The 57,671-nt window shown below is 63.3% G+C and carries 50 protein-coding genes (1 of these 50 running past the window's edge); 19 read left to right on the plus strand and 31 right to left on the minus strand.

The window, feature by feature from the left end; genetic code table 11:
- Positions 1-145 precede the first annotated feature (145 nt).
- On the plus strand, positions 146-1,402 hold the full coding sequence (locus OZ411_RS28325) for a DUF763 domain-containing protein (RefSeq protein WP_282530601.1): 1,257 nt from the start codon (positions 146-148) through the stop codon (positions 1,400-1,402).
- A 7-nt stretch (positions 1,403-1,409) separates the two neighbouring features.
- Here OZ411_RS28325 and OZ411_RS28330 read toward each other — a convergent pair whose 3' ends face one another.
- A complete protein-coding gene (locus OZ411_RS28330) occupies positions 1,410-2,915 on the minus strand; it encodes a CHAD domain-containing protein (protein WP_282530602.1) in 1,506 nt (501 codons plus the stop codon).
- A gap of 386 nt (positions 2,916-3,301) precedes the next feature.
- Here OZ411_RS28330 and OZ411_RS28335 point away from each other — a divergent pair, with 386 nt between their 5' ends.
- Complete coding sequence (locus OZ411_RS28335; protein WP_282530603.1) at positions 3,302-4,285, plus strand: zinc-dependent alcohol dehydrogenase family protein; 984 nt, start codon at positions 3,302-3,304, stop codon at positions 4,283-4,285.
- A complete protein-coding gene (locus OZ411_RS28340) occupies positions 4,282-5,823 on the plus strand; it encodes a bifunctional aminoglycoside phosphotransferase/ATP-binding protein (RefSeq protein ID WP_282530604.1) in 1,542 nt (513 codons plus the stop codon). The genes OZ411_RS28335 and OZ411_RS28340 overlap by 4 nt, the downstream gene beginning before the upstream one ends.
- Positions 5,824-5,913: 90 nt before the next feature.
- On the opposite strand, the gene OZ411_RS28345 is transcribed toward OZ411_RS28340, so the two are convergent.
- The 3 genes from OZ411_RS28345 to phbB all read right to left on the minus strand — a co-directional run bounded on the left by OZ411_RS28345 (position 5,914) and on the right by phbB (position 9,169).
- Positions 5,914-7,725 (minus strand): alpha/beta fold hydrolase, encoded by a 1,812-nt coding sequence (locus OZ411_RS28345; RefSeq protein ID WP_282530605.1) that lies wholly within the window; start codon positions 7,723-7,725, stop codon positions 5,914-5,916.
- Between the two features lie 275 nt (positions 7,726-8,000).
- On the minus strand, positions 8,001-8,393 hold the full coding sequence (locus OZ411_RS28350) for a hypothetical protein (RefSeq protein WP_282530606.1): 393 nt from the start codon (positions 8,391-8,393) through the stop codon (positions 8,001-8,003).
- A 47-nt stretch (positions 8,394-8,440) separates the two neighbouring features.
- The gene (phbB, locus tag OZ411_RS28355; protein WP_130583949.1) at positions 8,441-9,169 is read right to left on the minus strand and encodes an acetoacetyl-CoA reductase; all 729 of its coding nucleotides are present in this window, start codon (positions 9,167-9,169) and stop codon (positions 8,441-8,443) included.
- Positions 9,170-9,337: 168 nt separating this feature from the next.
- Between phbB and OZ411_RS28360 the strand changes: the two genes are divergently transcribed.
- The 8 genes from OZ411_RS28360 to OZ411_RS28395 all read left to right on the plus strand — a co-directional run bounded on the left by OZ411_RS28360 (position 9,338) and on the right by OZ411_RS28395 (position 20,840).
- On the plus strand, positions 9,338-10,174 hold the full coding sequence (locus OZ411_RS28360) for a universal stress protein (protein ID WP_282530607.1): 837 nt from the start codon (positions 9,338-9,340) through the stop codon (positions 10,172-10,174).
- 79 nt (positions 10,175-10,253) lie between these two features.
- On the plus strand, positions 10,254-10,976 hold the full coding sequence (locus OZ411_RS28365; RefSeq protein ID WP_282530608.1) for a CBS domain-containing protein: 723 nt from the start codon (positions 10,254-10,256) through the stop codon (positions 10,974-10,976).
- A 470-nt stretch (positions 10,977-11,446) separates the two neighbouring features.
- Positions 11,447-11,971: a FlgO family outer membrane protein gene (locus tag OZ411_RS28370; RefSeq protein WP_130579084.1), complete on the plus strand. Its 525-nt coding sequence runs from the start codon at positions 11,447-11,449 to the stop codon at positions 11,969-11,971.
- A gap of 385 nt (positions 11,972-12,356) precedes the next feature.
- On the plus strand, positions 12,357-13,412 hold the full coding sequence (locus tag OZ411_RS28375) for an AraC family transcriptional regulator (RefSeq protein ID WP_130579082.1): 1,056 nt from the start codon (positions 12,357-12,359) through the stop codon (positions 13,410-13,412).
- Positions 13,413-13,477: 65 nt separating this feature from the next.
- Positions 13,478-13,744, plus strand: coding sequence for a hypothetical protein (locus OZ411_RS28380; protein ID WP_130579080.1), 267 nt, complete (start codon positions 13,478-13,480; stop codon positions 13,742-13,744).
- A 43-nt stretch (positions 13,745-13,787) separates the two neighbouring features.
- Positions 13,788-16,721: a winged helix-turn-helix domain-containing protein gene (locus OZ411_RS28385; RefSeq protein WP_282530609.1), complete on the plus strand. Its 2,934-nt coding sequence runs from the start codon at positions 13,788-13,790 to the stop codon at positions 16,719-16,721.
- 486 nt (positions 16,722-17,207) lie between these two features.
- Positions 17,208-20,051, plus strand: coding sequence for a winged helix-turn-helix domain-containing protein (locus tag OZ411_RS28390; protein ID WP_282530610.1), 2,844 nt, complete (start codon positions 17,208-17,210; stop codon positions 20,049-20,051).
- A gap of 81 nt (positions 20,052-20,132) precedes the next feature.
- The gene (locus tag OZ411_RS28395; protein WP_282530611.1) at positions 20,133-20,840 is read left to right on the plus strand and encodes a hypothetical protein; all 708 of its coding nucleotides are present in this window, start codon (positions 20,133-20,135) and stop codon (positions 20,838-20,840) included.
- Positions 20,841-20,878: 38 nt separating this feature from the next.
- Here OZ411_RS28395 and OZ411_RS28400 read toward each other — a convergent pair whose 3' ends face one another.
- From OZ411_RS28400 to OZ411_RS28440, 9 genes are all read right to left on the minus strand, one after another.
- Positions 20,879-21,781, minus strand: a complete 903-nt coding sequence (locus tag OZ411_RS28400) for an alpha/beta fold hydrolase (RefSeq protein ID WP_282530612.1) — start codon at positions 21,779-21,781, stop codon at positions 20,879-20,881.
- Between the two features lie 167 nt (positions 21,782-21,948).
- Complete coding sequence (locus OZ411_RS28405; protein WP_282530613.1) at positions 21,949-22,893, minus strand: malonate decarboxylase subunit epsilon; 945 nt, start codon at positions 22,891-22,893, stop codon at positions 21,949-21,951.
- A 58-nt stretch (positions 22,894-22,951) separates the two neighbouring features.
- Positions 22,952-23,842, minus strand: a complete 891-nt coding sequence (gene mdcB, locus OZ411_RS28410; protein WP_282530614.1) for a triphosphoribosyl-dephospho-CoA synthase MdcB — start codon at positions 23,840-23,842, stop codon at positions 22,952-22,954.
- Positions 23,839-24,519 (minus strand): malonate decarboxylase holo-[acyl-carrier-protein] synthase, encoded by a 681-nt coding sequence (mdcG, locus tag OZ411_RS28415; protein WP_349017045.1) that lies wholly within the window; start codon positions 24,517-24,519, stop codon positions 23,839-23,841. Before mdcG ends, mdcB begins: the two co-directional genes overlap by 4 nt.
- Entirely contained in the window at positions 24,494-25,216 is a 723-nt protein-coding gene (mdcE, locus tag OZ411_RS28420) for a biotin-independent malonate decarboxylase subunit gamma (RefSeq protein ID WP_282530616.1), read from the minus strand. Before mdcE ends, mdcG begins: the two co-directional genes overlap by 26 nt.
- Entirely contained in the window at positions 25,203-26,141 is a 939-nt protein-coding gene (locus OZ411_RS28425; RefSeq protein ID WP_282530617.1) for a biotin-independent malonate decarboxylase subunit beta, read from the minus strand. Before OZ411_RS28425 ends, mdcE begins: the two co-directional genes overlap by 14 nt.
- Positions 26,138-26,455 carry a malonate decarboxylase acyl carrier protein gene (mdcC, locus tag OZ411_RS28430; protein ID WP_130579060.1) on the minus strand — a complete coding sequence of 106 codons (318 nt, stop codon included), beginning with the start codon at positions 26,453-26,455 and terminating at the stop codon, positions 26,138-26,140. Before mdcC ends, OZ411_RS28425 begins: the two co-directional genes overlap by 4 nt.
- Before the next feature lie 13 nt (positions 26,456-26,468).
- Complete coding sequence (gene mdcA, locus OZ411_RS28435) at positions 26,469-28,115, minus strand: malonate decarboxylase subunit alpha (RefSeq protein WP_282530618.1); 1,647 nt, start codon at positions 28,113-28,115, stop codon at positions 26,469-26,471.
- Between the two features lie 131 nt (positions 28,116-28,246).
- Positions 28,247-29,032, minus strand: a complete 786-nt coding sequence (locus OZ411_RS28440) for an alpha/beta hydrolase (protein WP_282530619.1) — start codon at positions 29,030-29,032, stop codon at positions 28,247-28,249.
- 230 nt (positions 29,033-29,262) lie between these two features.
- Between OZ411_RS28440 and OZ411_RS28445 the strand changes: the two genes are divergently transcribed.
- On the plus strand, positions 29,263-30,066 hold the full coding sequence (locus OZ411_RS28445; RefSeq protein WP_282530620.1) for an alpha/beta fold hydrolase: 804 nt from the start codon (positions 29,263-29,265) through the stop codon (positions 30,064-30,066).
- Positions 30,067-30,073: 7 nt separating this feature from the next.
- On the opposite strand, the gene OZ411_RS28450 is transcribed toward OZ411_RS28445, so the two are convergent.
- Together OZ411_RS28450 and OZ411_RS28455 are read right to left on the minus strand one after the other, a co-directional pair.
- The gene (locus OZ411_RS28450) at positions 30,074-30,664 is read right to left on the minus strand and encodes a cytochrome b (RefSeq protein ID WP_282530621.1); all 591 of its coding nucleotides are present in this window, start codon (positions 30,662-30,664) and stop codon (positions 30,074-30,076) included.
- Complete coding sequence (locus tag OZ411_RS28455; protein WP_282530622.1) at positions 30,661-31,719, minus strand: catalase family peroxidase; 1,059 nt, start codon at positions 31,717-31,719, stop codon at positions 30,661-30,663. The genes OZ411_RS28450 and OZ411_RS28455 overlap by 4 nt, the downstream gene beginning before the upstream one ends.
- 195 nt (positions 31,720-31,914) lie before the next feature.
- On the opposite strand from OZ411_RS28455, the gene OZ411_RS28460 reads away from it, so the two are divergent.
- The 4 genes from OZ411_RS28460 to lon all read left to right on the plus strand — a co-directional run bounded on the left by OZ411_RS28460 (position 31,915) and on the right by lon (position 37,146).
- The gene (locus tag OZ411_RS28460; protein WP_282530623.1) at positions 31,915-33,003 is read left to right on the plus strand and encodes a mandelate racemase/muconate lactonizing enzyme family protein; all 1,089 of its coding nucleotides are present in this window, start codon (positions 31,915-31,917) and stop codon (positions 33,001-33,003) included.
- Positions 33,004-33,164: 161 nt separating this feature from the next.
- Entirely contained in the window at positions 33,165-34,028 is an 864-nt protein-coding gene (locus OZ411_RS28465) for an alpha/beta hydrolase (RefSeq protein WP_282530624.1), read from the plus strand.
- Between the two features lie 331 nt (positions 34,029-34,359).
- Complete coding sequence (locus OZ411_RS28470) at positions 34,360-34,764, plus strand: Hsp20/alpha crystallin family protein (RefSeq protein ID WP_282530625.1); 405 nt, start codon at positions 34,360-34,362, stop codon at positions 34,762-34,764.
- Positions 34,765-34,773: 9 nt separating this feature from the next.
- Positions 34,774-37,146 carry an endopeptidase La gene (gene lon / locus OZ411_RS28475; protein ID WP_282530646.1) on the plus strand — a complete coding sequence of 791 codons (2,373 nt, stop codon included), beginning with the start codon at positions 34,774-34,776 and terminating at the stop codon, positions 37,144-37,146.
- Positions 37,147-37,197: 51 nt separating this feature from the next.
- Here the strand turns inward: lon and OZ411_RS28480 are convergent, their stop codons facing one another.
- From OZ411_RS28480 to OZ411_RS28500, 5 genes are all read right to left on the minus strand, one after another.
- A complete protein-coding gene (locus OZ411_RS28480) occupies positions 37,198-37,530 on the minus strand; it encodes a cytochrome c (protein WP_282530626.1) in 333 nt (110 codons plus the stop codon).
- 9 nt (positions 37,531-37,539) lie between these two features.
- Complete coding sequence (locus tag OZ411_RS28485; RefSeq protein ID WP_282530627.1) at positions 37,540-38,826, minus strand: molybdopterin-dependent oxidoreductase; 1,287 nt, start codon at positions 38,824-38,826, stop codon at positions 37,540-37,542.
- Between the two features lie 163 nt (positions 38,827-38,989).
- The gene (locus OZ411_RS28490) at positions 38,990-39,484 is read right to left on the minus strand and encodes a DUF892 family protein (RefSeq protein WP_282530628.1); all 495 of its coding nucleotides are present in this window, start codon (positions 39,482-39,484) and stop codon (positions 38,990-38,992) included.
- A gap of 354 nt (positions 39,485-39,838) precedes the next feature.
- Positions 39,839-40,582, minus strand: a complete 744-nt coding sequence (locus tag OZ411_RS28495) for a Crp/Fnr family transcriptional regulator (RefSeq protein WP_282530629.1) — start codon at positions 40,580-40,582, stop codon at positions 39,839-39,841.
- On the minus strand, positions 40,583-42,463 hold the full coding sequence (locus OZ411_RS28500; RefSeq protein WP_282530630.1) for a chemotaxis protein CheB: 1,881 nt from the start codon (positions 42,461-42,463) through the stop codon (positions 40,583-40,585).
- A gap of 283 nt (positions 42,464-42,746) precedes the next feature.
- Here OZ411_RS28500 and OZ411_RS28505 point away from each other — a divergent pair, with 283 nt between their 5' ends.
- A complete protein-coding gene (locus OZ411_RS28505; RefSeq protein WP_245476134.1) occupies positions 42,747-42,926 on the plus strand; it encodes a hypothetical protein in 180 nt (59 codons plus the stop codon).
- A 1,085-nt stretch (positions 42,927-44,011) separates the two neighbouring features.
- On the opposite strand, the gene OZ411_RS28510 is transcribed toward OZ411_RS28505, so the two are convergent.
- Positions 44,012-45,805: an alkaline phosphatase family protein gene (locus OZ411_RS28510; RefSeq protein ID WP_282530631.1), complete on the minus strand. Its 1,794-nt coding sequence runs from the start codon at positions 45,803-45,805 to the stop codon at positions 44,012-44,014.
- A 372-nt stretch (positions 45,806-46,177) separates the two neighbouring features.
- Here OZ411_RS28510 and OZ411_RS28515 point away from each other — a divergent pair, with 372 nt between their 5' ends.
- Positions 46,178-47,527: a cytochrome c peroxidase gene (locus OZ411_RS28515; protein ID WP_282530632.1), complete on the plus strand. Its 1,350-nt coding sequence runs from the start codon at positions 46,178-46,180 to the stop codon at positions 47,525-47,527.
- Positions 47,528-47,531: 4 nt separating this feature from the next.
- On the opposite strand, the gene OZ411_RS28520 is transcribed toward OZ411_RS28515, so the two are convergent.
- The 4 genes from OZ411_RS28520 to OZ411_RS28535 all read right to left on the minus strand — a co-directional run bounded on the left by OZ411_RS28520 (position 47,532) and on the right by OZ411_RS28535 (position 52,957).
- Positions 47,532-48,203, minus strand: coding sequence for a hypothetical protein (locus OZ411_RS28520; RefSeq protein WP_282530633.1), 672 nt, complete (start codon positions 48,201-48,203; stop codon positions 47,532-47,534).
- A gap of 117 nt (positions 48,204-48,320) precedes the next feature.
- A complete protein-coding gene (locus OZ411_RS28525) occupies positions 48,321-50,429 on the minus strand; it encodes an alkaline phosphatase family protein (RefSeq protein ID WP_282530634.1) in 2,109 nt (702 codons plus the stop codon).
- A 363-nt stretch (positions 50,430-50,792) separates the two neighbouring features.
- A complete protein-coding gene (locus OZ411_RS28530) occupies positions 50,793-52,169 on the minus strand; it encodes a cytochrome c peroxidase (protein WP_282530635.1) in 1,377 nt (458 codons plus the stop codon).
- Positions 52,166-52,957 carry an EfeM/EfeO family lipoprotein gene (locus OZ411_RS28535; protein ID WP_282530636.1) on the minus strand — a complete coding sequence of 264 codons (792 nt, stop codon included), beginning with the start codon at positions 52,955-52,957 and terminating at the stop codon, positions 52,166-52,168. Before OZ411_RS28535 ends, OZ411_RS28530 begins: the two co-directional genes overlap by 4 nt.
- Positions 52,958-53,185: 228 nt before the next feature.
- On the opposite strand from OZ411_RS28535, the gene OZ411_RS28540 reads away from it, so the two are divergent.
- Entirely contained in the window at positions 53,186-53,677 is a 492-nt protein-coding gene (locus OZ411_RS28540; protein WP_282530637.1) for an A24 family peptidase, read from the plus strand.
- Positions 53,678-53,735: 58 nt separating this feature from the next.
- Here OZ411_RS28540 and OZ411_RS28545 read toward each other — a convergent pair whose 3' ends face one another.
- The 6 genes in view from OZ411_RS28545 to OZ411_RS28570 are tightly spaced (each overlapping or abutting the next) and all read right to left on the minus strand, a layout consistent with a single transcriptional unit that may run on beyond the window.
- Positions 53,736-54,368 carry a hypothetical protein gene (locus tag OZ411_RS28545; RefSeq protein WP_282530638.1) on the minus strand — a complete coding sequence of 211 codons (633 nt, stop codon included), beginning with the start codon at positions 54,366-54,368 and terminating at the stop codon, positions 53,736-53,738.
- The gene (gene gspM / locus OZ411_RS28550) at positions 54,368-54,931 is read right to left on the minus strand and encodes a type II secretion system protein GspM (protein ID WP_282530639.1); all 564 of its coding nucleotides are present in this window, start codon (positions 54,929-54,931) and stop codon (positions 54,368-54,370) included. The genes OZ411_RS28545 and gspM overlap by 1 nt, the downstream gene beginning before the upstream one ends.
- The gene (locus OZ411_RS28555; RefSeq protein ID WP_282530640.1) at positions 54,928-56,001 is read right to left on the minus strand and encodes a PilN domain-containing protein; all 1,074 of its coding nucleotides are present in this window, start codon (positions 55,999-56,001) and stop codon (positions 54,928-54,930) included. Before OZ411_RS28555 ends, gspM begins: the two co-directional genes overlap by 4 nt.
- A complete protein-coding gene (locus OZ411_RS28560) occupies positions 56,001-56,915 on the minus strand; it encodes a type II secretion system protein GspK (RefSeq protein ID WP_282530641.1) in 915 nt (304 codons plus the stop codon). Before OZ411_RS28560 ends, OZ411_RS28555 begins: the two co-directional genes overlap by 1 nt.
- A complete protein-coding gene (locus OZ411_RS28565; RefSeq protein ID WP_282530642.1) occupies positions 56,893-57,624 on the minus strand; it encodes a prepilin-type N-terminal cleavage/methylation domain-containing protein in 732 nt (243 codons plus the stop codon). Before OZ411_RS28565 ends, OZ411_RS28560 begins: the two co-directional genes overlap by 23 nt.
- Positions 57,621-57,671, minus strand: partial view of a prepilin-type N-terminal cleavage/methylation domain-containing protein gene (locus OZ411_RS28570; protein ID WP_245476400.1) — the 3' end only. It continues 354 nt past the right edge of the window; 51 of the gene's 405 nt are visible here — the last part of the coding sequence; its start codon lies off the right edge, out of view — the gene reads right to left on this strand; its stop codon occupies positions 57,621-57,623. The genes OZ411_RS28565 and OZ411_RS28570 overlap by 4 nt, the downstream gene beginning before the upstream one ends.

Here is a 57,671-nt window from a genome sequence, read left to right on the forward strand (position 1 = left end):
CCTTGCCGACCAGTTGACCTGTTACCCATGTCGCCGGTCTATTCTGTTACCCATGTAGCCGGTCAGGACCGAAACTGCGCCTCTCCCTCTGGGAGAGGTGAAGCAAGAGCTGCTACACTCCGTCTGATTCAGCATCGGGACCCCCATGGCACGACGAACCGGCAGCGCCGACCTTCCGCTCCATAACGGGCGCGTGCCCGCGTGGCTGGGCCAGCGCATGTCGGCACTCGGCGCGATCATCACGCAGGCGATCGTCCACCATTACGGGCGCGAGGAGTTCCTGCAGCGCCTCGCCCATCCGTTCTGGTTCCAATCCTTCGGCGCGGTCATGGGTATGGACTGGCATTCCTCTGGAATCACCACATCCGTGATCGGCGCATTGAAGCGCGGGCTCGTGCCGCTGCAAGGCGAGCTCGGCATCTATGTCTGCGGCGGCCGCGGCAGCAACTCGCGCCGCACGCCGGACGAATTGACCGCGCTCGGCGAACGCACCGGCTTCGACGGCGCGGCACTGACACGCGCGAGCCGGCTGGTGGCCAAGGTCGACAGCGCCGCCGTCCAGGACGGCTTCGAGCTCTATCTGCACGGCTTCTTCGTCACCGAGGACAGCAAGTGGACCGTGGTGCAGCAGGGCATGAACGGCGACAAGCGGCAGGCGCGCCGCTATCACTGGCATTCCGAAAACCTGCGCAGCTTCGTCGACGAGCCGCACAGCGCCATCGACGGTCCCGCGCAGGGCGAGATCATCAACCTGACCGACCACCGCGCCGAACGCTCGCGCTCGGCACAGCTCGATCTGCTCGGCGCGCTCGGGCCCGACGGCATCGCACGCGAATATGCCGCGCTTTCGAAGCAGCCCGATCCGCAGCCGGAGCTGCCGCATCTGATCATGCCCGCGCATCACGACGTGCGCGCCAGCGACGTGTTCACGCGCCGCTTGCACGGCACGCTGGCGGCAGCCGCCGAATGCGGCCCGCGCGATTTTCCCGAACTGCTGCTGACATCAGGCGTCGGCGCGCGCACCGTGCAGTCGCTCGCGATGGTCGCCGAAGTCGTCCATGGCGCGCCCTACCGGTTCAAGGATCCCGCGCGGTTCTCGCTCGCCCATGGCGGCAAGGACCGCCATCCCTATCCGGTGCCGATCAAGGTCTACGACGAAACCATCCGCGTGCTGAAATCGGCCGTGCAGCACGCGAGCCTCGGCCGCGACGAAGAGATACAGGCGCTAAAGCGCCTCGACAATCAGGCGCGCCTCTTGGAGCGAACCGCAACCGGCCCATCCTTCGATGCGTTCGTCGCGCAGGAACGCAACCGATCGCCCGCGCTCGGCGGCCGCTCCGTGTTCGGATGGGAGGCGGATATCGCCGGCAGCAAGCGCGCGACATCGGACAAATCGAAGTAGCGCGAATTCACACCACTTGTAGCTGTCGCGCCTCCTTGAGCGCGGACTTGATCAGCGGCCTGATCGCCTTGTCCTCGCGGCCAACCACCACGCCGGCCGCAAGCGCACGCGCCCGCCTGTTCTCGCGCGGCGCCTGCAGCGCCGCCGCCATGGCCATCTTCCGATGCGCAACAAAGTCGTTCAACGCGCCGAGCGCATCCTGGATCTTCTTGAGATGGCTGGACAGGCGCTTGAGCCGCTTTCGGTCGCGCTTGGCCGGAAAAAGCGTCTCAAAGAAGTCAACCGCATACCTGATCTTCTTGATCCTGATCCGGAGCTTGTGCCGCGCGCGCGGCGACAGCCGATCAAGATGCTGGCCTTGCTTGCGCGCCTTCGTGGTACGGCGGTGCAAAACGTCGGTCGCGAATTTTTCGATCGGGATGTCCCCGTGCGCGTTTGGCGAGTTCGGCTTCGACTCGATCCACTCCAGCGTGTCGACCAGCAGCCTGCGGAACCGTTCCGAGCTCACCACCCTCTTCGCTCGCGCAAGGGCATTGGCGCGCTTCTCGCCGAACTCCTCCTTGATGGCCTTGCCGCCACGGCTCAGCGCACGGTCATGCGTGACCGGCTCGACCTGCTCCTTGATGAACACGTCGATTTCGCGCGCAGGCGCGAGCTCAGCCGTGAGCCACTTCAGCTCGCGCTTAAGGGCCCCCGTCCTGGCACGAGGCAGCACCTTGGAGAACAGCGAGATCGCCGCGCGCAGCCGCCGGAGTCCTACCCGCATCTGGTGAACGCCTTCCGCATCAAGATTGCGGACGGTATCCGCGTTTCCAGAGAAATGACGAACCGTCGCGCGGGCGATGACGTGGAACGCCTCGCCCGCTGTCATATCGGCTTCCAACTCGATCGGCTCGGCGAAAACGACCGGTTCCTCGCTACCGCGCACGAGGCCATAGCCGCGGTCCGATTTTGACCGCAAGTCGAGCTCGGCTCCCGACCGTTGCTCGATCGCTCTGGCGACGCGGAACAGATCGGCCAGCCGCCCGCGTTTCAGCTCAAGTTCGAGTTCCTCGACAGGGCTCGCTCGGTGACCCGCGACGATCCTTCCCCGATCGATGGCGAGTTCGATCTCGCTTCTCCTGGTCCGGAGCGGAACGGTGGTGCGATGAATCGCCGTCTTGAACACGGGCTTCAGCTTGCGTTGCAGCTTCCTCGAGGCGAGCGGCTCGAGCGGAGTGTTGTCGGCCTCACGAAGGTCCGGCGTGCCGTTCTTGATCTCGGCTTCCCATTCGCCTCGGCCAAACTGCGCGCCATTCGCCGACTTGATCGTCTGGATGTTCGTACTGCCGTTTTGCCGTACGCGAAGCGTCAGGCCGTGGCGCTTCAGCTTGTGTTTCCCGGTATCGAAATAGGTCGAGAGCAGATCGCTCTCCGACCGTTCACCCATTTTTCCGCCGGGAATGCGCCAGCCGGCGAGAGATTTGAGGTTGCGCGCGGCGACGCGAAATTTCAGTTCCGTCTCGACAGCCATGCTTGCTCCGTATCGCTCTTCGGCCCGCCCGCAAACGTATAACGCGCGAGAGCGGCGAAGAGTGCCGCGCTGCCGATCATAGTTTCACACCGAGAAGGTCGAACCCGCGCTACGGCATCCCTTCTGTCATTCCGGGGCGCGCAACGCGCGAACTATGATGTGCAAGCGCACATCAGAGAATCCATCTTGCGACATATGCAAGCGGTGAAATGGATTCCAGGTTCGATGCTGCGCATCGCCCCGGAATGACCAAGATGCTTGTCTACGGCCTGTCCGAAGGACGGGCGTTGAGCGAAATCAAGTGAGACCCGGAGCATGCGCGGCAGACTGGAACCAACGCAAAAAAGACCGCAAGTTTCCCCTGTGGCCTCAGAGAGGTGTTGCTGATGTACGCGATGGTTCTTCAGGCACCTAACACGCCGCTCGTGCGCGAGCAGCGTCCCGATCCATCGCCCGGACCGAGCGAGGTGCGCATCAAGGTCTCCGCCTGCGGCGTCTGCCGCACCGACCTGCATGTCGTCGACGGCGAATTGCCCGACATCCGCTATCCAATCGTTCCCGGTCACGAGGTCGTCGGCCGCGTCGATGGGCTTGGCGAGGCTGTCGACGGCCTCGCGCCCGGCATGCGCGTCGGCGTGCCCTGGCTCGGCTTCACCTGCGGCACCTGCCCCTATTGCCGCGAAGGCAAGGAGAACCTCTGCGACCATCCACGCTTCACCGGCTACACGCGCGATGGCGGGTTTGCGAGCCACCTGATCGCCGATGCGCGCTATTGCTTTCCGCTCGGCGAGGACGGCGACGATGTCGCGCTGGCGCCGCTGCTCTGCGCCGGCTTGATTGGCTGGCGCTCGCTGGTGATGGCCGGCGACGGCAAGCGCCTCGGCATCTATGGCTTCGGTGCTGCCGGCCACATCATCGCGCAGGTCGCGCGCTGGCAAGGCCGCGAGATCTACGCTTTCACGCGCGACGGCGACACCGAGGCGCAACAGCTCGCTCTGTCGCTTGGCGCCGACTGGGCGGGCGCCTCCGGCGACGAGCCGCCGGCCGAGCTGGACGCCGCCATCATCTATGCGCCGGTTGGTGCCTTGGTGCCGCAGGCGTTGCGAACTTTACGCAAAGGCGGCCGCGTGGTCTGCGCCGGCATCCACATGTCGGACATTCCGTCCTTTCCTTACGACATTCTCTGGGAGGAGCGGCAGATCGTCTCGGTTGCCAATCTGACGCGGCAGGACGGCAGGGATTTTCTGAAGGTGGCGCGCGAGGCTGGCATCGAGACGACGACGACCACCTTTCCGCTGGATCAGGCCAATGAGGCGCTGACGCGCCTGCGCAGCGGCAATCTGGTCGGCGCGGCGGTGTTGCAGCCATGACGCCACCATCCCCGCATCAAGGCACAACCGAGCAGGACCGCGTGCTGGATTTTCTCGGCAAGCCGTCCGGCGGGCATGACACCCAGCGCGTCGATACGCACGGTTCGATCGTGTTCCTGAAGCCCGACCGCGTCTACAAGATCAAGCGCGCCGTACGGTTGCCCTATCTCGATTACTCCTCGCTCGACAAGCGCAAGCACGCCTGCGAGGAGGAGATCGCCGTCAATCGGCGTTTCGCACCAGATATCTATCGCGGCGTCGTGCCGATCACGGAAGGCGAAGCTGGCCCTGAGCTCGGCGGCAAGGGAGACGTCATCGAGTGGGCGGTCGAGATGGCGCGGTTCGACGAGAAGCAGACGCTCGACCATCTGGCGGGGAGAGGCGAGATCACGCCAGAACTGGCCGAGCCGCTGGCCAAGGCGATCGCGGCATCCCATGACAGCGCGCCGGTTTCAGATGGCGAGACCTGGCTCGCGTCGCTTCCTGGCATCATCGAGCGCAACACGATCGCGTTTCGCGGCCATCCCGCGCTTGCCGGCGCCGAGGTCGAGCGGCTGCATGTCCTGAACTGCAATCTGCTCGCCAAGAGCGAACCGCTTCTGAAGCAGCGCGCCGCCGCCAGAATGGTGCGACGATGCCATGGCGACGCGCATCTCGGCAACATCGTGCTGATCGACGGCAAGCCGCGCCTGTTCGATGCGATCGAATTCGATCCCGTCATCGCCACCACGGATGTTCTCTACGACCTCGCCTTTCCGCTGATGGACCTCTTGCATTTCGGCAACCGTGCTGCCGCGAACCGGCTGTTGAATTCCTATCTGCAGGCCACATGGCAGCAGAACGCCGGCGCGCTCGCCTTGCTGCCGCTGTTCCTGTCCATCCGCGCCGCGATCAGGGCCAATGTGCTCCTGACCAAGCATGCGCAGGGCGGCGGCGCCGCCGTGCTGTCGGACGCGCAGTCGTATTTCGAACTCGCACGCGAACTGATCGCGCCGGGACAACCGTCGCTGATCGCAGTCGGCGGTCGCTCCGGCACCGGCAAGAGCGTGCTGGCACGCGCCATCGCCGGACTGGTCCAGCCCGCACCCGGCGCGGTGCTGTTGCGCTCGGATGTGATCCGCAAGGAGATCTTTGGCGTCGGTCCGCTGGTCAAACTGCCCGAGTCGGCTTACGCGCCCGGAACGTCCGAACGCGTCTACGACGCGATGCTGGACCGCGCGCGAGCTGTGCTGGCTCAGGGGCTTTCCGCAGTGGTCGACGCCGCGCTCCTGAAGCAAGACGAGCGAAACCAGCTTCGCCCGCTCGCGGCTTCCCTCGGCGTCGATTTCTTTGGGATATTCCTTGTTGCCGAGACTTCCGTCCGCCTCGCGCGCATCGGCGCGCGCCGGAACGACGCATCCGACGCAACCCAAGACGTAGCGCTATTCCAGGAAAGCATCGACACCGGCGCTGTCGATTGGGCGATCGTGGATGCGTCGGGAACGCCGGAAGAGACGTTGAAGCGGAGCATCCCACATCTTCCACGGGATGGCCTGTAGCCCGGGTGAAGCGGAACGCGTAACCCGGGGCCGCGCGCAACGCTGACCCAGAGGTCCCGGGTTACGCTGGCGCTCCACCCGGGCTACGGGCTAGTGCTGCAGCACGTAGCGGCCGGGCGCAGCCTCCAGCGCGGTGGCGTCCTCGTCCTTGCCGGCGCCGCCCATGGATGGCGGGGAGACCGGTTCGCCGGAATGGGCATTCAGGAACGCGACCCATTCGTGCCACCAGGAGCCTTCGCGCTTTGGCGCGACCTTCAGCCATTCATCCGGCCCGATATAAGGCCCGTCCTTCAGCTTGGTCAGGACCTGGTAGGAATGCCACGGCTCGTTGGGAGCCGCGACGATGCCGGCATTGTGTCCGCCGTTCGTGAGCACAAAGGTCGTGTCCGCATCCGCAAGGAAATGGATCTTGAAGGTCGACTTCCAGGGAGCGACGTGATCGCGAAGCGTGCCGACGACGAACATCGGCGCATGCAGATCGGACAGCGAGATCGGCTGGCCGTCGACGCGATAGCGCCCTTCGGCAAGATCGTTGTCGAGGAAGAGCTGGCGGAGATATTCGGAATGCATTCGATAGGGCATGCGGGTGGCATCCGCATTCCATGCCATGAGGTCGCTGAGCGGCTGCCGCTCTCCGATCAGGTAGTCGCGGATCATCCGCGACCAGATCAGGTCGTTGGAGCGCAGCATCTGAAAGGCGCCCGCCATCTGGTTGGTCTCGAGCACGCCGCGCTGCCACATCATGTCCTCCAGGAACGCGACCTGGCTTTCATTGATGAAGAGCGTGAGCTCGCCGGCCTCGGTGAAATCGGTCTGTGCGGCAAGCAGCGTCACGGTGCGCAGGCAGTCCGGCTTCCCCTTGCTCAGCCGCGCCGCCGCAATCGACAGCAGCGTGCCGCCGAGGCAGTAGCCGGTGGCGTGAATCGGCTGGCCGGGGACGATCCGGTTGATGACCTCGATCGCGGCATCGACGCCAAGCCGGCGATAGTCTTCGAGACTGATGTCGCGGTCCTCGGGCGTCGGGTTGCGCCAGGATATCATGAAGACGGTAAAGCCGTTCTCGACCAGGAAACGCACCAGCGAATTGTGCGGCGACAAATCGAGGATGTAGTATTTCATGATCCAGGCCGGCACGATCAGGACCGGCTCGGGTCGGACTTGCGACGTGGTCGGCGAATACTGGATCAGCTCGATCAGTTCGTTGCGATAGATCAACTTGCCCTTGGTGACGGCGACGTTCTGGCCGACGGCGAACTCATGTTCCAGCCCGTGACCGGTCACCAGCGCCTTCCAGTCCTCGAGCCAGTTGTGCAGGCCGCCGACGAAGTTGCCGCCGCCGGTCTCCATGATCTTGCGCAGCACCTCGGGATTGGTCAGCGCGAAATTCGTCGGCGCCAGCACATCCAGCCACTGCCGGATCGCGAAATCCGCGATCGCCGCATCGTGCCGCGCCACGCCATGAACATCAGTGGTCGCGGATTGCCACCATCGCTCGGTCAACAGGAATGCCTGCGCCAGCATGTTGAAGGCCGGCAATTCCCAATCCGGCTCGGAAAACCGCCGGTCGTTCGGCGCCGGCGCGATCATGCTCCAGGTGCGATAGACCGGATGCGGGCTCGCGAGTGTCTCGAAAAACTGCATCGCGTCGCGGATCGCATCCCGTGTCAGCGTAAGCTGCTTGCCCGGCGAGATCGCCAAATGGAGCTGCCAGTCGAGCATCGCCAGCGTCAGCGCGGCGGGAGACAAGCCGCCGGTCCAGCGGGCGATCGTGGCATGGGCGAGGTGATCGATCACGTCGAATGCCGATACCGGCTCGGACGGTGCTCGTACCGCGCCGTCCTGCGACCGCGGCTTGACCGGCTCGAATGTGACGACTTTGGAATCCATGGCCTGCGCTGTCATACCAATCTCCATTGGTTCCATTTACGCTAGCACCGCCACGGACCGTTTGAGCTGCGTCAAACTGGTTTGCCACGGCCTCCCGTATGGATCAGGCGGTCCGAACCGCGTGCAGCGAATTGCGTCCACGACGGATGCTGCGCTCCCTCTCCCGCTTGCGGGAGAGGGTTGGGGTGAGGGCCCTCTCCACGAGTCCCCCAGTAGAGAGAGCCCTCACCCGGCGCTGGCGCGCCGACCTCTCCCGCAAGCGGGAGAGGTGAAGTCAACGCGCTCCAGCTTTAAGCGAAGCCGAAAAATTCCTTGCCGCGGGCGATGATCTCCTTGTCGGTCGGGTGATCGCTCGCCTCGACGCGCAGGATGATGTTCGGGTGCGTGTCCTGCAGATGGTGCAGCAGCTCGGTCTTCTCGTTCCCCGGCCCCATGATCAGGACATTCGTGCAATTCTGCAACGCCTGGCCGATCGTCACCAAAAAGTTTGGATCGCTCTCGACCTTGCCCGCGCCGACGCTGTTGGCCTTGTGATGCAGATGGGACGAGGCAAGGTGGGCGGGCACCACGATGGTGTCGACGCCGGTCAATCCCATCCCGAAGATCTTGGCGGTGAGATGATCGATCCAGACGATGGCATGGGCATGCGTCGTGGTCGTCTTCGGCGTAGCGGTGCTGGACATTGCTTCTCCTTGCTCCAATTCAGCGGTCTTGGTGGATTCGATGGCGCTCAGCCGCCCATATATTGGCCGCCATTGATCGACAGCGTCGATCCGGTGATGTAGCCGGCCTCGTCGGCGGCGAGAAAGACGACGGCGCGCGCGATTTCCTCGGGCCGGCCGAGCCTGCCGACCGGAATCTGCGGCAGGATCACGTCCTTCATGACCTCCGGCGAGACCGCATCCAGCATCTCGGTATGGGTATAGCCTGGACAGATCGCGTTGACGGTGATGCCGACCTTCGCGCTCTCGAGCGCAAGTGCCCGCGTGAAGCCGAGCTCGCCGGCCTTCGCGGCCGAATAATTCGTTTGTCCGAACTGGCCCTTCTGGCCGTTGATCGACGCGATGTTGACGATGCGGCCGAACTTGCGCGACCGCATGCCCTCGATCACGGACCGGCACATGTTGAACAAGGCGTTGAGGTCGGTATTGATCACCGCATCCCATTGCGCCTTCGTCATCTTGTGCAGGCTGCTGTCGCTGATGATGCCGGCATTGTTCACGAGAATTTCGATCGGACCGAGCGCGGCTTCCACTTGCTTCACGCCGGCGCCGCAGGCGGCGAAATCGCCGACATCCCATTGAAACACCGGTATGGCTGTTTCAGCGTGAAACGCCTCCGCGGCCTTGGTGTTGCCGGCATAGGTCGCCGCGACGCGGTAACCTGCGGATTGAAGCGCCCGTGCGATCGCGGCGCCAATCCCCCGAACGCCGCCCGTAACCAATGCAACGCGTGCCATGTCGATCCTCCCTTGCGTCTGCAACCTGGCCGTGAACCAATAGGGAAGGGAGGCCGAATGCCCTTTGATGTGGGTCAACAAGGGGAGGAAACTGCGCTGACATAGTGAGTTCGCCAACGACGTGAAGCGCCCCGCAGGCGGCTTTCGTCCGTCATCACGGAGAGATCCATGTACAGGAACATTCTGGCGCTGGTGCCCACGGAATTGTCGGCGCGTCCGGTCGCCGATGGCTCGATATCGCTCGCGGCCGCATGCAAGGCCGAGCTCGAGGCGCTGGCGATAGGCTACGAGGTAAGCAGCATACCGATGACGGCGGAAGGCGGCGCCGCGGTCGGCTCCATCTACGAGATCGAGCGACAGCGCGCGTTCGAGCGTGCTGACGGCGCGTTGCGCATGTTCGAGGCGCAGGCAAAGAATGCAGGCATCACCTACCGCTGTCGCGCCCTCAGCGCGCTTCCGGGCGAGGCGGTCGAGATCGTCGGCGCGGCCGCGAGGCTGCACGACCTGACGATCGTGTCGCAGCCCGAGGTCGATCGCGATACCTTCGACAACAACCTCGCCCAGGAAACCCTGTTCGAAGCCGGCGGTCCGGTGCTGTTCATGCCCTACACGTTCAAGGGCGCGTTCGCGGCCAAGCGGATCGGCATCTGCTGGGATGGCAGCCGCGTTGCGGCACGCGCCCTGCACGACGCCATGCCGTTCCTGAAGGCGGCCGAGGCGCTGACGGTCATCACCGTCAACGAAGACGACAACGTGCCGAGCGAGGCGTCGCCGACCCATCTCGCGCGATACCTCGCGCATGTCGGCGTCCCGGTCCATCTGACCTCGCTCAGGATGGATGATGCCGAAATCCAGCCGGGCATCCTGTCGCTTGCGGCCGACGAGTCGCTCGATCTCCTGGTGATGGGCGGCTACGGGCATTCGCGCCTCAAGGAGACCGTGCTCGGCGGCGTCACGCGCGACATGCTGCGCTCGATGACCGTGCCGACGCTGATGTCGCACTAGATTCTTTGTTTTGACGCGTTTTCTTTACGCGAACCGGTATCCACTTCGCTCGAAAACGCTCCAGCTCCAGGAGACACGCATGCGCGCCCACCAGATCATGAGCAGGGACGTCATCACCATCAGCCCTCATGCATCCATCATGGATGCCGCCAACATCATGCTGCGCTGTCACCTGAGCGGCCTGCCGGTGATGGGCGAAGATGGTATGCTCAAGGGCATCGTCTCCGAGGGCGACTTCCTTCGCCGCGGCGAGATCGGCACCGGGCGCCGGCGCCCGGGCTGGCTGCAGTTCTTCGCCGGGCCCGGCCGCGCGGCGATCGATTTCGTGCATGAACGTGGGCGTCACGTCGAAGACGTCATGACGCCCGATCCGATCACGGTGGACGAGCAGACCCCGTTGGACGAGCTCGTGCGCATCATGGAAAAGAAGGGCGTGAAGCGCCTGCCGGTGATGAGCGGCAAGATGCTCGTCGGCATCATCACCCGCGCCAGCATCCTTCAGGCGGTCGCGAGCCTCGCCGAGGAAATCCCCAACCCGACCGCTGACGACCAGCATATCCGCGATCGTATCCTGCGTCAGATCCAGGACACGGACTGGCGGCCCGCCGGCTTCCAGGTCACCGTGCGCAACGGCGTCGTTCATCTCCATGGCGTCATCTTCGACGACAGCACGCGCAAGGCGGCCATCGTGCTCGCCGAGAACACCGCCGGCGTTAAGGCGGTCCACGACCATCTCTGCTTCGTGGATACTTATTCGGGCTACTACGTGGAGCCGCCGGAAGACGTCGGGGCGGCGAGGTGAACCGCCCCCTCCGGGAGCTCTGCCGATTCCGTGATTTCTAACTACGCCTCGTGAAGCGATCTTCCGAAAGCGGCCGATCTCTTTCGGAAATGCACGCAACGTGGGCGCATCAAGATTGATGCGTCGAGGATCGACGGCAAGCGCATATCGAAAAAGTACGACCGACATTCCGGATCGAACGAAAAGTTCTTGCGCATTCTGGCGAAGCCTTATCGGCTGGCGTATCCTTCGCGTAAGTATGGCGCGGCTTCAACGCAGCCGCCGCACGGAAATTCGTTCAAGATCGGACTATCGCCATGCTCAACGATGGGCGAGCATTTGACAGCGAGACGATAACGGCCGGCAGCCCGGGCATCTTGTCGGAGCGACCGCAAGCTATCGCGCGTGGATGGCGCTTTGCGCCGCGTTGGCATCAGCGCACAAGGCGCATCGTCACGGGAATAGCCGGGCTCGCTGCGGTGGGGACGGTATTGGGTGGCCTGACCGGCTATTGGACGACCTACAAGGCTCTCAATGACTGGATCAGCCGCAGAGAGGTGGTGATGCCGGCGCCGCGCCTCTCCATTGCCGTCCTGCCTTTCGAAAATCTCAGTGGCGATCCGGCGCAGAATTATTTCGGCGATGCGGTCGTCGAGAACCTGACGACCGACTTGTCGGTCAACATCCCCGCTCTTGTCGTCATCACCGGCGGCTCGGCACTGACAGACAGAAACCAGAGGATCGACCCCAAACGGATCGGTCAGGAGCTGAATGTCCGCTACCTGCTGCTCGGTTCGGTGCTTCGCTCCGCCGACCAGCTTCGCGTCAATGCGCGCCTGGTCGACGCCGAAAGCGGCGAGCAGTTGTGGGCGGATCGCTTCGACGGAAGCGCGGCCGATCTACTAAAGTTGCAGGATCAGGTCACATCCCGCATTTCCAGCTCGCTTCAATCCACCTTGCCGATCGCCTGGATGCGCAAGACACAGATGACGACGACCACGCTGCTGTCGATGTGACTTGACGCGGCGTCATCGCAGGAGAGGCCCGACAATCCCTACAATATGGTCGGATATTTTTTCTTCAGAAGAGAAGCAAACTTTCTGACGGCTCATGCGTTGAGGCGGATAACCCGAAAGCTATACGAAGGTATACGCAGGGGCATACTAACGACTTCCCTCACAGTTTTATTCTCGACCAACTCTTTCAGAACTAAAGCAAATTCGTCTCGACGCGCGGGCGACCGCGCTGCGGCCCTTTGCAATATCTAACACCCGCTAAGCATCTATAACGAGCATCATAGCGCGAAGGGCATATGCTCTTCAGCATCGCAACTGTTGCATTCGCAAAGTTCCTCAGTCGCAGGCGATGAAGCAGGCCGACTGAAACTAGAAAGGATGAGCGATGCTTACGCAGGCTTTCAACGAGAGGCTGGGCCACCCTCACGTCAGCCTTCCGATCGGCTCGGAAACGCACCACGTCCATCCTGACACCGAAGGGCTCCGCCAGGAGCACAGGTGGCGCGATCTGAAACCGGATGATGCGGCTGCGATCGGGGAGATCGCAATTTCGCGTTGGGCGGGTTCGCAAGACGGTTCCCGATACGAGGAGGCGGCAACGCCGCCCGGTCGATATGTGGTGGCGATCGCCCTGAAGAGCACGCGCCTCACCCTGACACGGGGACGGCAGATCATCTTCGATGGGGTCATGCCGGCGGGCACCCTGCATGTCACGGCGCCTTCGACCCAGCTCGGTGCGCAGTTTCACGCCCCCTACGACTTCCTGCACTTCCATGTCTCCGCCGACTATCTTCGCGGGCACCGCGCCGCGGCGGAGTCCTGCTCGACCGGCGAAGATCTGGGCGACCTGATCCTGCTGCGGGACTCCTTTGCCGAGCAGCTCGGCAGGGCGCTGATCGAGCGCGGCAATGCCAGGGACCCGGCTTTCACCCGCTGCATTGGTCAAACGCTGGCCATGCATATCGCCAGGCTCGAGACGCCGCGAAGCAAGGTCAACGCGCTGCCGAAATGGCGGCTCAGGCGTGTCGAGGAGTATGTCAACGCAAACTACCATCGCAGCGTCAGCCTTGCCGATCTGGCCAAGGCCGCCGGCCTCTCCCGCATGCATTTTGCGGCCCAATTCCGGGCAGCGACAGGTTTCCGTCCGCGCGAATATCTGCTGCATCGGCGCGTCGACCGCGCGAAGTCGATCCTGTCCGACGGCCAGACGCCCCTCGCCGAGGTCGCATTGGCGGTAGGCTTCTGCACCCAGGCGCATTTCTCGACCGTCTTCAAGCGCATCACCGGGGAAACGCCGGCGCGCTGGCGCACCGCCAGCCGAAGCGCATCGCCCTCGCCGATCGACCAGAGCGTCCGGACAAAGATTCCCTTCCGCCGGCCACGGGCTGAAGTACGGCGCGCGGATCATCTCATTGCTGCGGGCGGTCACGCTTCGCTGTGAAAGCACCTGAGGCGGTGTCGCAAATTGCGACACCGGCCGCCCCATAGTCATTTGCAATCATTCGATTGAAAATCGGCATCACCGCCGTGGCAGCGTGCGCCGCGCATCGCCGCTTTTGCCGCGCGGAGCGATATTATTCCTATTTCGACCTGTCGGACGCAGAGCTGTCGGGTGACACCTTCGGTTATCGTGTAACACCTTTGGCTAAGGTTGCTAGGCGTCCGGAAAGCAATATGATGCCCGTAATTGGTCCCTCGACGATCTCAGGTCATTTGGAGTTCGGACGGGCACCGCGACCTGCTGCTCCGGTACGCATCAAGCTGATGCAGTGAAGGACGGAGAGCGTCGGCCACTTGCTTGATTGAGGTCCCGAACATGGGCGACCGCACGCAACGTGCCGTCCGCGAGGCCGGTCGGGGTTCGGCCGCGCCGGGGACCGTTTGCTTCGGTCCGTTTCGGCTGCATGCTGGGCAAAGAACGCTGGAGAAGGACGGCAGTCCGATTCAGCTCGGCGGCCGGGCGCTTGATCTTCTGATCGCTCTGGTCGAGCGTGCGGGCACGGTGGTCAGCAAGAATGACCTGTTGGCCAAGGTATGGCCCGACATCATCGTCGATGAAGGCAGCCTCCGGGTTCAGATCGCGGGCCTTCGGAAAGCGCTTGGCGACGGCGAGGCAGGCGCGAGATACCTGACTACGGTTTCGGGGCAGGGCTACTGTTTCGTCGGACGGCTTTCGCATCCGAACGATCAGGAACAGTCCTCGATCGGACCGGTCTCCGAACCGCCCCACAATCTGCCGGCGCGGCCGATGCGAATGGTGGGACGCGACCAGACCGTTCGCGACATATCGGCCAAGCTGAGGAGCGAGCGTTTCGTCACCGTCGTCGGCCCCGGCGGCGTCGGCAAGACCACGGTGGCGGTCTCCGTCGGCCATGAATTGCTCGAAGAGTTCGCCGGCGCGGTCCGCTTCCTCGACTTTGGGACACTCCATGACCCCGCACTCGTTCCAAATGTCGTCGCCTCGGCGCTCGGCCTCCTCGGCCAGGCCGGTGATCCCTCCGACAGTCTGGTGAACCTGCTCCGCGACAAGCGGATGCTGCTGATACTGGATTGTTGCGAGCATGTGATCGAGACATCGGCCGCGCTGGCCGAACGTCTCTATGCGGAGGCGCCGCAGCTCCATATCCTGGCCACCAGCCGGGAGTCGCTGCGGGTCGAGGGCGAGCATGTTCACCGTCTGCAGCCGCTCTTGAGCCCGCCTGATGACGCAGGCCTGACGGCCGCGCAAGCACTCGCCTTTTCCGCAGTCCAGCTATTCGTGGAGCGCGCGGCTGCGAGTGGCGGCCGTTTCGTCGAACTGAACGACGCGGACGCGCGCCTGGTCGGCGAGATCTGCCGCAGGCTGGATGGCATTGCACTGGCGATCGAGCTCGCCGCCAGCCGCGCCAGCGCCTCCACTATCAAGGACACGGTCGCGCTCTTGAACGACGCGTTCAAGCTCCTGGGCGAGGGACAGCACGCCGTGCTGCCACGGCATCAGACCCTGCGCGCGACGCTCGACTGGAGCTACAAGCTGCTGTCGGAGCCGGAGCGTATGGTGCTGCGGCGGGTGGCCGTGTTTGCCGGCACCTTCACCCTGGAAGCCGCCCGCTCGGTCGCGGGCGCAGAGGACGCTGACGATGGGCAGGTGATCGCGGCCGTTGCCAGCCTTGTTGCAAAATCCATGCTTGCGGCAGGCCCAACCGGCGCATCGACGCGATACAGGTTGCTCGATACGGCACGGGCCTATGCCCTGGAACGGCTTGCCGCAAGCATGGATGCCGATGCGACGGCGCGGCGGCATGCCCGCTATTTCCTGCATCTGCTGCAGGAGATCTGCAACGGCTCGACCGCCTCATCGGAATCGAACCGCTTTGCGGCAATCGCCGACCAGTTCGGAAACATACGCGCGGCGCTGACCTGGTGCTTCTCCGAACGCGGCGACCACGCAACGGGCGTCGCGCTGGCTGCGGCGGCCATGCCTTTTTTCCTCAAATTGTCCCTGTTCGCCGAATGCCAGCTCTGGGCCAAGCGCGCGATCGCACAGCTTGAAGCGGCAAATCACAGCCTGAAATACGACCTCGACCTTCACGCCGCCCTGGGCCTGGCTTTGTTGCTCACAAAAGGGACCACCGACGACGTCCACGCTTTTCTGACGCGAGCGCTTCGAATAGCCGAAGAAATCGGCGACGTACCCAGCCAGCTTCGCCTGATCGAGCGGGTTCACGTGTTCCAGATGAGGGCGGGAAATTTCACGGAAGCCCTGGCGCTCGCCAAACGAGGCGAAGCCGTCGCGTCCGATCACGGCGACCGCATTAAACTTGCCCATATGCGGATTGCGCTCGGTGTCTCCTGCCATCTTGCTGGAGAGGCGCGGCTGGCCCGGTCCTATGTGGAATCCGCGTTGTTGCAGTTGCCGGGATCGGAACCTGATGTCGATGATCCCCTGAACTACGACTACTTCAGTCGCGCACGGATCACCCTGGCTCGTATCCTGTGGCTTCAGGGATATCCCGATCAGGCGGTCGACACGGCGCGGCGAGCCATCGCCGACACGATGCGTATCGGTCATCCTGCCAAGCTCTGCATGGCGCTGCTTTGGGCATTCTCGATCTTTGTCTGGAACTCGGAGACGGAGAATTACGAAGAATACGCCGACAGACTTATCCTGGAGGCGAGCAAGCACGCGCTGGGGCCGTACCAGACGATTGGCTACGGGACAAAAGGCGTTGTCCTGGTGGCGCAAGGCCAGGTCGAGACCGGGATTGCGCTGCTGCGGGGCGCGCTCGAAGTCATGCACAGCCATCGATACGGCTCGCTCGCGGATTTCCGCATCGCGCTGGCGCAAGCGCTCGCCACCATCGGGCAGGAAAAGGAGGCGCTGGATACGATCGATCTGGCAATCGCCCGTGTCGGGCACAACAAGGATATGTTCTGCATGCCCGAGCTGCTGCGCGCAAAGGCGGACGTGCTGCTCTCCGCGAGGAGCCCTGATCTGGAGCAGCCAGAGCGCTGCCTCAAGGAGTCGATCGACCTGGCCCGGCGCCAATCGGCGCTCGCCATGGAGCTGGTTGCCGCGACCTGCCTCGCGAGACTTTGGCTCGGGCAGGATCGCGCCGCCGAGGCACGCCAGCTCCTCGCGCCGACCTATGCCCGCTTTACCGAGGGGTTCAACAGCCCCGCGCTCAGGGCGGCAAGGGCGCTATTGGATGAGCTGAGCTCGCAACATCCTGATACGTCGACGGACGCAAGACTGGCCGTTCGGGGATAAGACACCGAACGCATCCGCTCGACGCCGATCTGCGTCCATCCGGCAACCGCGATCATGCGAACTCGAAATGAAGGTGCAGATCCGAAAGACGCGAGCCATCCGATCCGGCATGTTCTATCGCGTAAGCATTCAAGACCACCAGCTTGCGCCATGGGCTCGCAGCGCCCCTCCCAAGGCAACGAGCCCACGGGGGCCGTCCTATCCCCCCGCCCCATCCCCGGGACGGCCCCCCTTTCCTCTCCATACATCATCCGCTTGCCGCGGCTTTCGCGGCTTGCCTTTCGAACGGGTTGCTGGCTCCGGCGAGAGACGATAGCGATAGCCTGGAGCAAGAAAAGTCATCACGCTTTTGGGAACCCGGCGTAGATCATGGCTCGTTCGCCGCAAGCCGCTCCCGTGATAGGAAACCCCGTCCAAACCGGCACCCTAATCTGGGCACAAATCATAGTTGGGCCAAAGGCGGCTCTCGCAGCAGGCAGGTAGCGCGTGCAGAGCGACAATAGCGATGAATCTGCACTGGCATTCGGACCATTCCGACTGCTGCCGAAAGCGCGACTGCTCGAAAAGGACGGCAATCCCGTACATATCGGAGGCCGCGCGCTCGACATCCTGATCTTCCTTGCCGAACGCGCCGGCGAGGTCGTCGGCAAACGGGAATTGGTGTCGCGGGTGTGGGCCGATGTGAACGTCGACGAAGGCAGCCTCCGCTTCCACGTCAGCGCGCTGCGCAAGGTGCTCGGCGACAGCGCGTCCGGCGCGAGATATGTCGTGAACGTTCCTGGCCGCGGCTATTGCTTCACCGCGCCGATCGTGCGTACGGAGACCGAGCCTGCCGCAACGCCGGCCGGTAGCCCTCTCCTTCCGGCGCAAATTGCCAGGATGATCGGGCGCACTGAAACGATCGAGAAGATTGCAGCCGAGCTCGCACGCCACCGTCTGGTCACGGTGGTCGGACCGGGCGGCATCGGCAAGACCACCGTCGCCCTGGCGGTGGGGCACCGTCAGCTTGGCGCTTTCGCCGGAATGGTCAGGTTCGTCGATTTCGGCTCGCTGCGGGACAAGCGCCTGGTGCCGAGCGCGCTGGCATCGGCATTGGGGCTTTCGGTCTCCTCCGACAATCCGCTGCCGAGCATGCTGGCGTTTCTGCGCGAGAAACGCATGCTGTTGATCTTCGACAGTTGCGAGCATCTCTTGGAAAGCCTGGCGATGCTCGCGGAAAGCATCATCCGCGAGGCGCCGGAGGTTTCCATCCTGGCAACCAGCCGCGAATCGCTGCGCGCCGAAGGCGAGCAGGTGCATCGGCTGTTTCCGCTGGATTGCCCGCCGGAGCGCGCCGCCATCACGGCCCCCGACGTGCTGGCTTATCCCGCGGCGCAATTGTTTGTCGAACGCATCGCCGCGAGCCTCGGCGGGTTCGAGCTCGGTGATGCCGAGGCGCCGCTGGTGGCGGAAATCTGCCGCAAGCTCGATGGCATTGCGCTGGCGATCGAGCTCGCCGCCGGTCGCGTCAACGCCTACGGAATTCAGGGCATCGCCACGCTGCTCAACAGTCGCTTCTCGCTGTTGTGGCAGGGCCGGCGCACCGCGGTGCCCAGGCATCAGACGCTGAGCGCGGCGCTGGGCTGGAGCTACGAGCTATTAACGCCTGCCGAAAGCGTTACGCTGCGCAGGCTGTCAGTGTTTGTCGGCAGCTTTACGCTGGAAGCCGCCCTTGCGGTGGCGTCCGACGATGGGACCGACGAAGCCGAGGCGGTCGAGGCGATCGCAAACCTGGTGGCGAAGTCGCTGATCTCGCTGCCGTCAACGGCTCAGCCGGTGCGCTATCGGCTGCTCGACACCACGCGCGCCTTCGCCGCGGAGAAGCTTGCGGAAAGCGGCGAAGCCGCAAGGATATCGCGCAACCACGCGATCTATTTCCGCGATCTCCTTGCGGGCATCGCGGCGAGAGCAGCAGCATTCTCGACCAGCGACAGCTTCACTCCCTATGCCGATCATCTTGCCAATGTCCGCGCTGCCCTCGATTGGAGCTTCTCCGACCAGGGCGACCGCGCGATCGGGATCGGGCTTGCCGCGGCGGCCGCCCAATTCTTCCTCCAGCTTTCGCTGCTGACGGAATGCCATCGCTGGGCGCGACAGGCGCTGGCGGGATTTGATCCGCAAATTGCCGACCCGCGTCAGGAGATGGAGCTTCAGGCCGCGCTTGGCGTGTCCTTGATGTTCACGCAAGGCAACACCGAAGAAGTCCATACGGCCTTCACCCGCAGCCTGGAACTGGCAGAGTCCCACAACGACCTGCACTGGCAGCTATGGCTGCTGCGGGAGCTTCACATCTATCTCACCCGGATCGGCGATTATCGTGGCGCGCTGGTGATGGGCGAGCGCGGCGCGGTGGTTGCGAGGACATTGAACGATGCCGGCGCCATCCGTACCGCGGAGTGGATGCTCGGGGTCGCCAACCACCTGATCGGGAATCAGAACGACGCGGTCTTGCAGTGCGAGAGCGCTACGACCCATGATCCGTCTCGCCTGCAGATCAACATGCAGCGGCTCGGATATGATGACCGGATCGTGGCACTGGTAGCCCTTGCACGGAGCCTCTGGCTGACGGGGCACCCCGATCGCGCCATCGCGGCGGCGAGATATGCGGTCAGCGAGGCCGAGCGCACACAGCAGCCGCTCACGATCGGCATTGGCCTGATATGGTCGATCTACGTGTTTCTCTGGTTCGGCGATTGGGACGATACCGACAAGCTGATCGAGCGTCTCATCAATCATGCGGCCACGCATTTTCTCGGGCCCTACCAGGCCGTGGGACTCGGACTGAAGGGCGAACTGCTGGTCCGCCGCGGAGAGCCCAAGATCGGCATCGAGCTGCTCCGCCAGGGCGCCGGAACATTACGGCAGACGCGGCACAAGATCCTGAGCACGGTGTTCGCGGCAGCGCTCGCCGAAGGCCTGGTGCAGGTGCGGCAATACGAGGAGGCACTCGGCATCATCGACGAGGCGATCGCGCAGCGCGACAGCGCCGGACAGTCGTTCGACCTGCCGGAGATGCTCCGCGTCAAGGGACACGTCCTGGCGTCCTCGGCCCGTCCATCCGAGGCCGAAACCTATCTGATGCAGTCGCTCAAGCTGTCCCACGAGCAAGGTGCGCTCGGATGGGAATTGCGGGCGGCCGCCACCTTGGGACGGCTCTGGCACGAACAGGGCGATGCAGCAAAGGCTCACGCGCTGATCGCTCCGCTTTATGCACGATACAGTGAAGGCCTCGGCAGCGCCGATCTCAGGTCCGTAAAACTACTGCTCGATGAGCTGGTTTCGCGCATCTAACAACATCTAACGCGCAAATTCGCTCGTGCTGGGCCATGCTCTCTGTACGATCTTGGGGCTGGTCGAAGACGGGATTTGCGAATGGCATTGCTTGATGACGCCCTCGATGCCTGCGGTGGGCTGGAACGATGGCGTCGGTTGAAGAGATTCACCGTCCACCTTTCCATCGATGGCGCGCTGTTCTCCCGCATCGGCAATGCAGGGCGGCTCAAGGACATGGTCATGGAAGGTTCGACCGAGGTCCAGACGCTGCAATTCACCGGCTTCACCGCCCCCGACAGATGCGGCCTGTACCAGCCCGACTGGGTTGCCATCCAGAGCCTGCAAGGCGAGATCCTGCGATCATGCCGCGACCCGCAGACGGCATTTTCGGATCACCACGACGAGATGCCGTGGGACGATCTGCGCCTGGCCTATTTTTGCGGCCTCTCGCTCTGGAACTGTCTGACGACCCCATTTCTGCTCGCGCAACCGGAAATTGAGACCGAAGAACTGCCTCCCTGGAACACCGGCAGCCAGATCTGGCGGCGTCTCCGCGCGATATTTCCACCGACCATCGTTACGCATTCCCGGGAGCAGATCTTCTACTTCGATGACGATGGGCTTCAGCGGCGATTGGACTACCAGGCGGCGGGCGTGGCAATCGCGCACCTGACCTGGGCGCATCAGAAGTTCAACGAAATCGTCATCCCCACGCTCCGGCGCTGCCTGTCGCGTCAGCCCGATGGCACTCTGGTTACGAAGCCCGCGCTGATCGACATCGAGATCTTCGACGCGTCATTCGAGTAGCAGCTAACGAGCGGCGTCGACCATCCCGTTGTGCGCGATCACTCCTTGCCCTGAACGAAGAGCTGAATCAGGGCAACGAGGACATCTGGCGCATCCTCCTGGCTGAAGTGGCCGGCATTGGGCAGCTTGATGATGGGCCGGTCCGGCCATATTCCCCTGAAGTCGGCGATTTGGACCGCCGGCGAGATAGCTCTGTCCTTCATACCAACGGCGAGCATTGCTGGCTTTGACTTCAGATTGTCGACGAGTGGAAAGCCTTCAACGACGTATGGAGCAATCCGACCGAGCAGCACATCGAGCGGGAACTCGATCGCTCCGATGCAGTCCTCTTTTGCTGGAAAGGCCGAACCGTAGGCCGCGAGCCATTCGGAATTCACTGCCGACAGATTCTCAAGACCAATGATCTTCATGATGCTGAGAATGTTGACGTCCAGGTGTCCCAACACCTCGCCAAGTGTGCCGGCTTCGTAATGCTTGCGGACAAACTGAAACCAGGGCGTCAGCGCATCGAACTCCGCGTTGCCATAGCCCGCCAATGTGTTGAGGAGGAACAAGCGCTTGACGCGGTCGGGGTGTCGCAGTGTGAAGGCCGAACCGATCGGTCCGCCCCAATCCTGCATGACCAGGGTGATGTTCCTCAGATCGATCGTTTCGATGAGGTTCGTAAGGTTGTCGACATGGGCTTTCAGCGAATACTCGCGATCGCGAGGGGTCTCGCTTTTGCCGAAGCCCATGTGATCGGGAACGATGACCCTGTGCGTCGCAGAAAGCGGCGGAATAAAGTGTCGATATAGATAGCCCCAGGTCGGTTCACCATGCAGACAAACGATGGGATCGCCGTCGCCCTCGTCGACATAATGCATACGAAAGCCGTTCCCGTCAAAATAGTGCGGCGCAAAGGGCCAGGTTGCACCAAACGTCTCGGCTGCAGGAATCGTCATTCGCCGAATCTCCTCGTGCGCGGGGTGTCAGTTGCAATTGTGTGCGTCATATAAATGCCTCATCGAATGTTCGCTACCAACGACGAACCGTCGTAATGCCCGCATGACGATAATCTTTGCGTGAGAAGCCACGCGTCGGCGACCGAAAATATTCGGTTCCGATTGAATCAGAACCGAATATCCAGATGGGTAGTCAGCCAGGCGCGAACGCCGTCTAGCGTCCGGAAGTCCTCCAGGGATCGCGTCGCGACGTCATGATAGGCGCCAGCCACCATCTCGCTCAGCGCCCCGCCCGGCCCGAGTTCCAAGAACACCGTCGCTTCGCTCTCGATGCAGGCCTGCAGGCAATCGGCCCATTGCACCGTCTGCGAGATCTGGGCCGCCAGCTTGTCGAGACCGGCTTTGACATCGATGACGGCCGCAGCGTCAATTCCGCTCAGGAGCCGGGTGCCGGCGGCTGGCAATGCCGTCACGGCAGCATGGCTTAACCTGTCGCGGAATTCCGTCGACGCCTTGGCAAGCCGCGGGGTGTGGGAGGCAACTTCCACCGGTACGTCGACGACCCTGGCCGCATTCATCGCTTTCGCGTCATCGGCGAGCGCGTTCAATGTTGCGCGGCTTCCGCCCAGGATGAAGGCATCGCCCGGATTGACGATGGCGACGGCGGCATCGTGCCGTTCGCACAAGGTGTCGATGGCATCGCGTGGAAGGCCGCGAACGAAGACCATTCCGTCACCGGGCCGCGTGGCGGCGTCCATCGCTTCCGCGCGGCGGGCCACCAGGTCGAGCGTATCTGTCATGCTCGTAAGGCCTGCGACGCCCCAGGCCGCCACCTCGCCAACGCTGTAGCCGGCAACGATGAGGCGGTCCGGCATCTGGTCGCGCAGCACAGACGCTGCGGCCAGCGCCTGCAGCGTGCAGAGGATCTGGCCGATGCGGTTGCGGTGCAGCACTTCCGCGCTCTCGCTACGGACGATCTCACGCGGATCCCGGCCGCCGAGCAGCGTCGCCGCATGGGCAAACAGGCTGGCGGCCTCCGGCGCATCGCCGGTCAGGGCGAACATATCGCGATGCTGCCGTCCTTGCCCGGAGCAGAGGATTGCGAGACTCATAGCCAGCCCAGCATCACGAAGAACACCGGCGCCAGCGCGAGCAGGATCGCATTGGACATCAGCGACAGGACCTCTCGTGGGCGTCGACGAAGAGGGTCATGGCCAACAAATCGGCCGATCCGCCGGGGCTGAGCCGACGCACGATGAAGCTATCGTGGATGGCGCGGGCGCGCTCCCGCCAATCCGGCGCACCTACGCCGCCCTGGCCGAGAAACTGCCGCGCCACGCGGCGCGCAAACAAGAGGCCGTCCAGCCCGCCGCGATGCAGCAGATTGGTGTCCTCGACCGCGGCGATCAATGCGAAGCATGCTTCGACCCGCGCGGCCTCGGCGTCATCGGCAGCAACGAGAGCTCCCCTGTGCAAGGCCGGCAGGCCGACGTGGTAGACGCTTGGAAATCCCTTGGCCGCTTCCACGCGCGCGCCACCGGCACCGAAGCGACGACGGGCTTTCATGCCATGGCTGTGGAGCAGCACAGGTCCACCGAGGATGCTGCTGCCCCAGAGGCACGTCACGGTTGCTCCGAGCGACAAAGCGGGATCGACCTGCCCGTTGCTCCTTGCTCCGGCCGCCGCGCACAGCAGTCCGAGGCCGAAGATGGCGCCGCGATGGGTGTTGATGCCCGAGGTCGCCGCAAACATCGCCGCCTCGGCCTCGAGACCGATGATCCTCAGTTGCTCCATCGCGCAGCCGCCGGCGCCGGCTTCCGCCAACGCAGCGAAATACGGGCCTATGGTTTCAGCACTGACGCGCAGTGTCTCGGCATCCATATCCTCGTGACTGCCGCGATCGACATGGCTCACGAGGCCGGGCTTCGGCCATGTCTCCACTTCCAGCAGCAGGCAATCCACGGCGCTTGCCGCGATTGCCGCCGCATTGGGCGCGCACGGCGCCTTCACCTGTGGAAGAGGTGCCCGCTGCTGCGCGCTCCATGCCAGAGCCAGCGTCATGACGGCATCTCCCCGGCGAGGAAGAGACTCGTATCGAGCAAGGCGACGCTATCGATGGTCTTGACCAGGACCCGGTCCGCATCCGCGTGCAACTCCCGCCAGTTCACAGCGGCGCCGTCGTCGCGGACCAGTTCGCCATCGAGCCGCATCGGCGCTCGCGCCTCGATCTCGGCAATACTAGCGACGAGACCTTCAACATCCGTGTCGCGCCCAATGCGCAGCAGCAGATCGAGATCAGAGCGATCGGTCAGATAATCCAGTCCAGTCAACACCCGCCAGGCAAGGCTGCCGAACACCCTTGCGTCCACCGCATGAAGCGAAGCGAGTTCATCGAGACGTTCGAGCGTCGGCCGCCACGCGGGCGGCGCCTTCCGAGCGGCCGCTCCCAACGAGGGCGGCGGCGCGATCGAGATCACGTCTTCGGCCTGCATCAGGAAGGAAAGCCGCCGCTTGCCGGCAAAAGGCGGCAATGGCAGGCCCACCGCCACGCCGTGACGCTCGCAAGGCGTGGCACGCCGGCCGATCAACGGCCAGCCGTTCTCGACCCATAGCGCGACCAGCGGATCGGCCGCCAGATCGCTCCGCGCAGCGAGCGCCGTGCACCAGCTCTCGGGGCGGACAAAGATCAGGTCATGGCGCCTCATCGGTCCCTCAGCGGGTTTGCATGGTGAGCTCACGAACGCGCTCCGCGATATCGGCGGCCTTCACGCGGCCACCGCGTTCCTTGCCGAGCGCGTCGCGCCGGTCGCGCGCATCGGACATGTTGCGCAGCAGTTTTTCCAGTTGATCGGCCAGCGAGATCTTGTCGTCCCAGGTGACATGCACGGCCCCGAGCTGAACCAGATTTTGCAGGCCGGGAGCGAACACCGGCGTGGACTTGGCTTTCTGCTCGAGCACCTCGATCGGCAATTTCGTCACCTTGGACATCGACGGCAGATCCATCACCGCCGGATCTGCGCCCGGCAATCCCACCAGCACGCGGGTCGCAAGCGCGGTGGCGAGGAAGGCTCCCGCCGCCGAATGGCCATACAGCAGCCCGATCGTAGGCCGGCCCTCGATATCCGCATGGATGAGCGACTTGGCGAGATGAGCCAGGAACTCGTTCAATCCCAGAAGCTCATCGCGCTTGCTCATGCGCTGGCTGTCGCTGTCGACGACGACCAGAATCGGGCCGCTTCCATTCTTGATCGAACCGAGAACGGCGCTCGAGAGCCTGATCGCCTCGTCGACACCGAGCGCGGTTCTATCAGCGACACCGATGACCAGGGCGCGATCGCCGGATCGCAGCGTGCCGGACCCGAGCAGAACGCCACCATCGTTCTTCACGTCATGGCCGTCGGGAAACATCGAGGCGAGAATCCTATCGAGCGTCACGGGCAATCCTCCGGAGCTTGTCGGCAAGTTCGATGAACTGATCGGCTGGCAACGCTGGAACGGACGCAGCGTCCGGAACGCCTTCCGCCGCCCAGATCTCGACCGCATCCCGGCAGGCGCCAAAGCGTTGCAATCGATCTTCAAGGCGCGATTGCTCGGCATTCAACGTGTCGATGCCAAAGCCCGCGGTGGTCTCAAGCAATTCGAGGGCGGCTTCACGAAAGGCTTGCACGGTGTCGTCGGCAAAGAGTTCGGCGCCGCCGATCAGCCGCCGGTGCTTGCCGCCCATTGTGCGCCAGACCAGGGCACGGTCGCGCGAGTCGAACTCTTCCACGCCGCGATTGGTCTCGATGACCTCAGGACCGGAGACGGCGATACGTCCCTGCTCGGACACCGCGAGCGCCGAGCAGCAGCCCGCGATCAATCCACCGCCGCCATAACATCCAGAACGGCCGCCGATCAGCCCGATCACCTTCACGCCTGCGGTCCGCACCTCGATCACCGCGCGCATGATCTCGGCAATCGCGAGCTCGCCCGCATTGGCCTCTTGCAGGCGGACGCCGCCAGTGTCGAGCAGGATCAATACCGGGATCGATTTCATCTCCTTCGCCGCGCGCAGCAATCCCGTCAGCTTGGCGCCGTGGACCTCGCCGAAAGCGCCGCCCATGAAGCGGCCTTCCTGCGCCGCAATGAACACCGGCGATCCTGCAAGCTGCCCGTGGCCGACGATGATGCCGTCGTCGAACTGCTCGGGAAGGTCGAACAGTTTCAGATGCGGGCTGACCTCGCGCTGCTCGGGGCCGATGAATTCGACAAAGCTTCCGGGATCAAGCAATAGCCGGATCCGCGCCCGCGCTGATGCCTCGTAGAAGCTCGTCGCTCGCGCCCGCTCCACCGATGGCTTTTCCAGATCCGCGACGCTCATTGCTCGTCCTCCGCCATCAGCCGGACAGCCTGGGCGAGACGCAGCGACACGGTGTCAGGTCGCGCGCCGCCGTCGTTGATGGAGAATTTGAGCCCGCCGGGCGAGTAGCGCTCGACGAAGTCGGCGACCACGGCGTCCCATACCTCGCCAAAGCCTTCGGCCGCGGTCTTGATCTCCAGCCGGCATTCCGTTTCCGGCAGCACGCGCTCCGCCAGCACTTCCAGATTGCCTGAAGCCACCACGCCGATGATGGCCATTTGCCTGGTCCCGCCGGCACGGCTACGTGCCTGATGGTGAAAGCTCAGATCTTCCATTGCGGCTATCCTCTCACCAGTTGCGGAATTGCGAGGGCGGCGCGTAGAGCCCGCCCGACCACCGCACGAGATCCTTGATCGAGCGCGCCGCCAGCATGCTGCGGTCGGCGTCGAGCGGATCGATGCCGAGATCCTCCGGCCGACGGATCACACCGCGCTCGCGCAAATGCTGCACCATTTTCTTGTCCCTGTTACGGCCGACATCGGTGTAGCCGGCGACGCCGCGGATCGCCTGTTCGCGCTCATTCGCGTCACGGCACAGCAGGAGATTGGCGACGCCCTCCTCCGTGACAATATGTGTAACGTCGTCGCCATAGATCATCACCGGGGCGAGATCGAGCTTGAGCTTCTCGGCGAGCGCGAGCGCGTCGAGCTTCTCGACGAACAGCGGCGCGTTCTTCTCGCCAAAGGTCTCGCCGATCTGCACCACCAGCTTGCGGCCGCGGCGGAGCAGCGCCGAGCCGTCGGGATCGGCCTCGCGGCCGGCCTGCAGCCAGGGTGTGCTCGGATGGCGCCGCCCGCGGGCATCGGCGCCCATGTTCGGCGCGCCGCCGAAGCCCGCGATGCGCGATGTGGTGACGGTGGAGGAATTGCCCCGCAGATCGATCTGCAAGGTCGAGCCGATGAACATGTCGCAGGCATAGAGGCCGGCGGTCTGGCAGAAGGCGCGGTTAGAGCGCAGCGAGCCGTCTGGCCCGGTGAAGAAGACGTCGGATCGGGCGCGGATATAGTCGTCCATGCCGACCTCCGAGCCGAAGCAATGGATCTGCTCGACCCAGCCCGATTCGATCGCGGGGATCAGCGCGGGATGGGGATTGAGGGCGAAATGGCTTGCGACCTTGCCTTTCAATCCCAGCCGCTCGCCATAGGTCGGCAACAACAGCTCGATCGCGGCGGTGGAGAAGCCGATGCCGTGATTCAGCCGCTGCACGCCATAGGGCGCGTAGATCGCCTTGATCGCCAGCATCGCAGTCAGGATCTGTCCTTCGGTGATGGCGCCGGGATCGCGCGTGAACAACGGCTCGACGAAGAACGGCTTGTCGGCCTCGACCACGAACTGCACGCGGTCGGCCGGGATATCGACGCGCGGCACCTTGTCGACGATCTCGTTGACCTGGGCGATGACGACGCCATTCTTGAAGGCTGTGGCCTCGACCACCGTCGGCGTGTCCTCGGTGTTCGGCCCGGTATAGAGGTTTCCGTCGCGGTCGGCGCTGACGGCGGCGATCAGCGCAACCTGCGGCGTGAGGTCGATGAAATAGCGGGCGAACAATTCGAGATAGGTATGGACGGCGCCGAGCTCGATCTTGCCGCCGAACAGCATGCGCGCGATGCGCGCCGACTGCGGCCCGGAATAGGCATAATCGAGCCTCTTTGCGACGCCGCGGTCGAACAGGTCGAGATGTTCCGGCAGCACGATGCCGGACTGCACCATATGCAGGCCGTTCACCTTGGCGAGGTCGACGGCAAGCAGCGCGCGACAAAGCAAGTCCGCCTGCTTCTGGTTATCGCCCTCGAGGCACACCCGGTCGCCCGGCCGTATCACCGCTTCCATCAGGCGGGTGGCGTCGCGTGCTTCGACGATCTTACCCTTCGCCAGTTTCGCGCCGGCCTCGATGCGGGCATCGCGTGCTTGCCGGCCTTGCTGCCAATTCCTCATTCGCCATGCTCCTGGATCCGGCATTCCCTAACGATATGCGTCGGACCCGATTGGATCACTGAGGCGCTCCGGCGGGCATGTGTGAGAACCCTGTCCCGCCGGAGCCCCATGCGTCATTCGCAACCTTCTTGTCACCGCGCGACCAACTTTTCAGCGTTGCGAGCAGCTTCTGTGATCACGGCCGCCACTTCCTTCGGATGGGATTCGTAGACGGAGTGGCTGGCGCCCTTGATCTCGGTGGTGTGGCTCTTTGCGCGGGCGTAGTACCAGCGCTCGAGATCGGGATTGATGATCTGGTCGCTCTCGGCGACGATGCCCCAGCTTGGCTTGGTCTTCCAGGCAGCCGCGGTCAGCGGCGTGGTGAAGACCTGAGCCGCGGCCAATACCTGGGAGCGCGCGGAAAATTCCGCCCGCTCGCGCGACAGGTCGGGTGCGAAGAGCTTGGGAAAATCCGGCGGGTTGAGATAGGTGTATTGATCCGGCGTCTTCTTGATCGCGCCTTCCGTCTTGGCCAGCACGCTCGGCATCTTCTTGCCAAGCGCGCCTTCATCCTCGCCGACGTCGGGCGCATGCGCGGCGACGTAGACGAGACCGATCACCTTCGGATGAACGCCGGCCTCCGTGATGATCGAACCGCCATAGCTATGGCCGACGAGCAGCGTCGGGCCGTCCTGCAAGTCGAGGATTCGCTTCGCCGCCGTCACGTCATCGGCGAACGAGGTTTCCGGCTCCTGCACCATGGTGACATGGAATCCTTCTTTGGTGAGGATTTCATACACGGGCTTCCAGCCCGATGCGTCCACCCAGGCGCCGTGCACCAGCACGATGTTCTTGAGCGGCTCGGCACGCGCCGGGATAACTGTCGAAACGAGCGAAAGAGCGGCCGCAAAGGCGAGGCGGGCTTTGAGGTGTTTCATGTCCGAAGACTCCAGGTTGCGCGGCAATACATAGAGTCAGGAACTGCCTCGCGTATTTCTACAAGGACGGATGATTTCGACTTCGCACGCCGCCGAATGATATTGCCCCCATGATCCACTCACACTGTCCGCGGGCCGTCACTATTCTAAGCGCATCGCCAGATGGCCTGACGCCTTTCTCCATATGGTTCACGAACATGCCCAAACACAGTTCCACTCGAGTCCTCGGATTGGCTGCAGCGGCAGCCGCTGTCGGAATGTTGTTTCCGTCGTTCGGCCAGACGCAGGAGTTGCAGCGCGATAAGGTAGCAGGCGAAGCAGCACCGGCGCTGGTCGTCGAGCTGCGGCTGCATAGCGGCATGCGTCAACGCCTACTGTACATATCACCGCCCAAGCCGCTCGCCGCAATCGTGATGCTGCCCGGCGGCGGCGGGAATATCGGTATCGAAAGCAATGGTGATGTCAGGCATGGCGACAATTTTGTCGTCCGCTCGCGCGAGCTGTGGGTGCAGCGCGGATATGCCGTGGTGATTCCGGACACGACCGCACACGCCAATCTGCGGCGCGATCGCAGCACTCCGGAATACGGCCGGATCGTTGTCGAGCTCGCCGACTTCGCGCGGTCACAAGCCGGCGTTCCCGTGTTCCTGCTCGGCACCAGCCAAGGCTCGATCGCCGCGGTGAATGGCGCCGCCCACGCGCCGGGGGGAGACGTTTCGGGCCTGGTCCTCACGGAATCCGTGTCCAGGATGGGCAAGAGCGGTGAAACGGTCTTCAGCGCGGAACCGGAGAACGTGCGCGTGCCGGTTCTCATCGTCGCGAACAGGAGCGACCGATGCAACGTGGCAGCGCCCGGCGACGCGCCACGCATCGCTGCGGCGATGAGCCACTCGCCCGAGGTCCAGGTCCGATTCGTCAGTGGCGGAATTAGCCGGTCGCGGCGCGCTTGCGGATCCTTGTCGCCTCACGGCTATTACGGAATCGAAACCCGCGTGGTCGATCTCATTGCCCGCTGGATCAGCGAGCATCGCTGATCCAGCTCTAACGACGTGCAGCCAGTTCTCTGCGGCTCTCGACCTGGTTAGCCTCATCGTGGATCGGCACCGGCGCCATCGCCGCGAACACGCCGTCATGCCGGACCAGCGCGTGGAACAGCGCGGCGGCAACATGCATCAGGATCAGCGCAAAGAATGCGAAGGCCAGATAGAAATGCGCATTCCACAACAGCGTACGCAGGCTGTCGCTCTGCGGCAGGATCGCGGGAAGGTAGATGCCGCCGTAGAGCTCAACAGGATAGGCCGATGCCGACAGCATGGCCCAGCCGAGCAGCGGCATGCCGATCATGAGAGCATAGAGCGCATAATGCGACAATTCGGCAGCGAGCTTCATCGGCTCGGGCAGGTCGGCCGGCAGCGGCGGCGCGCCGTAATAGAAACGCGTGACCAGGCGGATCAGCGCCAGCACCAGGATGATGCTGCCGAGCGTCTTGTGGATCGAGACCAGCGGCACGTATTTCGGCATGATCGTGGATACCATGCCGACGCCAATGAAGAGCATCGTCAGGATGCAGACTGCCATGACCCAGTGCAGCACGCGCTGAAGGGGAGAGAAGTGGTGGCGGATAGCGTTCATGGCTTCGGGCCCGTTACGGTTCGTGGATAATCCTTGGCCTCCGCCGTGCGGAGATCGTACGACTTGGCGTAGACCGATGAGCGGGCCGCCGGGAACGGATCGTCCGAGGTGCGCATGCCCGGCGGCAGCACGGTCGGATCGAAGTTGATGTCGCGGCAAGGACCATCCGCCTCGGCCTCGATCCGCTGCACGACCAGCGTGCCGACCTCGATGGTGCGACGATCCTCCGGCCAGGCCTTGGTCGGATCCGCGGTGGGATCACCTGGGTTGGCGACGGTCACCGTCATGGTCCAACGCTGCGGGCCAGAGCGAACCCGCTGCGTGATCTCCTGTTCAAGGAAGTCAGGATCAAGCTTCTTGAGATCATCCTGTGTCACCGGAACCACTTGCGCCTGCGGCAGCAACGACCATCGCACCGCGTGATCGGCGCCGGAACTGTCGGTGAAGACGAAACTGTTGAGACCGTTGAAGCGATCCTCGGCATAGCTGCCGGTCCAGGGCGCATTCTTGGCCCACGCGCCGAACGGCGCAAACTCCGGATGCGCTTCGGCAAACATCTTCATCGCGTTGGGGTCCTTGCTGCCCGCTGCGACCAGGAGTTCGTGAAAGCCTTCCGGCGTGGAGGCTGCAAAGACCGGCGCATTGATCATCGCCATGCGCCATTCCTGGCCATTCGGCGGCATGATCCGCAATCCCAGGCCGCGCACGCGGACCGATGCATCCGCGGCATCCGGATTGGGCGTGCCCAGATTGAAGCGTCCCAGCGCCGCATACTGGCCGGCGGCAAGGACCGAAGCGCGTGAGATCGCCGCGCCATTGCCGTTGGATTCGAAAACGCCGGTGAAGCAGATGCCCTTGGCGTGATTGCGGCGGTAACCAAGCGCCGGGCCGCTGGGGGGCGCCAGCGCCTCCAACATCTTCCACGGCGTCAGGCGCTCCGGCGAAAGCCATCCCGCAGTGTAGGCGAAGGCGGCCGCGCTGCCGGCGATGACGACGCCGATCAGCACGAGTGATCCCAGCACGGAACGTGCGGGAGATGGACGCGGCTCGGGCATTCAGACCTCACGATGACGATGGATAATTCTGTCCTGTAGCCACCACTATCCCTCCGGAGCATCGGAGGGTCTTCCCGAACCTGCCAAGACTCTTTCAAAATCGCACGGCCGGCAGCCGCGACGCGCCCACGCCGGAGGGGATTGTCCATGCGCCGCCCCCGTCCTAACCTGCCCGAAAAAACAGGTGGAAACGCAATGGCACGGATCAAGACTATCGAGACCGGGCTCTACCGGATTCCGCTGTCGGTCACGCTGTCCGACAGCACGCACGGCGAAATCAACGCGTTCGAGCTTATCACGGTTCGCGCACGCGATTCCGACGGCGCGGAGGGCATAGGCTACACTTACACGGTCGGCCGCAATGGCGGCGCCATCGCCGACATCCTCCGCCGTGAGGTTCCCGAATTGATCGAGGGCCGCGAGGCCGACGATACCGAAGCGCTGTGGCACCACGTCTGGTGGCGCCTGCATTATGGCGGGCGCGGTGGCCCCACCGTGCTTGCGCTCTCGGCGCTGGACATCGCCCTTTGGGACTTGAAGGCGCGGCGCGCCGCGCTGCCGCTCTGGCGGCTGCTCGGCGGGTTCGATCAGCGCGTCCCCTGCTATGCCGGCGGCATCGACCTCGATCTGTCAGTCGAGGCCCTGCTGAAGCAGACCGACGACAATCTGGGCAAGGGCTTTCGCGCCATCAAAATGAAGGTCGGCCGGCCCGATCTCGGCGCCGACGTCGCGCGCGTGCAGGCGATGCGCAAGCATCTCGGCGACGGCTTTCCGTTGATGGCCGACGCCAACATGAAATGGACGGTGGAGGAAGCCATCCGCGCCGCGCGGGCGCTGCAGCCCTTTGATCTCACCTGGCTCGAAGAGCCGATCATTCCCGACGACGTCGCCGGCCACGCCCGGATCCTCGCCGCAGGCGGCGTGCCGATCGCGGCGGGAGAAAACTTGCGCACGCTCTGGGAGTTCAAGAACTATATCGCCAATGGGGCGGTCTCCTATCCGGAGCCTGATGTCACCAATTGCGGCGGCGTGACCTCCTTCATGAAGATTGCGCGGCTTGCCGAAGCCTTCAATCTTCCCGTCACCAGTCACGGCGCGCACGACATCACGGTGCACCTGCTCGCGGCCTGCCCGAACCGTTCCTATCTCGAGGCGCACGGCTTTGGCCTCGATCGCTATATCGAGCATCCGCTCGTGCTCGAAGATGGCATGGCGCTGGCGCCGACCCGTGCCGGCCACGGCGTCAATTTCGACTGGAAGGGACTGGAACGACTGGCAGCATGAGCTGGCCGCGCTGGACGCCGCGCTCCCTCTCCCGCTTGCGGGAAAGGGCCCGGGTGAGGGTATCTCCACGATGGGATTGTCAGTGGGGAGAGAGCCCCCACCGTCGCTATCGTGATAACGGACCGAGACCATCCGGACAGCGTGGACGGCAAGGAAGTGGCATGACGCGAACGATCCAATGGCAGTACGGAAGTGATGAAGTCACGCTCGGTCTCGATGAGGCCGGCCACGGTGCCTCCGTCGTCCTTCTGCCGGCCCTGAGCTCGATCTCGACACGCCAAGAGATGCGCCCTCTGCTTGATCGGCTCGCTTTCCGTTTCCATGTCACAGCCGTCGACTGGCCCGGCTTTGGCGACCTGGCACGGCCATCCGCAAACTGGTCGCCGGATATGCTCTCTGCATTTCTCGACTGGTTCCTGACCGAGATCACCTCACCGCCTCACACGATCGTCGCAGCCGGGCATGCGGCAACCTACGCGCTGCACCAGGCGGCCAACCATCGCGGCACGATCGAACGTCTCGTATTGATCGCGCCGACCTGGCGCGGGCCATTGCCGACCATGATGGGTGGTGAGCGCCCCTGGTTCTCCCGCATTCGCGCGGCGATCGATCAGCCTCTGATCGGCCCGCCGCTCTACCGGCTGAATGTCAGCCGCTTCGTGATCTCGAAGATGGCGCGCGGGCATGTGTACAGCAATCCCGATTGGCTCACCGGCGATCGCCTCGCCGCGAAGCTTGCCGTCACGCGAGCGGAAGGCGCCCGCCACGGTTCGGTGCGTTTCGTCACCGGCGCCCTCGACCGCGTCGACAATCGCGCGGCGTTCCTCGATCTCGTGCGTCGCGCGGATATTCCGATCCTTGTCATCTACGGCGCCGAGACGCCGCCGAAATCGCGCGCGGAGATCGAGGCCCTCACCGGGCTCCCGAACGTCCAGGTCAAGCAACTGCCAAAGGGCAAGCTCGCCGTCCACGAGGAACTGCCGGATCACGTTGCCGACGAAATTCTGGCGATGATGTCGGCGTGATTTGGGCCATCATCCCCGCCACTGTTTGACGATTGAACCACAGCTTTCCCCATGTCGTCCCGGGCTTGACCCGGGACCTATAACCACAGGCAGGCATGGTGCGCAAAGCTAAGGCCGCTTGCTCGCCCCACAACAAACGCTTGTGGTTATGGGTCCCGGCTCAAGGCCGGGACGACGGCGAGAGTGCTGTTGAGAGCAGGCCCACACCGGTTCCAGCAGATCGTCTGTCAAGGGCGATCGGCTGCCATTGTGCCTGTGCAAGCCGTGCGCTTTCGGAGTAGGTTTGAGGCACGCAACGGCCTTGCAAATTCTACTGGAGGCGGAACGACAAATGCCGACAAAAGATCCGGTCAACTGGATGTTGTCTGAAGCGATCGAATCGCTCGCGCGCGCCGAACGGCTGCATCGAAAATTGTTCAGCCTGCAGCCGGCCGGTCCGCGCGAACCCAGTTGGGAGCCTCCGATCGACGTGCTGGAGACCGATCGGGAGCTGTTGATCTTCGTGGCGCTGCCCGGCGTCGATCCCGATCAGGTGGTGGCGATCATCGAGAACGGCGTGCTGATCATCAAAGGGCACCGGATATTGCCCGCGGAGCTCCGCGATGCGCTGATCCACCGGCTCGAGCTGCCGCAAGGCGGGTTCGAGCGCCGCATTGCGTTGCCGGCCGGACGCTACGCCGTGAGCCGGACCGCCTCGAATGGATGCGTCGTGTTGCGCCTGTCGAAATCCGTGTGAGAATTCATGATGTCGCCTGATAGTCAAAATCCCGGTTCGGCCACCGCCGGTGCGAAAGTGGAATCGGTCGCGATCCCCTCGGATGCGCTGATCATCGTCGCGGTCCGCAACATTGTATTGTTTCCGGCCGTGATCGCTCCGGTCGCCATCGCCCGCGCGAAGTCGATCGCCGCCGCGCAACAGGCACTGCGCGAACAGCGGCCGATTGGAATCCTGCTGCAGCGAAACGCCGACATCGATGATCCCACGCCGGACGACCTGCACCGCGTCTGCACGATCGCCAATATCGTCAGGTACATCACCGCGCCCGACGGAACCCATCACATCGTCTGCCAGGGCGTGCAGCGCGCCCGCATCCTTGATTTCCTGCCTGGCACGCCATTCCCCGCGGCGCGTGTGCTTCACATTCCGGAGCCGACGACGACGTCGCCCGAGATCGAGGCGCGCTTTATGAATCTGCAGAGACAGGCCGTCGAGGCGGTCCAGCTCCTGCCGCAGGCGCCGCCCGAGCTGGTCGGCGCTTTCCAGGCAACGACATCTCCCGGCGCACTCGCCGATCTCACGGCGTCCTATATGGACATCAAGCCGCAGGAGAAGCAGGAGATCCTCGAGACCATCGACCTCGCCGCCAGGATGGACAAGGTTTCGCGCTATCTCGCCGAGCGGCTCGAAGTGCTGCGGCTGAGCAACGAGATCGGCCAGAAGACCAAGGCTGCCCTCGACGAGCGCCAGCGCGAAGTGCTGCTCCGCGAGCAGATGGCCACCATCCAGCGCCAGCTCGGCGAAGGCGAAGGCAAGGCGCAGGAAGTCGCGGAATTGAGCGCGGCCATCGACAAGGCGAAGATGCCGTCCGAAGCCGAAGGCCAGGCACGCAAGGAGCTGCGGCGCTACGAGCGGATGCCGGAAGCCGCCGCCGAAGGCGGCATGGTCCGCAGCTATCTCGACTGGCTGATCGATTTGCCCTGGGCGCCGGACGAAAAGCCGATCGATATCCGCGAGGCCCGTCGCATCCTCGACGAGGATCATTTCGGGCTGGAAAAGATCAAGGCGCGGATCATCGAGTATCTCGCGGTCCGCAAACTGGCGCCGCATGGCAAGGCGCCGATCCTCTGCTTCGTCGGACCGCCCGGCGTCGGCAAGACCTCGCTCGGACAGTCGATCGCCCGCGCCATGGACCGGCCGTTCGTGCGCGTCAGCCTCGGCGGCGTCCACGACGAAGCCGAGATCCGCGGACACCGCCGCACCTATATCGGCGCGCTGCCCGGCAACATCATCCAGGGCATCAAGAAGGCCGGCTCCCGCGCCTGCGTCATGATGCTCGACGAGATCGACAAGATGGGACGCGGCATCCAGGGCGACCCGTCGGCGGCGATGCTCGAGGTGCTCGATCCCGAGCAGAATTCGACCTTCCGCGACAACTATCTCGGCGTGCCCTTCGATCTTTCACGCGTCGCCTTCATCGCGACCGCGAACATGCTCGATACGGTTCCGGGACCGCTGCTGGACCGGATGGAGATCATCAGCCTGCCCGGTTACACCGAGGATGAAAAGCTCGAGATCGCGCGGCGCTACCTGGTGCGCCGCCAGCTCGAGGCCAACGGTCTCAAACCAGAGCAGGCGACAATCGAGGACGAAGCGCTGCGCTCGATCATCAACGGCTACACGCGGGAAGCCGGCGTCCGTTCGCTCGAACGCGAAATCGGCAAGGCGCTGCGCCATGCCGCGGTGCAGATCGCGGAGGGCAGCTCAGCCAAGGTGACGCTCGGCGCTCGGGATCTCACGACCGTGCTCGGCCAGCCGCGCTTCGAAGGCGAGATCGCGCTGCGCACCAGCGTGCCCGGCGTTGCGACCGGGCTTGCCTGGACACCGGTCGGCGGCGACATTCTCTTCATCGAAGCAACACGCGTGCCCGGCAGGGGCGGCCTGATCCTCACCGGCCAGCTCGGCGAGGTCATGCGCGAAAGCGTGCAGGCGGCGTTGACACTGGTGAAAAGCCGCGCCGCGCAGCTCGGGATCGATCCGTCGCTGTTCGAGAAGAGCGATATCCATGTCCACGTGCCCGCGGGCGCCACGCCGAAAGATGGTCCGAGCGCCGGCGTCGCGATGTTCACCGCGCTGTCCTCGCTGCTCACCAATCGCACGGTCAGGCACGACACCGCGATGACCGGCGAGATATCGCTGCGCGGCCTGGTGCTGCCGGTCGGCGGCATCAAGGAGAAAGTCGTCGCGGCCGCGGCCGCCGGCCTGACCCGGGTGATGCTGCCGGCGCGCAACCGGCGCGACTTCGACGACATTCCGCAAGGCGCGCGCGACAAGCTGGAGTTCATCTGGCTGGAGCGCGTCGACGATGCGATCGCGCAAGTGTTGGAGCCGGCGAAATAGCCGGCCAACGCAATGGAAAATGCACCGGGCACGCGGCTCTTCGCGTGCCCCTCAATCCTTGCCCTTGGTCTGCACGAGATAGCTGACGATCGCGGGCACGTCGGCCTCATCGATCGGCGCCTTGTAAGTGTTGATCATCTTGTTCACCTCGGCTTCCCATGTCGCCTTGGGCAGCGGCGGCTGGTTCAGCACCATGTCGGTCGAATGGCAGGCGAGGCAATTGTTGTTGATCGCCGCGGCGCTGGAGCCGCCGGGGAACAAGGCATCGCCTGCCGGCAGCTCCACCGTCGTCGATTTGATCGTCGGCAGATCCTGAACCCAGGCCGGCGTCGAGGAGAGCAGCGCACTTCCGAAGCAGCCGATCGCAGCCAGATATTTCAGCATGATCAGCTCCTAGAATGCCTTGACCTGCACGGTTTCGATGACGTTGCGCATGAAACCGCTGCCATTCCAGTTCGGCATGTCCGGCTGGACCTCGCCTGCGGAATTGGTGCAGCGGACCATCAGCGCGTGATCGCCTTTGTCGGCAAGCGCAAAGTCCGTCTGCCACTGGCGAAAGCCGTACTTGCCGAAATCATCGCCAAGCTTGGCCGGCTGCCATGACTTGCCGCCATCGCTGGAAAACTCGACCTTGGCGACGCCGGTGTCGCCGCCAAAGGCGATGCCGCGAGCGGGCACGCGCGTGCCCGCGGTGTAGGACGCGCCATCAGTGATATTGGTGAAGAACGAGCGCGGCACCATGCGGTTGATCGGCACCATCTTCACGCCGCTCTGTCCCGGCACGATGCTGGCATGCGGCGTATCGGGAATCGTATATGCTACAGCCATCCAGTAATTATCGTCAGGCTTGTCGAGCACTTCGATGTCGCTGAGCATCTTGATCCAGTAGGTCGAGTACCACCCCGGCACGATCAGGCGCAGCGGAAAACCGTTGAGCAGCGGCAGTTGCTCGCCATTCATGGCGTAGGCGATCATCACTTCACCATCGCGGGCATGATCGATCGCAAGCGACTTCCGGAAGGTCGGAGCGTCCAGGACGACAGGCTCGTCCAATCCCTTGAAGCGGACCTGAACGGCGCCGGCCTTGACGCCGGCGCGATCCAGCACGTCCTTCAGCCGTACGCCGGCCCATTTGGCGTTGCCCATCGCGCCATTCGCCCATTGCGCGCCGGGCACGCGCGGCGAGAAGAAGCCGCGCGAATTGCCGGAGCATTGATTGACCGCGGCAAGCTCCACCCGCGGCAGGTCGCGCAGGATGTCCGATATCGACAGCGACAGCGTCCGATCGACATGCCCGCGCACCGCAAGCCTGAAGGCGTTCACGTCGACCGAATTCGGGATCTCGGCCCAGTGCCAGCGCACGTAGAACTGATCGTTCGGCGTGAAGACGCCGCGGTCGAACACTTCCATCGGCGTTTCGAGCAGCGCCGGCCGCACCCGCTGCAGAATTATGTCGCCTTTTTGCGGAAAAGCATGCGTGATCGGCCGTTCCCGCGGCCCGCTCGCAAACGGCAATTTGACCATTTCTTCGGCGAAGGCCGGCGATACGGCAAGCGACAGACCGGCAATTCCAATGTTCCGGAGCACAGTACGGCGCGACGGACGTTCAGTGGGGGCGGAGCGAGCGGGATGCAGGTTTCGCAGCGAATGGCTGAGCGCATCTTCCTTGTCGTTGCGCATCGGAGCTTCCTCCTTGGGCAAGCGGCACCGAGCCCATCGGCACCGCCCATTGCAAATCCGAACAATAGCATACCCAGCCTAGTGTCGACGGGACATCTGGGTATTTCGAATTTGCCTGCTACCGAGGCGGCGAATCGCGCAACATCGTACCACACGCGGCCGATCAGGCCGCCAGCGCGTCCTGGTTGATTTCACCCTTGGCAAGCGTCGTCAGCAATTCGTCCGCCCGCTTTTCTTCATCGAGCGCGCCGTGCAGCAGCCGCTGGTCCTCACGAAGGCTGAGCTGGCCCGCAAGCGCGGCCACGCTTCCATAGGCTGCGATCTCGTAATGCTCGAGCTTCTGTGCGGAGGCGATCAGGCCCGCGTCGCGAAGGTAGTCGTCCTTCAGGATTACGCACATCTTCTCGGTCTCATGGATCAGCGCCTGCATGGCCTGATCCGTATGTTGCTCTGCGGCGGCGTCGTGCTTCTGCAGGATCGACCGCAGCCGCTCCTCCTGCATGATGGTTTCCCGCTGATGCCGCTCCAACGCAGCCCTTAGCGAAGGATGCGAGGCCGCTTTGGCCATAAGCAGCAACGCCTCGCCAAGCTGCTGCTCGACGCTGACAAGTTCCTGCAATTCGGCAAGGTACATGTCCTTGAATGTCGTGATCTCCATGGTGGTGTCCTTTCGAACGGACCGCCGGCCAGCCGGCCGCCGCGGCCCTCAAGTGCAATCGCCGATCGGGTTGAAGGTAGCCCCGGCGAAGCTGCGCTCCCTCTCCGCTTGCGGAGGAGGGCTGGGGTGGGGTGCCTCTGCATTGGGACTCCCCGAGTGGAGAGAGCCCTCACCCGGCGCAACGCCATAGCCGAGGCTCCGCTTCGGCGTTCTCTAAGGACGGCCGCCGAAGGCGGCCTTCGCCTCTCCCGCAAGCGGGAGAGGTGAAGATTCAGCCTGATCGGATCATACTCAAGCTGACCATTCAACGAAGGGAACCAGTTCCCGGTTCCTAAAATGGCATGCCGGCGCGGCTCACGCCCGATAGAGATAAAGATAGTTCGGCGAGAACAGCGCCGTGCTCTTGAGCGCATCCAGGTCGGTGATCGTCAGCGTCCGTTCGCGCAGCAGGATCAGGCCGGAGCTGCGCAAGTCCTGCAGCGTGCGGTTGAGATGGACCACCGAGAGGCCGGTCGCGTCGGCCAGATCCATCTGGGTCACCGGAAAGGCGCAGGAATTGCCGTCGATCAGGCCGACCGGCCGCAACCGTTCATAGATCTCGCATAGCAGATGCGCTACGCGCTCGAGCGCCAGCCGACGGCCGAGATTGATCGCCCATTCGCGCTGGATCGCGCTGCTCACCAGCGTCTCGCACCAGAACGCCTCCGCGACCGAGCGGTCGTCCGCGACCAGCGCCTCGAACTGCGCGCGTTTGACCTCGGCATAGACCACCGGCGTCAGGCTCGCGATGGAATGATCCATGACCGGTAGCAGATAGGTGTAGGCGTCGCAGATCTCGCCCGGCAGGATGAAATTGACGATCTGGCGCCTGCCGTCCTCCAGCGTCTTGTAGCGGCACAGCCAGCCCGACAGGATGATCCGCACGCCGTGGACCGCATCGCCCTCGCAGATCAGGTCCTCGCCCGCGCCGACATGCTGCATGCCCTCGCGTATCGCCCGTTCCAGCGCAGCGACCCCCTCGTCCGACAAGGGCCGCAGCGCATTCAGTCGCCGGATCACCGGCTGCGCCAGAATTCCCTCGACGGGTGGGGGATGCATCTAGCTGTCCAGTACCGGCGTGTGGATGGTTCGCCGGCTCAAGGGAATGATGATGGTGCAGTGAAGGCCGCCAGCATTGAACATCATCATGGTCTGTCCCTTGAACTCGAACGCCAGCGTCCGCTCCAGCAGTTCGGTGCCAAAACCCTTGCGCGGCGGCGGCGCGACGGACGGGCCGTTCCGCTCGCGCCAGTCGAAAACCAGCCGTGGCGGATTGACCGCCTCGTCGATCCGCCAGCTTATCTCGATGCGCCCTGAAGGCTGGCTCAGCGCACCGTATTTCAGCGCATTGGTCGCAAGTTCATGGAGGGCAAGCGCGAAAGTTTCCGCGGCCTTTGACTGGAAACGCACTTGCGGGCCGGAGACGCGCAATTGCTCGCCTTCGCGGGCATTATAGCCGAGCAACTCCTCGATGACGAGGTATTCGAGATCGACGCCGCCTTCGGGGTCGCGGATCACCAGCGCCTGGGTCCGCGCGAATGCGTTCAGGCGGCCGTCGAGATGGGCGGCATATTCGTCGACGCTCGAGCTGGTTTCGGCGGAGCGGCGCGCGATCGAGCGGATGACGCCGAGCGTGTTGCGGACGCGGTGCTGAAGCTCAGCGAGCAGCAGCCGCTGCCGCTCCTCCGCGCGCGTGATCGCGGTGACGTCGATGAAGGTGATGACCACGCCGGCAATGAAATTGCCGATACTCCGGTACGGCAGGATGCGGACGACGTAGCGCGTGCCGCTGTCGGGCGCACTTAGTTCGCGCTCGGCGCTGGCGAGCGTACGCAGCACGCGGCGAACGTCGTCATAGAGCTCCTCGATCGGAATGCGCGCCTTGATCTGCGCGATCGGCCGGCCGACGTCGGTTTCGACCAGATGCAGCACCTGGGTGATCGCGGGCGTGAAATTCATCACCTTGAGGTCATTGTCCAGGAATACGGTCGCGATCTGCGTGCCTTCAAAGAAGTTCTTCAGGTCGCTGGTGGCGCGCGCCAGCTCCTTGACCCGGTGCGCCAGCTCGCCATTGACGGTTGCCAGCTCCTCGTTGACCGACTGCAGCTCCTCGTTCAGCGCCTGATATTCCTCGTTGGAGGATTTCAGCGCCTCGTTGGTGCTTTCGAGCTCCTCAATGGTGGCCTGCAGCCGCTCGCGCGTCGTCAGCAATTCGCTTTCCAGCCGCTCGACGTGCTCGGGCCTGACCAGCGCATTGGGATTATTCTCCTTGTTGTCGGCGACGCGGGCCGGGGGCACTTCAAACCCCTGCCTCTCCTCCAGCCGCCGCAGATGGCGGGCATAGATCTGGATGTGCTTGGGGATCTGATCGGGCGGCAGCACGTAATCGGCGATCGCGGCCGCATGATTGCTGTCGGCGCGTTGATCGGCATGATCGCCAGCGACCCGTTCGGCGATGGCCAGCCCGCCATGGTCCTTCAGGGTCTTAACGCCCAGCGTCCCGTCGCCGCCAGTCCCGGCAAGGACGACCCCGATCGCCTCCTCGGCGCGCTCCTCCGCGAGCGATACCAGGAAGCTGTCGATCGCGGCGCGTTCGCCCGGCGCCCGCGCGGCCCCGCGGATCGCAAGACGACCGCCCTGGATCGTGGCGATCCTGTCGACGGGGCAAAGATAGATCGTGCCACCTTCGATCATGGCGCCGTCCTGGATCTCGGAGAGCCGGCTGCCTTCCGGTCGCTGCAGCACCTCTCGCAGCCGTCCGTCGTCGAACGCCTCGCGGTGCTGCAACACCAACACGATGGTCTGGTCGGAATTGAGCGTCAGCTTCGAGAAGAACCGCTCGATACTGTCCATCGCGCTGGCGGATGCGCCGACGCCGATGATCAACGGCGCCTTGGCCCGACGTCCACCCTCCGCTGATCCCGATCCGACTTCACTCATGGGGCGGCGGCTCTCGCTGTTCTGTCAGGGCCTGATTTGGCGTGGCAAAACCATGCACATAGCGGAGCTTGACGCTATCCCAACGGTGACTACGGCGAAATAACGCGTGAGGGCGCCGCCCAACGCGAGCCCGCCATAACGCATTGAGGACGCCCATACCGGCGCGTCCAGCTAGGAAGATCGGCCCGCAGCGATCAATTCGCATCCGAGTTGCGCAGGTTAGTGCGCCGGTTCCAAAATGCTGCCACGCTGCTTGGCCTCGGAGCATCGGGCGGGTTGCATCATGAATGAACTCGACGAACGGATTGAGCAGCTCGAGCGCAGAGCCGCGGAAAGCACGCTGATTGCCGACCTCTCGCCAAGACGGGAAATCCGGATCCACAACACCCGTCTGGCCGACGAACTGCGGCAGGTCGCTGCCGAACTCAAGATGCTGCAGTCGGAGAGACCTTGGGCGGCCTGAGCGGCGGGCGTGCTCGCGAACGGTATTCGTCTGGAGACGCGCTCCTTACTATGAGAGGGCGATATTGCATGCGCGGCAGCGCGAAATATCCAAGCGATTCCAACGTGATTTGCCCCGTCCAGTTTTGCTGCGAAAAATAAACCGCTTAACCCGTCGGGCAAATCACGACTATGACTCCGCGCGTCTCACCCGAATGAGGGGCGGCTCGCGATCGTCACGAACGTGCGGTGAGATGCGGTGGACGCAGTTGTTGCGAAAGACGAGCGTGACATCAGCGGACGGCGAAGTCGTGTGGTCCTGGCGCCCCGACGCTGGCGCTAAGTTTTTCGCGCGAACAAGTTTGCGCAAGAGACGACGGTGGCAAGAAAGCCCGGTCACCGGGGAGAGCACGAAGGAAGCCGTAACACCATCGCGCAGGGAAAGCCGGAATGCTTCGGTTGAACCTGTGGTCCTACCCCGTGCTTTTTGTTGCACGGGACCCATGGGTGCAACCGGCACCCGGCTTTCCCTGCGCCCTCTGCTGATTGAGAGGGTGAAACGAGACGCAAAGCTCGGGCGTAACGTGCCGCGAGAATGCGGACGTATATCTTCTCTCCAACTCCATCGTCATGCCCCGCGAAGGCGGGACATCCGGTATTCCGCGGCCTCTCAACTTAAGCTCCGGCGCCTCTGGAATACTGGATCGTCCGCCTTCGCGGACGATGACAGCGGAGAGCTGTTTGATATTTGAATCAGAACTCTCCCCGTCATTGCGAGCAAAGCGAAGCAATCCATGCTTCCGCAAGCGGCAAAATGGATTGCTCCGCTCCGCTCGCAATGACGCCGTCGTCCCGGGCTTGACCCGGGACCCATAACCACAGGCGTTTGTGATGTGCTCAGCTGCAACCGCTTGCTTGCGCCACAACACCTCCCTGTGGTTATCGGTCCCCGCCTTCGCGGGGACGACAGTTGTAGGATGGGTAGAGCGCAGCGAAACCCATCCTACGGGGCCGCGAGGCGTGAGAGAATCCATCGCGCCGACAGAGCTTGAATCAACTGGCCCGCACCTGATGGAGATGCGGGCCAGCTCGTCTTCCAGACTGTCTTCAGTGCCGATCGGAATCGCCGGCCTTAAGCGCTACTGAGAGGCTGCGCACTGGCCGGGTCACGACCGGATCGAGATCAAAGCGCTTCTCGAGCAGTTTGAGGATCGAGGTCGTGTCGTAGTCCTCGTGAGCGACGCCCGACTTCTCGAAGCGCTTGGAGATCAGGAGCGCCGGGATACGGATGCCGGGTCCCCACTGGTCCGCAGCCTTCGCGTCGTCGCCGCGACGATTGTGGGGCGGCGGCGGGACGTGATCCCACTGACCACCGAACTCGTCATAGGTGATGACGATGAGGGTGTCCTTGCCATCCGGTCCCTCGGTGATCGCCTTGACCAGATCAACCAGATGCTGGCTGCCCTCGGCCTCGCTGGCGTAGCCAGGATGCTCGTTCTCTTCGCCGATCGGCTTGATGAAGCTGACGTCCTTCAACCTGCCGTTCTTTGCCGCCTGGATGAACTCCGCCTCATCCTTCAGATGATCCTTGCGGGCCTTCGTGCCGGGCGCGTAGTTGGCGAAGTAGTTGAACGCCTGGTGGTGGAACTGGAAGTCCACGTCGGCGCAGTTGGGGAAAACCGCCGTGGGCAGATGGTTCGGATCGGTGCAGGTGGTGCCGTTTCCGTTGGTCCAGCCCGAAGCGCCGACGTCACCATTGGCGTTCGACCAGCCGCCCGAATACCAGGCCCAGTCGACGCGCTTGGCCGACAGCCGATCGCCGATGTTGGGCGTGTTGAGCGGCGGCAGGCGCCGGGCATCCGCCGTGCCGGGCGAATAAGGCTGATAGAACGGCTGGGTGGTGTTGACGGCATAGTCGCCGCAGGCGAGCCCGGTCGGCAGACCGGCTTGGCTGCACTTGGCGGTCAGTTGCGCATCCTTCACCGTGGAGAGCGGGGTGTAAAGCGGCGTGCTGGTCGGCATGCCGTTGGCATCGACGATGGAGTGCAGGTCGGTGGCGCTGCCGTCGTTGGATGCGCCGACGAATTGCGGAGCGGCAGCCGCGACCAGGAACTGGTGGTTGAGGAACGAACCGCCGAAGGCGCCCTGGAAGAAGCTGTCGGCAATCACGTAATTCGGCGCGCCGCGATCGTGCAGATAGCGGTAGATCGGCAGCTTCTTGGTGTCGTAATAGCCCATCACAAGACCCGAAGCATCGCTGCCGGTCATGTAGCGGTTCTGCCGGCCGCCATTGATCTGATACTGCTCGCTGTAGAAGCGATGCACGATGTCTTCCGTGCAGCCGCCGGGCAAGCCGGTGCCGTTGAGGAAGCCGTGAGCCGCGAACGCGCCGATCGGCTTCGGGCAGGTGGTTGCCGAAGTCGGAATGAAGTCGTTGATTTCGAACGGCTTGTTCTTGAAGGCGCTGAGGATCGCGACCGAGCTTCCGTTGTCGGTGCAGCTCGTCGGCAACGGCGAGGGCGAGGTCAGGTTGACGTCATTCTGCAACAGGCAGGTGTAGACCGTCTTGCTGTCCTGGCGGACCTGCAGCGTGTGCGGCTGATCGGCGTCGGAAACGCCGTTGATGTTGTCACGGCCGACGTCGCCCCAGTGGCCGTAGAGGTTATCGAAGCTGTGATTTTCCTGATAGATGATTACGACATGCTTGTATGCCTTCAGCAGATCGTCCCGATCATGGTGACCATGATCATGGTCATGATCATGATGTCTGAAGTCGTCGCCGTTGTTGTGCTTGAACTGGTCGACGATCTTGTCGACGAGATTCTCTGCCTTAGCCACCGGCGCGACAGCGATCGCACCAACAGCCAATGTGAGCGCGGGAATGGCTCCCCAAAGCCGCATGGTTTTCTCCCCTAAGAGCAAAGATGGAATGAAACGCAAGTGAGGCTAACTGCCGCACATTTCGATCCGATGACTGTTTTCCGACAATGTGAGAGTCGCGCACACGCTGAGACCTCAGCGCCATTCTTAGACGGATATCGAGGTGTGCTCTGCCATCTGAGTGTCATCAAACCGACGACAAGTTTTGTCTATCCAATCCTGCTGCGGTCTCGCGAGCAGGGACACTGTCATCTGTGCGACATCTGCTGTTCACAGACCGCCCAACTAAATTGCTGCAGGGGCTTTGTCGTGATGACCAAGGACATTCTTGCGTGCCGCTCGCCCCGAAATCGTGCGACTGCCACGCATCGCATCACTTCGTGCGCTTTGATTGTGCTGATCGCGCTAGTTGCGGTGCTCGTCCCCCTGCAGATAGAGGCGTTTCCGCTGGGCGGTGATCAGACGGTCTTGCCGAGCGGGACGGAGTTTTCCGAGGAAGCGCTGGCGAAGCCGCGCGAACTGTTCCACTCGGAGGCCATGGGCGGGCACAAGTCCTATTTGGTCAACCTTGGCGATCTCGCATTCAACTCGCCTTCCATCCTGGGCGGCAAGGCGCGACAGGCGGAAATGAGCTGCGGCACCTGTCACGTCAACGGGACATCGAATCCGAAACTGTTCGTTCCCGGTGCCTCCTCGCGCCCCGGCACCTTCGACACCACCAGCCTGATGTTCAATCCAAAGGCATTCAACAGCATTCTCGATCCGGTCCGGATCCCCAGCCTGCGCGGCGCGCGCTTCCTGGCGCCTTACGGGCATGACGGCCGCATAACCTCGCTGCGTGACTTCATATATAATGTGATCGTCAATGAGTTTCAGGGGCCGCGACCGAGCGATGCCGTCCTGGACGGCCTTGTCGCCTACATCAACGACATCGATTTTCTACCCAATCCCAGGCTCGCGCCCGGCGGCATGCTTACCGCACAGGCGAGTGCTGCCGAGCGCCACGGCGAGCAACTGTTCTTCAAGCCGTTTCCGCACCAACCCCAACTCAACTGCGCCACCTGCCATGTTCCAACGGGCGTCTTCACCGACCAGGCCCGCCACGACGTGGGCTCAGGCGGTCTGGTGAAGACACCGACCTTGCTCAACGCCAACTTCAACGCGCCCTACTTCCACGACGGCCGGTACGACACCTATGAAGAAGTGGTCGGACATTTCGACCGCATATTCGATCTCGGTCTCTCATCGCAGGACACGCAGAACCTCGTCGCCTATCTGACCGCGATCGGCGACGGCGACCGCCCCTTCGACAAGGACGGCGTGGCGATCCGGATGAAGGAAGTGCGTGAACTGGCGAGCGTCCTCGAGTTGGCCATTCCCGCCGCGGATACAGCCGTGGTCTCGCTGGCGGTCACTGGCGTAGGCGCCGAGCTGCGTGAATTGACCGAGCATATTCCGGACATCAGGTATGCTTCGGTCGGGGGTCAGGAAGAACGGCTCGCGGCACGCACCGCCGTCAAGGACCTGGTGCTCAATCTGCGCCGGATTGATCTTGCGGTCGCTGCCGGCCATCTCGACGAGGCCATGGCCGAATACGAGACTTTCTCGATGCTCGCGACCTTTGACGTCCCGGTCGCGTTGAAAAAGGCCGAACCCTGGTCGCTGTTCAATGCCAATATTCACCAGTCGCACTATGCGGCGCTTGGACGGATGCTGCAATCGACAGCCAAGCAATCGCAGTAGCCGCTCACTCCGCGCCAGGCGGAGCGACCCATACGTCGCTCTGCCGGATGCGATCGATCAACGCCCGCGGATCGAATTTGCGCGCGCCGGGGGGAATTTCGAACGATTGTGCCGGCTGCGGCTCGTCGCGGATGTTCTCGACGGCGATCATCGTCCCGTCCACGGTCTCGATCTGCACCGGAAACTTGCGCTCCCGGTCGACCCATCCGACAAAGCCGCCGCCGGAAGCCGCGACGATCCGATAGGTGTCCGCCTTGCGATCTCCTACTGTTCCTTCCCCGTCGCGCCCGCAATGCCATCTATCGGGATCCACCGGCGCCGCCAGCGACGCGATTGCCCGCCACTGCCGGCAGGGCTCGTCAGGATCGACCGGGACAAACATCTGCGTAAGCGGACTTGATTGCATCGCGTCCATGAACACTTTCGCATGCGGCCGCACGAAAGTGGCCGCAGGCTTTGCCCCATCGACCAGAAAGAAGCCATCGGCGAAATCGGTCGTCTCTATCCTCACTTTGCTTTCAGACACGCGCAGGCTTCCCACCCGCACGACCTTCTCACCCTGCCTGGTGACAAGGTCGGCGGAAAACTGCTGCGCCGATGCTGAAACGCCGGCGAGCGCCGAACCGACCAAGGCAAGCAGGCATGCTCGCAGCCTCTTGTTCCCCAACGTAGTCATCCGGTCTCGATCCATCGGAAAACCTCGGCGCGGCGCAAAAAAATGCGGTGGTGCCGACCGAACTATCGGTTCGATCGGCACCATCTTCAGATCTGTCGTTCTTGGAACGCTGTTTAGTTATTCGGTATAGGACAGCGTGACCGGTTTGCTGAAGTCGAACGCATCGAACATGTCAGCAAGCGCGGGGCTGTTGGTCGGCACATATTCGTTGTTCCGCGAATATGTCGGGTTCGGCAGATTGTCCCGGCTGCGGTTCGTCAGCGCCTGCAGGCTCCAGTTACGTTCGATGAACTTCAGCAGCGAAACGTGGTCGCCGTAGTTGTGGTAGATCTTGCCGCCGGTCGAATAGGGCGACAGGATGAGGATCGGCATACGCGCTCCATCGCCGAAGAAATCGATCGACTGGATATAGCCCGAGTCCCAGTAGCCGCCGGCTTCGTCCCAGGTGATGAACACCGCGGTCTCCGCCTTGAGCTCCGGATTGTTGTCCAGCGCGTTCAGGACATTCAGCGCATAGGCCTCGAACAGATCGACCTTCGAACTTTGCGGGTGGCCGTCGAGCAGACCATCCGGCTTGCCGAACGACACCGAAGGCAGGGTGTTGTTCTGGATCGCCGTGATCAGATCGGCAGTGTCCTTGATGTGAGCCTGACGCACGGTCGGGTTGGCCATGATCGAGGTCGCATACTGGAACGGATTGCAGATCTGGCAGTAGGCCACACCGAGCGCGTGGGCCGGATCGGCGAGCGCAGCCGCGGTGAGATCCGGATTGGTCGGGTTGGCGGCAACCGCGGCGTTCGAAAGCGCCACGGCGTCGTTATACGCACCACCATAGAAGGCCCAGGAGATCTTCTTCTCCATCAGGGCATCGCCGATGGTCCGCACCGACGACGGCGGCATGCTGCTTCCGCCCGCCAGCGCACCGTTCGGCAGATAGCCCGGATCGGTGTTGTTGAGCATATAGTAGTGGTTGGGCTTGCAGTTCGGCTCGGCCGCATACGGCAGATTGTTCAGATAGGTCACGATCGGCTTGACGCCGGGCTGGAACACGTCCGAGCAATCGCTGAAGTTGCCGTCCACCGTGTAGCGATTCACCGTTCCGGACGCCGGATTCGGGTTTGCGATCTGGTTTGCAGGCGGCGTGGTCGGGTTGCCCTTGCCGTCGCTCCAGAAGCCCGCGTCACCGGTGCCGAGCATGAAGTGGTTGGCGCCGGTGCCGCCATGGAACGACTGGTGGAAGTTGTCGCCCAGGGTGAAGCGATCAGCCAGCATCTTCAGGATCGGGGCCTGCCCCTGCTGGGCATTGTAGAAGCCCATCGAGTTGGCCATGCTCTTGTTGGACGTCGAGTAGGTCGCCATCACGAACGGAAACAGGTCGCTGAGGCAGCCGGAGTTGTTGGCCTTCGTGGCGCTGGCCGCACTGCAGTCTTCCTGCTGCCAGTCCTGATAGAACCGATGCGTGGTGTCGCCGGTGTAGTCGTCGTCGCTGATCTGCTCACCCTGCAGCGCGAACGGTCCGGTCAAGTGACCAGCGCCGGGAACGCGAGTATCAAGCGCGCCAGTCGGCAGGCCGCTGAAGCCGGTCGTGAGGATATCGAGGTCGCTCGAATCCATATCCTTTTCGACGCTGGCTTCGGCGATCGTCTTGAACGGAGGTGACGCATCGCTCTGCCCGGTTGGCGTGCCCGCCGTGTTCGGCTGCGGCATTGCATTGGTCGCACTGTAGGGCGACTTCGCGATCGTCGGCGCACCAATATAGAAAGAGGACTGCGCGGCGACCGAGTATTGCTGGGCTTGCGCGAAGTTCGGACCGGGCGAGCCATCCTCGTTGACGATGCCCTTGGACAGCAGGTTGGAGATCGTCTGTCCCCTGCCCTTCGGCTTGTACACTCCGAACGTGTGGTCGAGCCCGCGATTTTCGCCGATCAGGATGATGACGTGCTTGATCGGCGATGCGGTCTTCACTTTGTCAGCCGGATCATTGTCCTTGTCACCGTGGTCGCCATGGTGGCCATTGTTATCGTGACCGTTGTCACCGTGGTGACCGTTCCCGTCGTGATCGTTGCCCTGATTGTCGTGGGCGAAATGATTGTGATGCGAGCGCTTGTCCCAATCACTTCGTCCGCCGGGATAATGTGCTGCATAGGCGGCTGTTGCGACAGCGACTGTTGAGATGACGCAAAGTGCCGTGGTGGTTCGCCAGTTCTTCTTATGATTGAAAGTCATTATCGACTCCAAAGGTTGTGGTTGGCGACACATTGTCTAATGCGGCAACATGACGCACGCTTATCGTTGCTGTGAAAGCGCGCGAGAAATTTTGACTCGTTCAAAAAATTCTCTGCGCTGCATCTGCGGCGACGATGCATGCATCGCGACCGATGCCATTCGCATCGCACGACAGCGCACAAGAATTGTTGGAAGTGATGCACGCGATGCGATCGCGCGAGGATTTCCGCGGAGGCGAATTCGTGCCTCGCAGCAGTGGCCTAAAGCGTGATGACTTTTCTTCGAATCGTCATCTCGCTTTAGCTCTTTGTTTGAGCATGATCTTTTTCGGAAAAACCGGTGCCCACTTTTCCGGATCATGCTCTAGTGAGACAGATGTTTCGACTGCATCACCTGGCGCAGCGCCGCGTAGTGCTGATCATGTACATCTTGGTTGAACAGCGACCATCGTTCGGCACCCGCGAGCAGCGCGGGGACAGCCGCGGCCATGAGATAGCGATAGTTCCTGAACTCAGTCGCGGCGTCAGCACTGCGGCCTTCGCTTACGGCGATATCGATTCGCCGCAGCATAAGGACGAGTTCCTTGAGACTGTTGCGCGCCATGACGCGCTGCTGCGCGCCGCCCGACACGCTGGTGTTCTTTCGATCAGGATATCGCTCAGTGAGCTCGCGCAACTCCTGGCCTATGGTGTCGACGGCAAGCGCGACAATCGCCTTATCGCCCGAAGGAATCGCGGTCGCGAGCACCATGTTGAAGTCATTGATTTCCTTCAGCGTCGCGCCAGCGTCGTCGCGCTCATAGGGCTGCACGCCATCTCCGACCGCTGTGAGATAGGCCACGAGATCGCGCTTGTCCTGCGACGACAGGCCAAGATCGAATGTGCGGTCGAAATGATCGACGACCTGATCAAAGCTGTCGAAGCGACCGTCGTGAAAATAGGGTGCGTTGAAATCCGCGTTGCGCAACGTCGGCGTCTTGAACAGTCCGCCGGAACCAACGTCGTGCTGTTGGTGGTCGACAAAGGCAGCCGACGGGACATGACAGCCAGCGCAGCTCAAGCCGGGATCATGTAGAAATGGTTTGGAGAACAAGGCTTCGCCGCGACGTTCGGACTCGCTGACATTGCCGACCAGCCGGCCGCCGGGACCGAGGCTCGGATTGGGCAGGAAGTCGACGTCCTGAACATAGGCGACGATGGCATCGATGATCGCCGGCGACGGCTCGGGCCCGGCGAACTCATTCACGATGACATTGCGGATGAAGTCGCGCAGCGACGCCGATCGCCCGTCGCTGCCGTAGGGCGCGAGATAGCGCGCACCGCGCAGGCTCGGAATCCTCACGGGATCGAGCACGAGATTGTTCGCCTTCGGATTGAACAAGGGGCCGGTGACATCGAAGTTTCCGGGCCGCGTCGACATCTTCGGCATGAAGAATTTGGCGTTGCCGACGCCGTTGACGTGGCAGGTGCCGCAGCTCACACCGGCTTGCCGTGCCACCTCGCCCAGGATTGCCGGCGAATTGAACGCGAGGTCGCCGAGATTCACCATGTACGATTTCGCACCGGTGCGTTCGGATTGAAACACCTCGCGCGGCTTGTCGAGCGCATCCTCGTTCAGCTCGGTCTTTGTCGGCAGAACAGTCTGATTGCCGTCGACGGGAAAAGCCAGCGCGCGTCCAAGCGACGCAACGACAAGCAGACCGGACGCAAGCGCCGTCAGCCGCAGCCAAGGCGAATTCATCGCACCTGGGCCTCCAGCGTCGGCCGTTGCAGTCCAAGCTTTGCCGAAGCAGTCTGCAGCGCCACCACCAGCTCCTCGCTGGCGCGTCGCAACCGCGGGATATCGACATGCGGCAAGTCCGGCGCCGCGACAATCGCTTCAAGCAGCTCGATTCGATTCGTCACCATTTCATCGAGCTTGCCGTCCGCCGTGTTGAGGGCCGCGGAGAAAATCGTGTGATAGGCGAAATCGATGCCGGCGATGTTGTTACGCATGTCATCGAGCGAGGTGCCGCTAATGCGAGACTCGCCACCATCGGCCTTGCTTTCCCCGACTTCGTAAGCGAGCCGGGCCGTCCCATCCAGCAGGCCCTGGGGCGTGAGCTGCATGTCCTTAAGCTTGACGTGCAGATCGTTCAGATGTTCGACCAACGCGGCAGCATCTTTGTCGACGTCGGTCTGGCCTGCGCCGAACAGTTTCGCTTCGATGGCATGGAACCCACTGTCGGCGTTCGGCCAGGCGTCGATCTTCGCGTCAAGCTCAGGCACAAAGCCGGTCGTAAAGACTTCGGAGCGCTCCCAGCCGGCGCGAGCCGAAATCCAGGCTTTCTTCGCGCCCGCGAGATCCCTTACTGCAGCCCTTTCACGCAGTGCTCGCGCACCCGCCAACGCGCTATCAATGCCTTCGATCATGTAAGGCCGATAGCGCTCGGCGCCTTCATCAAGGACGCTAGCGTCTGCGGAACGCAGACCGCTCAACATCACCAGCAAAGCAAGGCATGTCGCCACTCGCATTTTATTCACCGTCATTCACGCATCAGCTATCGCTCGCAGCGACGGGAAATATTGTCAGCTTCCTATGCGGTTTTGTGACAGGCTGATTGCACGTTGCGGTTTTCTGCTGTGAAGAGTTTTTCCGACGATCACATTCTCGAAAGACCGCTCCTGCTTGTGCCGGTTGCTTGAAAATTGAGCTGCTGAGCACGAACGAAATTCTGTGGTAAGCACTCACACACTTCGTTATTCATCGTAGCGCTCATGCCAATCGCCAGTGAAGCTGTGCAGTTCCTCGGATTCTACGTTGCCCTTGGCGCGATGTGCTGCGCGCTGGCACTGATCGACCTTCGTCACGGCATCATTCCGGATGCATTGAATCTTGCGATTGCCGTCCTTGGCGTTGCCCAAGCCATTGTCTTCGGGAACCCGACAGACGGCTTCGAGGCGCTCGGTGAAGCTGCCGCGGTTGCTGTCATCTTCTTGCTGTTGCGGCGCCTCTATTTTCTGTTGCGACAAGCCGAGGGGCTCGGGCTTGGCGATGTCAAATTTCTCGCAGCCGCGGCGACCTGGGTCGGCATGACAGGCATTCCAACGTTGCTGTTGATTGCCACCTTGAGTGCGCTTGCGGCGGCCGGCAGCCTGCAACTCGCCGGGCGCCAGATGAAGCGCCAGACATCGATGCCATTCGGCCCGTTCCTGGCGCTCGGCCTGCTGCTGACGCCGGCCTTCCAGCGATGGCTCAGCCTGATCTAGTGAGAGCGTTTTCGAGCGAAACTAGAGCTTCGGTCCTGACTCAATCAAAATCGAAACTCTAGCGCCGCGTCACCAAAGGCGTTCTGATCGTGCTCACCGGGACGAGATGGACCTCACCACCCCCCTCGCCGCCTGGCGGCGGCAGTGTAAGCACGGCGCCCTGTTCGTCCTTTTCCATCGTGACTTCCCGGCCGCGAATCGCACTCAGCTTCCAGCCCTGAAAATCTTCGCCGACTCTCAGCCGCAGCGCAGCATTGGTCGATTGATCCAGGAAGATGCCGAAGCCTTCGTCGTCTCCGGCAATGGTGCCAACGAGCGACAATTGCGGAGGTTCGGCCTCTTTCTTCCGCGGCGGCGGAGGTTGTCTGGTGACGACAGGCTCGGCGACGGCCACGGGCGGCGGTCGCCGTGAGGGCGAGAACACCGGACGCTCGCGTGTGTTGGACAGTTGCGTCAGCGGAATGCCCCACAACGGATTGGCACTGAGTGGCCGGACCGGCGCCGCCGGTGGTGGAACCGTGCGCACCGTCGTGACCGGTTCGGAAGGTGGCGGCGATGTCAGGACGGGTCCGCCGAGCCGCGTGTCATCCAATAGCCCAGCATCAAGTGCATCGCCGGATGCATCAGGCGCGGCCGCCGCCATGGATTGGACCGACAACGCGAAGCTCATGACGATGACTGCCAAACGCATTACTTGGCCCCCCGCCACTGTCCGGAGACGCCCAGCAGCACGCGCAGCTTGCCCGGGCCTTCGCCAGAGTTCGCGCCATCGAGGATGGTCTGCACGACCAGCTGGTCAATAAACAAGAACGGCATGCCGGCCTCAAGGTCGTAAAGCACCTGTTGCAGTTGCTGTTGCTCGATTTCGAAACTCGCGACCATGCTGATGAAGCCGGCCTTCGCAGGCGTGTTGGGAACATCGAGCTGGGTCGACAATACGTTGCCGCCGAATTTCGTCACCGAGCCCGCCACGCGCTGCAACAGCGTCGCGCCGGCAACCGTGACCGTGGCACCTTCGAGATAGGCCGAGCCCGCCGGCATCGTCTCACCGGGCCCCCCGCCTGCTCTGGGCGTGCGCCCCTCCAACTGCGCCAGCATCGCCGACGACGCGGCGAGTTCGTTACGCTGACCGATAAGATCGGATAGCGACGATACGGCCACGAACAGCAGCAGGATCAGTAGTCCGACATAGGTTGCGGCTGCCACGAACGGCGAGGTGCTGATTGCCTTCAATGACCGGGCCGACGCGTTCATGAACCGGACCCAAAATACGCTGATATATTGGCCTCGACGTGAAAGCGCTCGCCGGACTCGTTCGCCGCGCGGGTCGTCGGTGCGAAGAATGTGGCGCGGGTGAATTGCGGCGACTGTTCCATCAGGCGAATGAGCGACGGTGCGTCCTGGGTCATGCCGACGACCTGCACCTTGTCGCCTTCGATGCGCAGCTCCGTCACATAGGTCGTGTCGGGCAGCACGCGCGCGAGCGCTTCCAGCACCATCACGCTCGATGGCGTGGTCTGCTTGCGCTTTGCCAACAAACCAATTCCGGATGCCATGCCATTGGCGTCAACCCGCAATGCCGCGCGGCGCTGCGAAATCTGCCGCTGGATATCCTCCTGTTCAGATTGCAGCGAACCGCCGAGATAGATGCTGAGGAACAGCGACGCAGCGGCTGCAATGCCGGTCGAGATCAGGACGACGCGCAACAGGCGCGGCACATTCGGCCCCGCCATGCTGCGAAGCCGCTTGTCGAGCAGCTTCACCCGGATCGGCGCGCCGCTGCCGCCTGCGGCCGGCGCATGGATAGAGACGGAAGCAGCGCCCAGCCTGTCGGCCAACTGCACCAACGGATCGACTTTCGACGCCGAGGTCGCACTGAAGGCAACTTCGATCCGATCGTCAGCGACCGGGACCGGAGAACTCCAGCCGAACACCGCCTCGCTTGCGCCCCATGGCGTCAGGCGGTCGACCTGGGAGCGAATCATGCCATCGAGAAAGTCGGCCGCGCGCATTGGAAAGTCGAGCGGACGAGTCATGACATGGTCGGGCGGCAATTGTACCTCGACACGGCTGCCCTTAAAGGCTGCGCTCCACTGCGCCGGCAATGGCGGCTCTGGCGTGCCGTGCTGAATACGGAAGGCGAGAATTGTCGGAGCGTGGCTGTCTTTCGATGCAGCCATGCTCGCGGTGAATGTGCCGTCTGCATTCTCGTCAAGCTGGATGCGGCGCTGACGCACCAGCCTGTCCGCGACGCCGTCGACCGCACCGGCAACCGCCGCGATCCATTGCTCGAACCACTCCCTGCTCTGCGCGATCATCGCCATCACGTGCTCCCGCGGCGGGAAACGACGTTTCGCGGTGCAATGTCTTCCTGCCAGGACAGCACGCGATAGGGCTCGGCCTTGTCGCCCATGGCGATCACGACCTCCGAGGTGGTGCGGCGACCATTGCGAAAACGGATCGTGGTCTCGACGCGATAACAAGGACTCGTTGCGGTCGAAGCGTCTTTCTTCGCCGCATCGGGCGGCTGTGAGGCCGGTCGGGCCGCGTTCGGCGGGGCTGAACTGCCCCCGAACGGATCTTGCTTGTTCGCTGATTTTTCGGGCATGGCCTCGATAACCTCCGGCGCCGCGATCGTCGGATCGACATCGGGAGATCCGTTGAACACCGTCACGAACGGCAGCGCACGCTCCGCCAGCGCGGCCGGCAGGCCTACGACCAGCGCCAATTCATTGACATGGACAAACGGAGCCTGCCGCGGCGAGTAGCCGGCCGAATTGTAACGCGCTTCCTCCTCGTTGGCGCTGCCGGGAACGGGCCGGGTTCGCCAGCCGACGACCCGATCCGCATATTCGAGGGCCGCATCCTTGTCGGCGCCGAGCGCGGTAAACAGGCCGGCCAACATCTCCTTCGGAGCGAGATTCAGATCGATGCGGGCGGCCTCCGAAGTGAAGGCGACCTGGACGTTCGCATCATCCATCCGGAAGTGAAAGGCTCCGTTCGGCGGCTTGGTGCGTTCGTCCGCCAGCGCCAGTTGGTAGGCGGTCAGTTCGAGGCTGGCGGATACCAGCGCCTCGGTCTGCAGCGCAGTCTCGTTGACCGCGATCGCCCGCGTGGACGCCGATAAATAGGCGGCAAAGATCATTGCGAGCGATGTCAGCGCCGCCAGTATCCAAAGCACGGCGACGATGACAAAGCCGCGTTCGCCGGAGGTTTTACGTGCGCCGATCGCTGTCATCACGTCCTCCGGGCTCGGCTGCACCTTGCGCGTTGCCTTTGTTGTCGTCGCATTTGCCGTCCGGCTTCGTGCAATCGCTCGGCAATTGCACATGAACCGGCGCGATCGTCGAGACCGACAGCACGCGCTGGCTCGCGGCATCACGCACCGTCAGCTTGATCATCGCCGGCAGCCGGTCCGCGTTTCGCCACGTGCTTTTCCAGACGTGATCGGGACCGGCATAGGCGAATGACAGACGAAAGGGCGCGCGCAGCAGCACCACCGGGTCGCCGAGATGCGTTTGTTCCGACAGCGACAGCCCAACGGGCAACGGCGTGAAGCGCGCCCGCGAGCGGACCGTGACGAACTCGCCGCGATCTTTGGTTTCGCCGAGACGCACCACATCGAGCCCTGGCCCGGCGTTCGGGCCTACCGCCGTTCGCACGAACATGACAGACAATTCCGATCCGTCGAACAGCGGCCGGCGCGAGTCGCGGTTGGCGGGAACGAATTCGGCAGCGGCTAGGTCCGCGGCAATCCGCTCGAGCGCAATGCCTGTCAGTTCGCTGCGCTGGATCCGGCCAAATCCCTTGTTCCAGTTCGGCAGCCACTGCGCGGTGATGGTCGCGAGCGCCGACAGCAGTAACCCCATCAGCGCCAATGCGACGATGGTCTCTATCAACGTAAATCCGCTCTCATGCGCGCGTCGCTTTACCGATGCCGGGCTCATTCTGATGGCCTCGGCATCAAGCGCACGGTCCGAACATCGGACAGCGC

The organism is Bradyrhizobium sp. Arg237L (genome assembly GCF_029990105.1).
Taxonomy (GTDB): domain Bacteria; phylum Pseudomonadota; class Alphaproteobacteria; order Rhizobiales; family Xanthobacteraceae; genus Bradyrhizobium.

Excerpts from the sequence above, each read along its gene's own strand:
- OZ411_RS28490 (WP_282530628.1), bottom strand. The coding sequence starts at position 39,484 with ATGGAGATCACGACATTCAAGGACATGTACCTTGCCGAATTGCAGGAA.
- OZ411_RS28350 (WP_282530606.1), bottom strand. The coding sequence starts at position 8,393 with ATGTCCAGCACCGCTACGCCGAAGACGACCACGACGCATGCCCATGCC.
- OZ411_RS28365 (WP_282530608.1), top strand. The coding sequence starts at position 10,254 with ATGCGCGCCCACCAGATCATGAGCAGGGACGTCATCACCATCAGCCCT.
- OZ411_RS28545 (WP_282530638.1), bottom strand. The coding sequence starts at position 54,368 with ATGCGTTTGGCAGTCATCGTCATGAGCTTCGCGTTGTCGGTCCAATCC.
- OZ411_RS28555 (WP_282530640.1), bottom strand. The coding sequence starts at position 56,001 with ATGGCGATGATCGCGCAGAGCAGGGAGTGGTTCGAGCAATGGATCGCG.
- OZ411_RS28405 (WP_282530613.1), bottom strand. The coding sequence starts at position 22,893 with ATGAGTCTCGCAATCCTCTGCTCCGGGCAAGGACGGCAGCATCGCGAT.
- OZ411_RS28480 (WP_282530626.1), bottom strand. The coding sequence starts at position 37,530 with ATGCTGAAATATCTGGCTGCGATCGGCTGCTTCGGAAGTGCGCTGCTC.
- OZ411_RS28540 (WP_282530637.1), top strand. The coding sequence starts at position 53,186 with ATGCCAATCGCCAGTGAAGCTGTGCAGTTCCTCGGATTCTACGTTGCC.
- OZ411_RS28450 (WP_282530621.1), bottom strand. The coding sequence starts at position 30,664 with ATGAACGCTATCCGCCACCACTTCTCTCCCCTTCAGCGCGTGCTGCAC.
- mdcB (WP_282530614.1), bottom strand. The coding sequence starts at position 23,842 with ATGACGCTGGCTCTGGCATGGAGCGCGCAGCAGCGGGCACCTCTTCCA.
- OZ411_RS28535 (WP_282530636.1), bottom strand. The coding sequence starts at position 52,957 with ATGACGGTGAATAAAATGCGAGTGGCGACATGCCTTGCTTTGCTGGTG.
- OZ411_RS28345 (WP_282530605.1), bottom strand. The coding sequence starts at position 7,725 with ATGACAGCGCAGGCCATGGATTCCAAAGTCGTCACATTCGAGCCGGTC.
- lon (WP_282530646.1), top strand. The coding sequence starts at position 34,774 with ATGTCGCCTGATAGTCAAAATCCCGGTTCGGCCACCGCCGGTGCGAAA.
- OZ411_RS28530 (WP_282530635.1), bottom strand. The coding sequence starts at position 52,169 with ATGAATTCGCCTTGGCTGCGGCTGACGGCGCTTGCGTCCGGTCTGCTT.
- OZ411_RS28470 (WP_282530625.1), top strand. The coding sequence starts at position 34,360 with ATGCCGACAAAAGATCCGGTCAACTGGATGTTGTCTGAAGCGATCGAA.
- OZ411_RS28465 (WP_282530624.1), top strand. The coding sequence starts at position 33,165 with ATGACGCGAACGATCCAATGGCAGTACGGAAGTGATGAAGTCACGCTC.
- OZ411_RS28330 (WP_282530602.1), bottom strand. The coding sequence starts at position 2,915 with ATGGCTGTCGAGACGGAACTGAAATTTCGCGTCGCCGCGCGCAACCTC.
- phbB (WP_130583949.1), bottom strand. The coding sequence starts at position 9,169 with ATGGCACGCGTTGCATTGGTTACGGGCGGCGTTCGGGGGATTGGCGCC.
- OZ411_RS28360 (WP_282530607.1), top strand. The coding sequence starts at position 9,338 with ATGTACAGGAACATTCTGGCGCTGGTGCCCACGGAATTGTCGGCGCGT.
- OZ411_RS28400 (WP_282530612.1), bottom strand. The coding sequence starts at position 21,781 with ATGACGATTCCTGCAGCCGAGACGTTTGGTGCAACCTGGCCCTTTGCG.
- OZ411_RS28395 (WP_282530611.1), top strand. The coding sequence starts at position 20,133 with ATGGCATTGCTTGATGACGCCCTCGATGCCTGCGGTGGGCTGGAACGA.
- OZ411_RS28425 (WP_282530617.1), bottom strand. The coding sequence starts at position 26,141 with ATGAGCGTCGCGGATCTGGAAAAGCCATCGGTGGAGCGGGCGCGAGCG.
- OZ411_RS28455 (WP_282530622.1), bottom strand. The coding sequence starts at position 31,719 with ATGCCCGAGCCGCGTCCATCTCCCGCACGTTCCGTGCTGGGATCACTC.
- OZ411_RS28495 (WP_282530629.1), bottom strand. The coding sequence starts at position 40,582 with ATGCATCCCCCACCCGTCGAGGGAATTCTGGCGCAGCCGGTGATCCGG.
- OZ411_RS28525 (WP_282530634.1), bottom strand. The coding sequence starts at position 50,429 with ATGACTTTCAATCATAAGAAGAACTGGCGAACCACCACGGCACTTTGC.
- OZ411_RS28510 (WP_282530631.1), bottom strand. The coding sequence starts at position 45,805 with ATGCGGCTTTGGGGAGCCATTCCCGCGCTCACATTGGCTGTTGGTGCG.
- OZ411_RS28505 (WP_245476134.1), top strand. The coding sequence starts at position 42,747 with ATGAATGAACTCGACGAACGGATTGAGCAGCTCGAGCGCAGAGCCGCG.
- OZ411_RS28565 (WP_282530642.1), bottom strand. The coding sequence starts at position 57,624 with ATGAGCCCGGCATCGGTAAAGCGACGCGCGCATGAGAGCGGATTTACG.
- OZ411_RS28340 (WP_282530604.1), top strand. The coding sequence starts at position 4,282 with ATGACGCCACCATCCCCGCATCAAGGCACAACCGAGCAGGACCGCGTG.
- OZ411_RS28485 (WP_282530627.1), bottom strand. The coding sequence starts at position 38,826 with ATGCGCAACGACAAGGAAGATGCGCTCAGCCATTCGCTGCGAAACCTG.
- OZ411_RS28440 (WP_282530619.1), bottom strand. The coding sequence starts at position 29,032 with ATGAAACACCTCAAAGCCCGCCTCGCCTTTGCGGCCGCTCTTTCGCTC.
- OZ411_RS28560 (WP_282530641.1), bottom strand. The coding sequence starts at position 56,915 with ATGACAGCGATCGGCGCACGTAAAACCTCCGGCGAACGCGGCTTTGTC.
- OZ411_RS28335 (WP_282530603.1), top strand. The coding sequence starts at position 3,302 with ATGTACGCGATGGTTCTTCAGGCACCTAACACGCCGCTCGTGCGCGAG.
- mdcC (WP_130579060.1), bottom strand. The coding sequence starts at position 26,455 with ATGGAAGATCTGAGCTTTCACCATCAGGCACGTAGCCGTGCCGGCGGG.
- OZ411_RS28500 (WP_282530630.1), bottom strand. The coding sequence starts at position 42,463 with ATGAGTGAAGTCGGATCGGGATCAGCGGAGGGTGGACGTCGGGCCAAG.
- OZ411_RS28385 (WP_282530609.1), top strand. The coding sequence starts at position 13,788 with ATGGGCGACCGCACGCAACGTGCCGTCCGCGAGGCCGGTCGGGGTTCG.
- mdcA (WP_282530618.1), bottom strand. The coding sequence starts at position 28,115 with ATGAGGAATTGGCAGCAAGGCCGGCAAGCACGCGATGCCCGCATCGAG.
- OZ411_RS28520 (WP_282530633.1), bottom strand. The coding sequence starts at position 48,203 with ATGACTACGTTGGGGAACAAGAGGCTGCGAGCATGCCTGCTTGCCTTG.
- OZ411_RS28325 (WP_282530601.1), top strand. The coding sequence starts at position 146 with ATGGCACGACGAACCGGCAGCGCCGACCTTCCGCTCCATAACGGGCGC.
- gspM (WP_282530639.1), bottom strand. The coding sequence starts at position 54,931 with ATGAACGCGTCGGCCCGGTCATTGAAGGCAATCAGCACCTCGCCGTTC.
- OZ411_RS28375 (WP_130579082.1), top strand. The coding sequence starts at position 12,357 with ATGCTTACGCAGGCTTTCAACGAGAGGCTGGGCCACCCTCACGTCAGC.
- OZ411_RS28460 (WP_282530623.1), top strand. The coding sequence starts at position 31,915 with ATGGCACGGATCAAGACTATCGAGACCGGGCTCTACCGGATTCCGCTG.